The 56,364-nt window shown below is 69.0% G+C and carries 52 protein-coding genes (2 of these 52 running past the window's edge); 21 read left to right on the plus strand and 31 right to left on the minus strand.

The features are described 5' to 3' along the window. Positions 1-3,354: the 5' portion of an SdrD B-like domain-containing protein gene (locus IEZ09_RS24815; RefSeq protein ID WP_189256151.1), read on the minus strand. 2,874 nt of this gene lie to the left of the window's left edge; 3,354 of the gene's 6,228 nt are visible here — the first part of the coding sequence; its start codon is at positions 3,352-3,354; the stop codon falls past the left edge of the window. Positions 3,355-3,801: 447 nt separating this feature from the next. Between IEZ09_RS24815 and IEZ09_RS24820 the strand changes: the two genes are divergently transcribed. Genes IEZ09_RS24820 through IEZ09_RS24830 form a run of 3 tightly spaced genes read left to right on the plus strand, consistent with a single transcriptional unit; the run spans position 3,802 to position 6,188 of the window. Further along, a complete protein-coding gene (locus tag IEZ09_RS24820; RefSeq protein ID WP_189256152.1) occupies positions 3,802-4,290 on the plus strand; it encodes an RNA polymerase sigma factor in 489 nt (162 codons plus the stop codon). Beyond that, positions 4,280-5,326 (plus strand): tetratricopeptide repeat protein, encoded by a 1,047-nt coding sequence (locus tag IEZ09_RS24825; protein ID WP_189256153.1) that lies wholly within the window; start codon positions 4,280-4,282, stop codon positions 5,324-5,326. Before IEZ09_RS24820 ends, IEZ09_RS24825 begins: the two co-directional genes overlap by 11 nt. A gap of 58 nt (positions 5,327-5,384) precedes the next feature. Continuing rightward, complete coding sequence (locus IEZ09_RS24830; protein ID WP_189256154.1) at positions 5,385-6,188, plus strand: SAM-dependent methyltransferase; 804 nt, start codon at positions 5,385-5,387, stop codon at positions 6,186-6,188. Here the strand turns inward: IEZ09_RS24830 and IEZ09_RS24840 are convergent. After that, positions 6,185-7,795 (minus strand): PI-PLC domain-containing protein, encoded by a 1,611-nt coding sequence (locus IEZ09_RS24840; protein ID WP_229812921.1) that lies wholly within the window; start codon positions 7,793-7,795, stop codon positions 6,185-6,187. The genes IEZ09_RS24830 and IEZ09_RS24840 overlap by 4 nt on opposite strands. Positions 7,796-7,937: 142 nt before the next feature. Between IEZ09_RS24840 and IEZ09_RS24845 the strand changes: the two genes are divergently transcribed. The 5 genes from IEZ09_RS24845 to IEZ09_RS24865 all read left to right on the plus strand — a co-directional run bounded on the left by IEZ09_RS24845 (position 7,938) and on the right by IEZ09_RS24865 (position 13,881). Continuing rightward, positions 7,938-8,465, plus strand: coding sequence for a SigE family RNA polymerase sigma factor (locus IEZ09_RS24845; RefSeq protein ID WP_189256155.1), 528 nt, complete (start codon positions 7,938-7,940; stop codon positions 8,463-8,465). Next, positions 8,462-9,400: an LCP family protein gene (locus IEZ09_RS24850; RefSeq protein WP_189256156.1), complete on the plus strand. Its 939-nt coding sequence runs from the start codon at positions 8,462-8,464 to the stop codon at positions 9,398-9,400. Before IEZ09_RS24845 ends, IEZ09_RS24850 begins: the two co-directional genes overlap by 4 nt. An 86-nt stretch (positions 9,401-9,486) precedes the next feature. Next, positions 9,487-12,234: a helix-turn-helix transcriptional regulator gene (locus IEZ09_RS24855; protein ID WP_189256157.1), complete on the plus strand. Its 2,748-nt coding sequence runs from the start codon at positions 9,487-9,489 to the stop codon at positions 12,232-12,234. A 142-nt stretch (positions 12,235-12,376) separates the two neighbouring features. Further along, positions 12,377-13,300 carry a hypothetical protein gene (locus IEZ09_RS24860; protein ID WP_189256158.1) on the plus strand — a complete coding sequence of 308 codons (924 nt, stop codon included), beginning with the start codon at positions 12,377-12,379 and terminating at the stop codon, positions 13,298-13,300. A 59-nt stretch (positions 13,301-13,359) separates the two neighbouring features. Further along, positions 13,360-13,881 carry a TetR/AcrR family transcriptional regulator gene (locus tag IEZ09_RS24865; protein ID WP_189256159.1) on the plus strand — a complete coding sequence of 174 codons (522 nt, stop codon included), beginning with the start codon at positions 13,360-13,362 and terminating at the stop codon, positions 13,879-13,881. Between the two features lies 1 nt (position 13,882). On the opposite strand, the gene IEZ09_RS24870 is transcribed toward IEZ09_RS24865, so the two are convergent. Further along, positions 13,883-14,428, minus strand: coding sequence for a hypothetical protein (locus IEZ09_RS24870; protein WP_189256160.1), 546 nt, complete (start codon positions 14,426-14,428; stop codon positions 13,883-13,885). A gap of 52 nt (positions 14,429-14,480) precedes the next feature. Here IEZ09_RS24870 and IEZ09_RS24875 point away from each other — a divergent pair, with 52 nt between their 5' ends. Together IEZ09_RS24875 and IEZ09_RS24880 are read left to right on the plus strand one after the other, a co-directional pair. After that, a complete protein-coding gene (locus tag IEZ09_RS24875; protein ID WP_189256161.1) occupies positions 14,481-15,560 on the plus strand; it encodes a glycosyltransferase in 1,080 nt (359 codons plus the stop codon). A gap of 53 nt (positions 15,561-15,613) precedes the next feature. Beyond that, on the plus strand, positions 15,614-16,720 hold the full coding sequence (locus IEZ09_RS24880) for a glycosyltransferase (RefSeq protein ID WP_229812923.1): 1,107 nt from the start codon (positions 15,614-15,616) through the stop codon (positions 16,718-16,720). 17 nt (positions 16,721-16,737) lie between these two features. Here the strand turns inward: IEZ09_RS24880 and IEZ09_RS24885 are convergent, their stop codons facing one another. From IEZ09_RS24885 to IEZ09_RS24910, 6 genes are all read right to left on the minus strand, one after another. Further along, complete coding sequence (locus IEZ09_RS24885; protein ID WP_189256163.1) at positions 16,738-17,121, minus strand: STAS domain-containing protein; 384 nt, start codon at positions 17,119-17,121, stop codon at positions 16,738-16,740. 117 nt (positions 17,122-17,238) lie between these two features. Next, on the minus strand, positions 17,239-17,604 hold the full coding sequence (locus IEZ09_RS24890) for a response regulator (protein WP_189256213.1): 366 nt from the start codon (positions 17,602-17,604) through the stop codon (positions 17,239-17,241). Further along, complete coding sequence (locus tag IEZ09_RS24895) at positions 17,604-18,629, minus strand: PAS domain-containing sensor histidine kinase (protein WP_229812924.1); 1,026 nt, start codon at positions 18,627-18,629, stop codon at positions 17,604-17,606. The genes IEZ09_RS24890 and IEZ09_RS24895 overlap by 1 nt, the downstream gene beginning before the upstream one ends. 16 nt (positions 18,630-18,645) lie before the next feature. Next, entirely contained in the window at positions 18,646-19,005 is a 360-nt protein-coding gene (locus IEZ09_RS24900) for an ATP-binding protein (protein ID WP_189256164.1), read from the minus strand. Positions 19,006-19,075: 70 nt separating this feature from the next. Next, positions 19,076-19,696: a response regulator transcription factor gene (locus tag IEZ09_RS24905; RefSeq protein WP_189256165.1), complete on the minus strand. Its 621-nt coding sequence runs from the start codon at positions 19,694-19,696 to the stop codon at positions 19,076-19,078. Between the two features lie 5 nt (positions 19,697-19,701). Further along, positions 19,702-20,739, minus strand: coding sequence for an FAD-binding oxidoreductase (locus IEZ09_RS24910; protein ID WP_189256166.1), 1,038 nt, complete (start codon positions 20,737-20,739; stop codon positions 19,702-19,704). 70 nt (positions 20,740-20,809) lie between these two features. On the opposite strand from IEZ09_RS24910, the gene IEZ09_RS24915 reads away from it, so the two are divergent. Beyond that, positions 20,810-21,682, plus strand: a complete 873-nt coding sequence (locus IEZ09_RS24915) for a LysR family transcriptional regulator (protein ID WP_189256167.1) — start codon at positions 20,810-20,812, stop codon at positions 21,680-21,682. A 202-nt stretch (positions 21,683-21,884) separates the two neighbouring features. Then, positions 21,885-23,069, plus strand: coding sequence for an elongation factor Tu (gene tuf / locus IEZ09_RS24920; RefSeq protein ID WP_189256168.1), 1,185 nt, complete (start codon positions 21,885-21,887; stop codon positions 23,067-23,069). A 79-nt stretch (positions 23,070-23,148) separates the two neighbouring features. On the opposite strand, the gene IEZ09_RS24925 is transcribed toward tuf, so the two are convergent. The 7 genes from IEZ09_RS24925 to IEZ09_RS24955 all read right to left on the minus strand — a co-directional run bounded on the left by IEZ09_RS24925 (position 23,149) and on the right by IEZ09_RS24955 (position 29,018). Beyond that, on the minus strand, positions 23,149-23,814 hold the full coding sequence (locus IEZ09_RS24925; protein WP_189256169.1) for a DUF6766 family protein: 666 nt from the start codon (positions 23,812-23,814) through the stop codon (positions 23,149-23,151). A gap of 27 nt (positions 23,815-23,841) precedes the next feature. Further along, the gene (locus tag IEZ09_RS24930; protein WP_189256170.1) at positions 23,842-24,792 is read right to left on the minus strand and encodes a TIGR03557 family F420-dependent LLM class oxidoreductase; all 951 of its coding nucleotides are present in this window, start codon (positions 24,790-24,792) and stop codon (positions 23,842-23,844) included. Next, positions 24,789-26,546, minus strand: coding sequence for a thiamine pyrophosphate-requiring protein (locus IEZ09_RS24935; protein ID WP_189256171.1), 1,758 nt, complete (start codon positions 26,544-26,546; stop codon positions 24,789-24,791). Before IEZ09_RS24935 ends, IEZ09_RS24930 begins: the two co-directional genes overlap by 4 nt. Then, on the minus strand, positions 26,543-27,265 hold the full coding sequence (locus IEZ09_RS24940) for a metallophosphoesterase family protein (protein WP_189256172.1): 723 nt from the start codon (positions 27,263-27,265) through the stop codon (positions 26,543-26,545). Before IEZ09_RS24940 ends, IEZ09_RS24935 begins: the two co-directional genes overlap by 4 nt. After that, a complete protein-coding gene (locus tag IEZ09_RS24945; protein WP_189256173.1) occupies positions 27,262-27,510 on the minus strand; it encodes a BON domain-containing protein in 249 nt (82 codons plus the stop codon). The genes IEZ09_RS24940 and IEZ09_RS24945 overlap by 4 nt, the downstream gene beginning before the upstream one ends. Then, complete coding sequence (locus IEZ09_RS24950; protein WP_189256174.1) at positions 27,473-28,063, minus strand: nucleotidyltransferase family protein; 591 nt, start codon at positions 28,061-28,063, stop codon at positions 27,473-27,475. Before IEZ09_RS24950 ends, IEZ09_RS24945 begins: the two co-directional genes overlap by 38 nt. A 370-nt stretch (positions 28,064-28,433) precedes the next feature. Beyond that, positions 28,434-29,018, minus strand: a complete 585-nt coding sequence (locus IEZ09_RS24955) for a DUF998 domain-containing protein (RefSeq protein ID WP_189256175.1) — start codon at positions 29,016-29,018, stop codon at positions 28,434-28,436. A 134-nt stretch (positions 29,019-29,152) separates the two neighbouring features. Between IEZ09_RS24955 and IEZ09_RS24960 the strand changes: the two genes are divergently transcribed. Then, positions 29,153-29,836, plus strand: a complete 684-nt coding sequence (locus IEZ09_RS24960) for an SRPBCC family protein (protein WP_189256176.1) — start codon at positions 29,153-29,155, stop codon at positions 29,834-29,836. Then, the gene (locus tag IEZ09_RS24965) at positions 29,833-30,657 is read left to right on the plus strand and encodes an alpha/beta fold hydrolase (RefSeq protein ID WP_189256177.1); all 825 of its coding nucleotides are present in this window, start codon (positions 29,833-29,835) and stop codon (positions 30,655-30,657) included. The genes IEZ09_RS24960 and IEZ09_RS24965 overlap by 4 nt, the downstream gene beginning before the upstream one ends. Here IEZ09_RS24965 and IEZ09_RS24970 read toward each other — a convergent pair. The 5 genes from IEZ09_RS24970 to IEZ09_RS24990 form a co-directional block, all read right to left on the minus strand. After that, positions 30,567-31,772, minus strand: a complete 1,206-nt coding sequence (locus IEZ09_RS24970) for an MFS transporter (protein ID WP_189256178.1) — start codon at positions 31,770-31,772, stop codon at positions 30,567-30,569. The genes IEZ09_RS24965 and IEZ09_RS24970 overlap by 91 nt on opposite strands. Positions 31,773-31,800: 28 nt before the next feature. Continuing rightward, complete coding sequence (locus IEZ09_RS24975) at positions 31,801-32,379, minus strand: Pr6Pr family membrane protein (protein ID WP_229812925.1); 579 nt, start codon at positions 32,377-32,379, stop codon at positions 31,801-31,803. A 1-nt stretch (position 32,380) separates the two neighbouring features. Continuing rightward, complete coding sequence (locus tag IEZ09_RS24980; protein ID WP_189256179.1) at positions 32,381-33,505, minus strand: NAD(P)/FAD-dependent oxidoreductase; 1,125 nt, start codon at positions 33,503-33,505, stop codon at positions 32,381-32,383. 86 nt (positions 33,506-33,591) lie between these two features. Beyond that, positions 33,592-34,536: an RNA polymerase sigma-70 factor gene (locus IEZ09_RS24985; protein WP_189256180.1), complete on the minus strand. Its 945-nt coding sequence runs from the start codon at positions 34,534-34,536 to the stop codon at positions 33,592-33,594. Between the two features lie 12 nt (positions 34,537-34,548). Continuing rightward, complete coding sequence (locus tag IEZ09_RS24990; protein WP_229812926.1) at positions 34,549-34,947, minus strand: DUF2000 domain-containing protein; 399 nt, start codon at positions 34,945-34,947, stop codon at positions 34,549-34,551. A 49-nt stretch (positions 34,948-34,996) separates the two neighbouring features. On the opposite strand from IEZ09_RS24990, the gene IEZ09_RS24995 reads away from it, so the two are divergent. Together IEZ09_RS24995 and IEZ09_RS25000 are read left to right on the plus strand one after the other, a co-directional pair. Further along, positions 34,997-35,758: an AraC family transcriptional regulator gene (locus IEZ09_RS24995; RefSeq protein WP_189256182.1), complete on the plus strand. Its 762-nt coding sequence runs from the start codon at positions 34,997-34,999 to the stop codon at positions 35,756-35,758. Positions 35,759-35,762: 4 nt separating this feature from the next. Further along, entirely contained in the window at positions 35,763-38,372 is a 2,610-nt protein-coding gene (locus IEZ09_RS25000; protein ID WP_189256183.1) for an ATP-binding protein, read from the plus strand. Here IEZ09_RS25000 and IEZ09_RS25005 read toward each other — a convergent pair. The 3 genes from IEZ09_RS25005 to IEZ09_RS25015 are packed head-to-tail and all read right to left on the minus strand — an operon-like array spanning position 38,341 to position 40,722. Beyond that, complete coding sequence (locus IEZ09_RS25005; RefSeq protein ID WP_189256184.1) at positions 38,341-39,363, minus strand: FAD-dependent monooxygenase; 1,023 nt, start codon at positions 39,361-39,363, stop codon at positions 38,341-38,343. The genes IEZ09_RS25000 and IEZ09_RS25005 overlap by 32 nt on opposite strands. A 35-nt stretch (positions 39,364-39,398) precedes the next feature. Further along, a complete protein-coding gene (locus tag IEZ09_RS25010) occupies positions 39,399-40,001 on the minus strand; it encodes a DUF305 domain-containing protein (RefSeq protein ID WP_189256185.1) in 603 nt (200 codons plus the stop codon). Between the two features lie 4 nt (positions 40,002-40,005). Beyond that, positions 40,006-40,722 (minus strand): lytic polysaccharide monooxygenase, encoded by a 717-nt coding sequence (locus IEZ09_RS25015; RefSeq protein WP_189256186.1) that lies wholly within the window; start codon positions 40,720-40,722, stop codon positions 40,006-40,008. A gap of 256 nt (positions 40,723-40,978) precedes the next feature. On the opposite strand from IEZ09_RS25015, the gene IEZ09_RS25020 reads away from it, so the two are divergent. After that, entirely contained in the window at positions 40,979-41,464 is a 486-nt protein-coding gene (locus IEZ09_RS25020) for a hypothetical protein (RefSeq protein ID WP_189256187.1), read from the plus strand. A 66-nt stretch (positions 41,465-41,530) separates the two neighbouring features. Continuing rightward, positions 41,531-42,076, plus strand: coding sequence for a DUF305 domain-containing protein (locus IEZ09_RS25025; protein WP_189256188.1), 546 nt, complete (start codon positions 41,531-41,533; stop codon positions 42,074-42,076). A 677-nt stretch (positions 42,077-42,753) separates the two neighbouring features. On the opposite strand, the gene IEZ09_RS25030 is transcribed toward IEZ09_RS25025, so the two are convergent. Continuing rightward, positions 42,754-43,959 (minus strand): HNH endonuclease signature motif containing protein, encoded by a 1,206-nt coding sequence (locus IEZ09_RS25030; protein WP_189256189.1) that lies wholly within the window; start codon positions 43,957-43,959, stop codon positions 42,754-42,756. 347 nt (positions 43,960-44,306) lie between these two features. On the opposite strand from IEZ09_RS25030, the gene pip reads away from it, so the two are divergent. After that, positions 44,307-45,254 carry a prolyl aminopeptidase gene (pip, locus tag IEZ09_RS25035; protein WP_189256190.1) on the plus strand — a complete coding sequence of 316 codons (948 nt, stop codon included), beginning with the start codon at positions 44,307-44,309 and terminating at the stop codon, positions 45,252-45,254. Here pip and IEZ09_RS25040 read toward each other — a convergent pair. The 3 genes from IEZ09_RS25040 to IEZ09_RS25050 all read right to left on the minus strand — a co-directional run bounded on the left by IEZ09_RS25040 (position 45,251) and on the right by IEZ09_RS25050 (position 50,974). After that, the gene (locus tag IEZ09_RS25040) at positions 45,251-46,606 is read right to left on the minus strand and encodes a tannase/feruloyl esterase family alpha/beta hydrolase (protein ID WP_229812927.1); all 1,356 of its coding nucleotides are present in this window, start codon (positions 46,604-46,606) and stop codon (positions 45,251-45,253) included. The genes pip and IEZ09_RS25040 overlap by 4 nt on opposite strands. Before the next feature lie 241 nt (positions 46,607-46,847). Continuing rightward, positions 46,848-48,821, minus strand: a complete 1,974-nt coding sequence (locus tag IEZ09_RS25045) for an APC family permease (RefSeq protein WP_189256192.1) — start codon at positions 48,819-48,821, stop codon at positions 46,848-46,850. A gap of 26 nt (positions 48,822-48,847) precedes the next feature. After that, a complete protein-coding gene (locus IEZ09_RS25050; protein ID WP_229812928.1) occupies positions 48,848-50,974 on the minus strand; it encodes a diguanylate cyclase in 2,127 nt (708 codons plus the stop codon). Positions 50,975-51,518: 544 nt separating this feature from the next. Here IEZ09_RS25050 and IEZ09_RS25055 point away from each other — a divergent pair. After that, positions 51,519-54,191: an AfsR/SARP family transcriptional regulator gene (locus tag IEZ09_RS25055; RefSeq protein ID WP_189256193.1), complete on the plus strand. Its 2,673-nt coding sequence runs from the start codon at positions 51,519-51,521 to the stop codon at positions 54,189-54,191. Positions 54,192-54,220: 29 nt separating this feature from the next. On the opposite strand, the gene IEZ09_RS25060 is transcribed toward IEZ09_RS25055, so the two are convergent. The 3 genes from IEZ09_RS25060 to IEZ09_RS25070 form a co-directional block, all read right to left on the minus strand. Beyond that, the gene (locus tag IEZ09_RS25060) at positions 54,221-55,093 is read right to left on the minus strand and encodes a M23 family metallopeptidase (RefSeq protein WP_189256194.1); all 873 of its coding nucleotides are present in this window, start codon (positions 55,091-55,093) and stop codon (positions 54,221-54,223) included. 168 nt (positions 55,094-55,261) lie between these two features. Further along, the gene (locus IEZ09_RS25065; protein WP_189256195.1) at positions 55,262-55,693 is read right to left on the minus strand and encodes a hypothetical protein; all 432 of its coding nucleotides are present in this window, start codon (positions 55,691-55,693) and stop codon (positions 55,262-55,264) included. An 83-nt stretch (positions 55,694-55,776) separates the two neighbouring features. After that, complete coding sequence (locus IEZ09_RS25070) at positions 55,777-56,205, minus strand: DUF2690 domain-containing protein (RefSeq protein ID WP_189256196.1); 429 nt, start codon at positions 56,203-56,205, stop codon at positions 55,777-55,779. A gap of 101 nt (positions 56,206-56,306) precedes the next feature. Here IEZ09_RS25070 and IEZ09_RS25075 point away from each other — a divergent pair, with 101 nt between their 5' ends. Next, positions 56,307-56,364: the start of a tetratricopeptide repeat protein gene (locus tag IEZ09_RS25075; protein ID WP_189256197.1), read on the plus strand. 1,709 nt of this gene lie beyond the right edge of the window; the window shows 58 of its 1,767 coding nt (coding positions 1-58); the start codon lies at positions 56,307-56,309; its stop codon lies beyond the right edge, outside the window.

Here is a 56,364-nt window from a genome sequence, read left to right on the forward strand (position 1 = left end):
GGGGATGTCGGTGGCGTCCTGCAAGCCGTCGGAGTTGACATCGACCCACACGTAGTCACCGAGACGGTTGACCGGCGGGATCAGACCGAGGTCGATCGTGAGGTCCTCGGGCTTGTCCACGTCGAGCTTCGTCGGCGGAGCACACCACGTGTCGACGGCCGCGTCGGAGTCCTTCGCGTCGTCGGAACCGGCGTTCGGCGTCGTCGGGATGTAGTCCGCGTACTGCTGCGGCAGGGTCGTCTTGTCGAAGCAGACGGTGTACTGGCCGTCCGGAAGCTTGTCGAAGACGTACTTGCCCTGCGCGTCGGTCTTCGTGGTCTGGTCACCGGCCTTCACGGTCACACCGGGCACCGGCGGTTCGCCGTCGTCCTGTTGACCGTTCTTGTTGGTGTCGATCCACACGAAGTCGCCGAGCTTGTTCGGCGGCCGGATGCCCGCGTCCAGCGTGAGGTCCTCGCGCTTGTCGGGGCCCAGCGTCGTGGTGTGCGTGCACTTCGTCGCCGGGTCGGCGTCGGAGTCCTTCGCGTCGTCCGCGCCCGCGTTGAGACGCGTGAGCAGGTAGCCCGCGTACTCGGCAGGAGCGGTCGAGAGGTCGAAGCACACCTGGTACGTACCGTTGGGCAGCTGGTCGAACAGGTACTTGCCGTCCGCGCCGGTCTGCTTCGGCGTGCCCACCGTCGCGCCGGTGCCGTCCTTCAGCGTCACCGTCACGCCCGGCACGCCCGGCTCGTCGCCGTCCTGCAGGCCGTTGCGGTTGGTGTCCTTCCAGACGAGGTCGCCGAGCTTGTTGTTCGGCGGCACCAGACCCGCGTCGAGCGTCAGGTCCTCGCGCTTGGCGGCACCCAGCGTCGTCGTCGCGGTGCAGCCGTCGGCGGCGTCCGCGTCCGAGTCCTTGGTGTCGTCGCCCGCGTCCTTGCCGGTGAAGGTGTAGCCCGCGTACTGGGCGGGCAACGTCGACAGGTCGAAGCAGACCTTGTAGACGCCGTCTTCCAGCTGGTCGAACAGGTACTTGCCCTGCGCGTCCGTCTGCTTCGGCGTGCCGACCGGCGTGCCGTCGCCCTTCTTCAGCACAACCGTGACGCCCTGGACGCCCGGCTCTCCCGCGTCCTGCAGGCCGTTGCGGTTGGTGTCGACCCAGACGAAGTCGCCGAGCCTGTTGGTGACCTTCGCGGTGATGCCCGCGTCGATCGTGTGGTCCGCGGTGCCCGCCTTGCCCGTGGTCACCTGGGTCTTGCCCGCGGCGTCCACGTTGGAGTCGATGACGCGGTCCGGTCCCGCCTCCTTGATCGTCCACTTGAGACTCGCCGCGTCCGGTGCGTTCGGCAGCCCGCCCGCGTTCACCGCACTGCGGTCGAACGTCAGGTTGTAGCAGGTCTCCGGCTTCAGGCCGTCCGCGGCGCCGAAGTAGTACTCGCCCTTGGCGTTCGTCACCTTGGTGCCGAGCGACGCGCCACCGGCACACGGCGTCGCGGTCACCTTGACACCGGGAACCGCGGGCTCGTCACCGTCCTGCACACCGTCGCCATCGGTGTCGAACCAGACGCGGTTGCCCAGCTGCACCGGCGCGAGGTCGCACAACGCTTCGAGGTCGGCCAGGCCGTTCGCCTTGCCCCAGCCCTCGGTGTCGGCGCTGGTGATCTGGTACGACTGCGAGCGGTTGTCGGTCTGCATCTGACCGGTCTTGCGGTCGAACCAGCCGGTGCCGCCGCTGCGGACGGCGAGCGGGTCCATCACGTTGCCGGGCATGCGGTCCTCGCCCGGCACGAGTGCGATCGCCCCGAGCGACGTCTCCTGGTGGTAGGTCTGGTTGTTCGCGGGGTTGTCGTAGTACTCACCGGGGTAGTACTCGATCACGTCGTCGGCCTCGCCGCCGCCGTTCGGATCAGCAGGACGGTTGTTCGGGCAGCTGCCGGTGCCCTCCCAGACGAAGGTGGAGCCGGCCTTGCAGGCCCGGTTGAGGTCACCACCGATGATCACGTTCCACGTCGTACCGGGGTCGCTGCCGTCCGGCGCCGGCGTCTGCTGGCCGGTCTGGTCACCGAACCGGTCGCGGAAGGCGAGGACCAGGTCGCCGTTGGTCTCCACGCCGATGTCGGTCAGCATTGGCATCGGCCAGGTGATGTTCCGCGACTTCGGGTCGAACTGCGCGCCGGAGTTCGGCTTCGAGTCCGGGTCCCAGGTGTCCTCCCACGGGTGCCAGAACTGGCTGCCCTCCTTGCCGGCCATCGCGAACCCGCGCTTGAAATCCAGCGTCTTGTTCACGGCAGCCGCACCGAACGCACCCGCCTTGAACGGGTACACGACCGCACGCAGGTCACTGGTCTTCTTCGTGGATTGGCCGGAGCAGACGCCACCGACCCAAACCGTGCCGTCACGCATGCCGAGGGCACCCGGCCGCCAGTCATCGGCGTTCGGGCAAGCACCGGCGGGAATGGCGTACGAGGCCTTGGGCGCGGCCGCCGTCGCCTGCGTGGCGTCGTAGACGTAGAGCTTCTTGTCGCCCATGTTCACGACGTAGAGCTCGGTGCCGTCCTCGGAGATGTCGATGTCACCGAGCGACTGCTTGCCGGGCACGCCGAAGAACGGGCCGTCGAAGTTGGTGCCCATCGCGTGCGCGGTGTTGCCCGCGTTGGGCACGACGGTGAACTGCGTCGTCGCGCCACCGCCCTGCGGCGTCACATAGATCGCACCAGAGCCGCCAGGGCCGTACTTCGCGAGCCGCTTGGCGTACGCCGCGGAGAAGAGGCGCTTGTCCTGCTTGCGGTACGCGAGGCCGAACACCGTGCCGGTCTGGCCCTGGCTCGCGATCTGCGTCGCCGCTTGTGTGTCGCGCGCGGTCCACGGGAACGTCACCAGCGACCGGGAGGCCGGATCGTCCTGGCGCGTCGTGATGTCGCGCTGGCACGCGGTCGCCAGGGTGGGGTTGTCCTGGCAGTAGTCCGCCGGGTTCCACAGGCCCGTGGTGACGGTGACGTTCTTGCCGCCGGAGACGTCCACGAACATCGTGTTGCTCTCGAGCGTGCCGCCGGCGGGAGCCGGCTGCAGCACGCTGCCCGCCGGTGGGCTCACCTGCACGCGGTACTTGCCGCCGCTCACCGCCCCGAGGCCGACGGTCACACCTCCGCTCGCGTCGGTCGTCCCGGTCGCGGTCTTGCCCGCGGGGTCGGTGACGAGCACGGCGGCACCCTGGACGCCCACCTCGACGGCGGCGTCGTAGTTGCCGTTGCCGTTGACGTCACGAATGACCTTCACGGTCAGCGTGCCGTCACCGGGACCGGCATGCGCTGCCGGTATCACCACGGCGAACGAGGCGGCCATCAGCGCGGCGAGCGCGGCGGCGAGCGGACGTTTCACGAAATCGCTCCTTGGCAGCAGGGTCGGGGGGAACACACTGCGGGACTCTGGAAAATGCCACCGTTTCCGCAGGTCCGCCTGCCGTCAGCCACTTACACGTGATCGCTTGTCGCACTTTTCGGTGAACTTGTCTCGTTGGATCGGCCGCAGAAAAACGCTCGGGCGTTGCGTTCCGTCCAACGCTGCTCACCTCACCGGGTGAGGTCCGCTGCACGTTCGAGGATTCGGGTTTAGACGCGGCCGTCGCGGTGCGCGACTGTCCACAGAGGATGTTCGCTCTTCCGGGTCGTTCGTGTGTGTGGACGTCACAGCTTGACCACACGGCCCATGACTCTGAACGGGTGAACCTGCGCGTTCGACTCAGCCTTTCCTGGCTTCAGCGCCTGTCACCGGTGAAGGTCGCCAGAGGGCGGTGAAGACCCCGAGCGAGCGCTGAAGGGAAGGCCGTTGAGCACACCGGAGCCGGATCAGGGCTTCGCCGAGTTCTTCCGCACCTGCCTGCCGGTGGTGACGAGAACGCTGACGGCCTTGAACGGCGACACGCGCGTGGTCGAGGACATCGCGCAGGACGCGTTGGTGATCGCGCAGCACCGTTGGGGCGACATCCACGCGTACGACAAGCCCGAGGCGTGGGTGCTGAAGGTCGCCATCCGGCTGATGCGCCGGTGGCAGCAGCGGCACCAGCACGAGACCCCGCTGGTCCCGGTACCGGTTGCCGACGCACTGGAGCAGGTGCACGAGGCCGAGGCGCTGCACTCGGCACTGCGGCAGCTCTCCCCCAGGCACCGCGAGGCCGTGGCGTTGTACCACCTGCTCGGCTACCCGGTCAGCGAGATCGCCTCGGTGCTCATGGTCGGCGAGTCGACCGTGCGGACGCACCTCACCCGCGGCCGGGCCGAACTGCGGCGGATTCTCGGAGGCTCCGATGAGGATTGAGAAGTTGCTGGCCCAGCACGAGCACGACGAGGCCGTCGAACGGCTCTACCGCCTGGGCGAGGCCGCGGAACGGGCCGGCGACCTGCGCGAGGCCGCCGTGCGCTACCGCGTCGCCGCCGACCAGCGCCTCGGTGACGCTGCGGTGCGGCTGGCACGGGTGCTGTTCGCACTCGGCGAGCACGCCGAGGCGACGCGGTGGTGTCACGCGGCCGTGGCGGACGGATTTCCCGAAGCGGAGGAACTGATCCAGGAGGATTCCGAGGCACGGCAACGGTTCCTGGAGCACGCCGCCCGTGCCATGGTCGGCGCGCCCACCTTCGACTGGGTTCCCGCGGCGGTACCCGCAGGCCGCGTGGAGCCGTCCGAGGTGCAGGAGCGCACACGGGCGTTGCGCGCGCTCGACCGGCGATACGGCGGAATTGCCTGCCACACCTTGGTGTTGGCACACCTCGACGCCGTTGAACCGATGATCGTCGTCGGTGCCGAGGAGATGTGGACAGCCGTCGCCGAGGTGCACGAACTGGCGGGCTGGACCGCGTTCGACAGCGGGATGCCCGGCGTCGCGCTGCCGCACTTCTCGCGGGCGCTGACGTTGGCACGGCAGGCGGAGAACGAGGCGCTGATCGCCTCGGTGCTGACCCGCGCGGGCCGGATGTTCCTGCACCACAACGCACCTGACGACGCCTTGAAGGCGTTCCAGCTGGGTTTCGTGGCCGCGCACAACTCGTGGGCCGACCGCAGAGAACTGAGCAATCCTCCACAAGCCATCGCGGCACTCACGACGAAGGTCGGCACGTACGGCGCTGACCACGTCCGGGCGCGGGTGCTCACGCTGACCGCGTTGGCCCGCAACCACCTCGCGCTCGGCGACCCGGCCGCGGCCGCCGACCTCACCGGAGAGGCGGTGGCGGCAGCGGCGAACCTGCGGTCGGCCCGCGTCGACGACCACCTGCGCTGGCTGGACGAGGAAGCGCGGGACGCCGGCGCGTCCGCGCTGGTGAAGCACATCGCGCACCGCTTCGCTCACCGTGGCTGACGTTTTCACCCGATCCGGGCCGCTACACGCGTGCGCGCGAACAGGTAGGTTCTGCGGCATGGCCGAGCCTTTTTCGTGGGTGCCCGCTGGAATCAACACGGACGTGCCCAGCGCGGCACGCGTCTACGACTTCCTGCTGGGAGGTGGCCACAACTTCGCGTCGGACCGCATGGTCGGCGAGAAGGTGCTGCAGGTCCTGCGCGACGGCCGCGCCATCGCCGCCTCGAACCGCTCGTTCATGCGCCGCGCGGTCCTGCTGATGATGGAGCAGGGCATCGACCAGTTCCTCGACCTCGGCTCGGGCATCCCGACGGTCGGCAACGTCCACGAGATCGTGCAGCAGGAGAACCCGGACGCGCACGTGGTCTACGTCGACTACGACGAGGTCGCGGTCTCCCACAGCCAGCTCCTGCTGGAGGGCAACGCGAACGCGGGCGTCGTGCAGGCCGACATGTGCCGGCCCCAGGACGTCCTCGCGCACCCCGTGGTGAAGGACCTGATCGACTTCTCCAGGCCCGTCGGCCTGCTCATGGTCGCGGTGCTGCACTTCGTCTCGGACGAGAAGGGCCCGGCCGAGGTCGTGGCGCGCTACCGCGACGCCATGCCGTCCGGCAGCCTGATCGCGCTCTCGCACCTCACGGCCGACTTCAAGCCGCAGGAGATGGGCGCGGTCGTCGAGGCCATGAAGCACAGCCGCGACCCGATGTACTTCCGTTCGCTGGCGGAGTTCGAGCCCATGTTCGAGGGCATGGAGGTCCTCCAGCCGGGCGTCGTCCCGGCGCCGAAGTGGCACCCGGAACTCGGCCCGGCCGGAGAGGGTGGCCCGGAGGACGTCTACGTGGGCGTCGCCCGCAAGCCCTAGCGGAACCTCCAAGCCTGCGCGGCGGAACCGTTGCAGGTCCAGATGTTCAGGCGCGTACCCGGAGTCGTCGACGCACCGGGGTTGTCCAGGCACAGCCCCGACTGCGGGTTCTGCACCGAACCGTCGGACCGCACGCGCCACTGTTGCGCGCCGGTGCCGTTGCACTCCCAGAGCTGGACGATCGTGCCGTTGGTGGTGCCGCTGTTGTTGACGTCGAGGCACTTGCCGGAGATGGCGATGGTGCCGTCGGCGACGACGCGCCACTTCTGGGCGTAGGAGTTGTTGCACGTCCAGATCTGCACCGGGTTGCCGTTGGCGGTGCCGCCGGCGTTGTTGTCCAGGCAGAGCGTTGGTGCGGCGGACAGTTCGACGGAGCCCGCGCCGGACGGGTGGCGTTCGGCCGGGAGCACTGGTGTGTTCAGGTGGTAGAAGTCGACGGCCAGGTAGTTCGGGGTCTTGCGGGCCGCGGGCTCGCAGAAGCGCTGGGCCCGGTTGACGGCCTTCGAGTTGTCGGTGGCGACGGTGCCCTCCACCGGGACGTCGCGGAAGTGGTTCATCACGAAGAGCGGGCGGAAGTTCGGCTCCTCCGCCGTGAGGGGCTTGCTCCAGCGCGAGTAGCAGGACCAGTCGGACGTGCCGGTGCCAGAGCCCATGGACCAGTAGTTCTCGACGGTCCAGTCGCGCTGGTAGAGGACGCCGGAGTTCTCCCGGCCGTCCGGGCTGTGGTCGGTGAAGATGAGCAAACGTTTGCCACTGGCCCTCAGCTGCGACAACCTCGGCCAGCCGTTCTCGCGCACGCCCTCGGCGCGGAACAGGACGTCGCTCAGGCCGTTCACGCGGGCCAGCTCCGAGCGCAGCACGTCGGCTGAGACGTAGTCCTCCAGGAAGACCGTCACGATCTCGGTCGGGCGGGACTTCAGGAAGTCGACGATGCGCTGGAGGTCGACGTTGAGCGCCACGGGCCTGCTGACGAACGTGCAGCTGTTGTGGCAGAGGATCGCGCCGTCCGCGGTCTGGTGGATGTCGAGCATGAAGCCGCGGACGCCGTCGTTCAGCTGCTGCACGATGCCGCGGGACTGGTTCGGGGCTATGTTGCCGAAGGTGAAGCCGCCGTCGACGCCGTTCGCGTAGGCGTTGTGGGCGGTCAGGAACGTCACCTCGTCCAGGCGCGGGTCACCTGGGGGCTGGTACCGGACCGGGGTGACCGGGGTGAGGAACCACCTGTCGTCGCCCGTACCGACGCGGACCTGGTCGGTGCCGGACGCGATCAGGTAGCGGTCCGAGCCGGGGTCCTTGAAGCGGTATCCGTCCTGGTCGTCCAGCACGGCGGTCCACTGGGCGTCCGCGCTGGAACAGCTGACCATCCTGGCGGTGTCGCCGGAGCGGCCGAGGCACTGGCCGCCCTCGGAGAGCGTGCTGCCGTTCCAGGTGAACTGCTGGTGGTCCTCGTTGCCCTTGGGGCGGTGCTGGACCACGGACGTGCCGGAGACGGCGGCGTTCTGGCCGGTCACGGCGCTTTGCAGGTAGTACGAGCCGTTGGGTGCCGCGGCAGCGTCGACGGGGACGAGCAGCAGCGACAACAGCGCGAGTGCAGGGATGATGCGCATGGGATGAAGGCTCACCGATGGACGTGAACGTGAAAAGACTTCACACCGAAATCCGTCCGAACCGAGACATCTGTGGGCTGGACCACAAAAGCCGATGCAGCGGATGGCGGCAGCAAGGGGGTTTCCCGAGCCGTAACAGACCATGGACAACGAAGGGGGCGGCGTGGGGTTCGACCAGTTCGTCGCTGAGCGGCTCGACCGGCTGCTGAGGTACGCCACCGCGATCGCCTGCGACAAACACCTGGCGCAGGACATCGTGCAGGACGTGCTCATACGGGCGCAGAACAAGTGGGATCGCATCGGAGCGATGGACGCTCCCTATCTCTACGTGAAGCGCATGGTCACCAACGACTACCTGTCGTGGCGTCGCCGCAAGGCCGCGCGGGAGGTCGCCGTGGAACGCGGTGAGCTCGCCAAGCACGTGCCGTCCATGGCCGATCCGGCTGACGCACACGCCGAACGCGAGGCCATGCGCGCGCGGATCGCCGTGCTGCCGCGCAAGCAACGTGCGGCGTTGGTGCTGCGGTTCTACGAGGACTGTTCCGACGCGGAGATCGCTCAGGTGCTCGGCTGCACGGAATCGACCGTGCGCAGCCAACTCTCTCGCGCACTGCAGACGTTGCGTGCCCACGAACTCGCCCGGTCCGCCACCCTGGGGGTGCACTCATGAACGACCTGATCCGCTCGGCCATCGCCGCGGAGGCCGAGGAGCGTGTCGACTCCCGGACCGTGCTGGCCGAACTGCACAAGGCGAAGAAGCGCCGAAAGCCGCTCGGCCTGATCATCGGCGTGGCCTCGCTGACGGCGGCCGCTGCCGCCGCGGCCGTCATCATCCCGACGGCGGTCAAGAAGACCGATGCCTCACCGGCGACGAACCCGCCGGCGACGGTCACCGCGCAGAACGTGCTGCTCCTGGGCCTCGACAGCTACGGCTTCACCGACACGATCGTGTACGCGCGCTTCGAGACCGACGGGTCGGTCAGCGCCGTGTCGCTGCCGCGCGACGTCTGGACGGGCGGGGCGGGCGGCCAGAAGATCAACCACCTGTTCCAGGAGGACCCGGCGAAGCTCACGGACGCCGTCGAGAAGATGACCGGCACGAAGGTCGACCACTACGCCGCGGTCAAGATGTCCGAGCTCGGCAAGGTCGCGGACGCCGTCGGCGGTGTCGAGATCTGCCTGACCGCGCCGGCGAAGGACCAGTTCAGCGGTGTCGACCTACCCGCGGGCCGGTCGACGGTCAAGGGCGAGCAGGCGCTCGCCTTCCTGCGCCAGCGGTATGGTCTGCGCAACGGCGACCTGGACCGGATCAAGCGGCACCAGGCATTCCTCACCGCACTCGCCGCGAAGATCACCAAGGAGAACGCCCTCCCGGTCGCCCGTGAGATCGGCAGGACGATCCACGTCGACCAGGGCTGGGACGTGCTGGAGTTCGCTCAGCGGTTCCGGGGACCGGTCAAGATCCGGACAGCGACGCTGCCCGTCGGCCCCGAGGAGATCACCTCGACCGGTGCCGGCTTCGTCGTCGACCAGGCGCAGGCGAAGCAGTTCGTCGAGAAGCAGTTCGGCGGTGGCGCACCGGCCGAGCCGGGGTGTGTCAGCTGACGTTCACACCAATGGAGCATCAAGTCGCCCGGATGCGGTGTCGATGACCAGCATGTAGCCCGCCGGACGGCCGCTACGATCAATTCGTGCGCGAACCACTTGAACGTGACTCCGAGATCGCGCACATTCGTGAAGCTCTCGACGCAGCCACCCGTGGTGAGGGTCGCGTCGTCGTCATCGAGGGCAGGGCAGGCATCGGCAAGACCAGGCTCGTGCACGAATGCCGTGAGCTGGCCAAAGAGCGTGGTTTCGGACGACTGCAGGCTGTCGGCGACGCCCTGGAGAGCGCCATGGCGTGGGGCGTCGTCCGGCAGATGGTCGAGCGGTCGGTGTCGCGGTACTCCGGCGAGATCCGCGAGAAGATCCTCGCCGGGCCGTCGGGGGCGGCGCTCAAGGCCCTCGACGACGCGGCGCACGACCCGAGCGAAGCCGAGCTGGCTCGCACGTTGCACTCGTTGTGGTGGGTCGCGGTGGACCTCTCCTCCACCCGCCCGCTGCTGATCACGGTGGACGACGCGCACTGGGCCGACCTGTCGTCGCTGCAGTTCCTCGTCTACCTGTCCCGCCGGATCGCCGACCTGCCGATCGCGCTGGTCGTCGCGACCCGTCCGCCCGCGGACAACTCCGGGCCACTCGCGGCGCTCAGCGTGGCGGCGGACCGGCTGCTGCCCCGCCCGCTCACCGAGGACGCCCTCGGTGAGCTGGTGGGCGGCCACCCCGAGGTGATCAAGGCGCTGCACGCGGCCAGCGGCGGCAACCCGTTCCTGTCCGGGGTGCTGGTCGACGAGCTCGCGGCCCTCGGACTGCCGCTGGACGACGCGGAGACGGCCGCGAAGATCGCCGGGCTCGGACCGAGCACCGTCTTCCGCGCCACGCTCGGCAGGTTGCCCTCGGGCGCCGTGGCGCTCGCGGGTGCGGTCGCGGTCCTCGGATCACACGCCGATCCGTGGCAGGCGGCGGCTCTCGCCGACGTCGACGACCTGCCCGCCGCGGTCGAGGCGCTCGTGGCGGCCAACGTGATCGTCACCGGGGAACACCTGGAGTTCGTGCATCCCGTTGTGCGCGAAGCGGTGTTGAACGGTCTCGGGCCGATCGCGCGCGCCTCGCTGCACGCGCGCGCCGCGAAGACGTTGTGGGAAGCCCACGCCTCGGCCGACCGAGTCGCGGCGCATCTCGTCCACGCTCCCAAAGGGACACTCCCGGACGCCGCCGACGTGCTGCGCAAGGCCGCGGCCACGTTGCTGTCCGCCGGTGACGCGCAGACCGCCGCCGCACACCTGGCACGGGCGGTGGACGAACGTCCGAACGACGCCGCGCTGAGAGCCGAGCTGGGCAGGGCGTTGCTGCGCACCGGCGACGCGGTGAACGCGCACAGGCACCTGAAAGCAGCCGCGGCCGGGCTTCCGGACGCCGAGCTCGTGGCGGCGGCAGCGTCCGCGACGGCCGCGATCGAGGGACCCGCGGCCGCGATCGAGGAGCTGACCGAGGCCATCGCCGCGCGCCCGGACGGCGAGTCGCGGCTGCACCTGGAGGCACGGCTGGCGGTGTTCCGCTCGTTCCTGCCGGATCAGCGGCAGGTCGCGTCGGCACACCTCAGCGCCTACTCGGACCTCGCGGGCGGCACGCCGGACGAACGCACGTTGCTCGGCCTCCTCGCCCAGATGGGCCGCTACGAGGTGTGGCCGCACGACGAGGTGGCGGCGATCGCGACCCGCGCGCTGGCCAACGGCGCGTACTTCGACGACGCGACCGGCAGCACGGACGCGATGGTGGCGTGGCTGGTGGCGTTGCTCGCGCTGATGGCCGCGGACGGTGTGGATGTCGCACGACGGGAGATCGAGCGCGCACGGCTGAAGGTGCGCGCGCACGGCTCGCCCGTCGAGTTCGCGATGGTCACCAACGCGTCGCAGTTCCTGAACTGGCGCTGCGGCAACATGCAGGCGGTCGAGGCGGAGGCTGAGGGCGCGCTGGCGGCCATCGCCCAGGAAGACCCGGTGTCGCAGGTGATCGGGCTCAGGGCCACCTCGACGCACTTCGCCGCCTACGCGGCGCTGGAACGCGGTGACGTCGACGCCGCTCAGGCGGTGGTGGACGCGTTCGACCTCGCTGACACCACCCCGATGATGCCGACGATCTGGCTGCACGAGGTGCGGGGCCTGATCGCGCTGGCTCGTGGCGACGCGGCCGGTGCCCTGGACGAGGCGTACCGGCAGCGCGACGCGATGGCCGCCGTACAGGTGGATCCGCCGACGATCCCGTGGCGCGGGGTGGCCGTGCGGGCGTTGCTGCAACTCGGCGAGCCCGCCGCGGAACTCGCCTCCGAACAGCTGGGTGTCGCGCGGAAGTGGGGCGCGGCCACCGAAGTCGGCGCGGCTCTGCGGTTGCTCGCGCACGCGACGAGCGAGTCACGGCTGGAGCTGCTGACCGAGTCGGTGTCCGTGCTGGAGGGCTCGCCGTCACGGCTGGAGCTCGCCCGGTCGCTCGTCGACCTCGGCGAGGCGCTCCGGGTGGCCCGACGGCGTTCGGACGCGCGGGAACAGCTGCACCGCGCGATCGACCTGGCTTCCGCGTGCGGTTCCGCCGTGCTGCGGACGCGGGCCGTCGAGGCGTTGGAGGCGCTCGGCGACCGGCCGCGCAGGCAGGTCGTGGTGGGTGCGGAGGCGCTGACGGCGTCCGAGCGGCGGGTGGCCGACCTGGCGGCGGCGGGCAGGGCGAACAGGGAGATCGCGCAGGAGCTGTTCGTGACGCCGAAGACCGTCGAGAACCACCTCGGCCGGATCTACACGAAGCTCGGAATCGCAGGTCGCAGGGATCTCGCCCGCGTTCTCGCCTGATGCGGAGCGCCGTGGGGGTGCCCCTGATACACCCAAGTTTCCCGTCTGGACGTTGAGGGTTCTCCCCTCATGCCTTTGGGGGTCCGCCCCGGCGAATCTTGTGTCACCACAGGGAAGCACAAGATCTCGGAGGGACACCGACATGATCCGCAACGCTCTGATCGCCGCCGCCGCGACCGCCACGATCGCCACCGCCTTCGCCCCGATGGCCTCGGCCGACATCATCGGCGCCCCGGCACCGTGCGTGACCGCCTCCGATCTCACCGGACCGGACTTCAACGTCCGCAAGTGCGGCGTGAGCGACGTGGACCAGTTCCGCACCGGCCTCGACGCGAACGGCAACGCGTACTGCGGGCCGGCGTCGCTGTACAACGTCCTGCACTACTGGTCGCACGTGAAAGGCGCGCCGATCGGCTGGGGACCGGTGAAGGTCAACTACCTCGACCCGATGAAGCAGGTCGACTACAGCACGGTCACCGGCTCGATCTCGCGGATCGGCACGGACGCCGGCTACAACGGCAGCACCAACCTGACGAACCTGCGCACCGCGTGGGACAAGGCCACCCAGCCCGCCCGCGACGCCGGCTGGCAGACCTCCCGCGGTGTCGTCAGCACGCTCGACCGCCCCGACTTCGCCGGCGACCTCGCCCGCAAGCTCAACGAGGGCCCGCTGCAGCTCGTGTACGGCCGCTACAAGAAGGGCCCGCTCAACGACACGTTGCAGCGCAGCGGTGGCCACATCGTCACCGTCGTGTCCGCCACCGGCTCGTTCGGCGGCAACACCATCCAGCTGAAGCTCGCCGACCCCGGCCGCGCCGGCGACCACGGCGACGACGGCTACCTGGACACCCAGTCCACCTACGAGGCGCTCGACGTCACCCTGACCAAGCGCCACTTCCTGCAGTACTCGCCCGCCACGGACGACAAGGACACCGCGGAGGACGAGTCGCTGGAGCCGGGCACCTACACGTGGGTGGACCGCTGGGAGCTCACCGGCCCCCGCTACGTCAGCGACACCACCCGGCAGATGGTCGAGGGCTTCAACTGGTTCGACATGGCGAAGTGAGTACCGGTCTGCGGCCGCGCTCTTCAGGGAGTGCGGCCCTTCGCCATAGCCTGACGACCATGGCCAGCCGCGATCGCGAGCAGACCCGCCGCCGGTTGCTGGACGCCGCGTTCGTGGAGTTCGCGGCCTACGGAATCGCCGGCGCGCGGATGGAACGCATCGCCCGCATCGCCGGGTGTTCCGCCGGCCTCGCCTACACGTACTTCGCCGGCAAGGAAGAGCTGTTCGACGCCGTGCAGTCCGAGGTGGTGGACGCGGCCTTCGTGGAGTTCGACGCCGCGGACCTGCCGGGGTACGCGGCCCGGTTGTACGACCGGCAGCACGAGCACCCGGAGTTCGCCAGGCTCGCGACCTGGCACCGGCTGGAGCGGCCGGGGCGGATCAGCCGGTCCGCCGAGATCGAGGCGATCCGCCAGGCACAGGCAGCCGGGCTCGTGTCCACGCGGTTCTCGGCCGAGCAGGTGTTGGTGCTGGTGCTCGCCATCGCGTCGATGTGGTCGAACGCGCCGGTGGACAGTTCGGACCACGTGGTGCGGCGGCGGACCGTGGAGGAGGCGGTGCGGCGGCTGGTCGAGCCGTAGGTCAGTCGGTGTCGGTGATGCAGAGGACCGTCAGTTCGGCGTTCGCCAAGTCGGTCAGCACCAGGGTGTGGTCCCAGGCGATGTCGTAGAACCACGGAGTCCACGCCACCGTGCTGATGTCCACTCGGAAGTCCGCGAACCGGTTCTGCGTCAACGCCTCGACGGCGGCCACGGCAAGCGCCTTCGCCTCGGCTGCCGGGCCCTTGTACCTCTCGTACGCGCCGCCGGTGACGATCAGCCCCGCCAGAACGCCGTCCAGGCACAGCGACCCCGCCCACTGGGGCTCGAACCCGAGAGCGTCGGTGAGCGGAGCCGGGATCCGCAGCTCACTCAGTCCGTCCCTGACCACCTGGTCGTCGAAGAAGCTTCGCAGGTGGCCGGAGTCCACCCTCACCACGGTGCCGGGGTGCTCGACCGCGCGCCAGCGGCCGATCAGGTACCCGCCGTTGACGTGAGTGGCCGCGAGCTGCTCGAGATACCGGTCCAGAGCGGGAGCTGAGACTTCCACCCTGGCCCAGGTGATGGTCGTGTCGTCGCGGCGCGGCATGGCGGGAGTCTGACAGCCGGAGCATCCCCGTGCATGTGGTTAACCTGGGTCTATGCGTGTTCTCGTGGTTGCCGCGCCGTTGCTCGGTCACGTCTTCCCGTTGATGCCGCTCGCCCTCGCCCTGCGCGACAACGGACACGACGTCGTGGTCGCGACCGGCGGCGAGGCGCTGCGGGTGAGCGACTCCGGCCTGCCCGTCGAGGACGTGGTTCCCGCGAACGTCCGCTTCGGACCGATCGCGTTGCGGATCATGGTCATGCACCCGCTGGTCGCCAAGAGGGAGATGGAAGGCAGCGGCAGGCTGGACTTCGTCTCCCGGATGTTCGGCACGGTCGGGGACGCCATGACCGAGCCGCTGCGGGCGCTTGCCGCGCGGTGGAAGCCGGACGTCGTGGTGCACGAGCCGCTGGCCGTCGCCGGATCCGCGCTCGGCGTGCCCTCGATCGTGCACGACGTGTCGGTGTTCGACGGGCTCGAGCTGACCAGGGCGGTGGGCGCGCGGATGAAGGCCGAAGTGCGTTCTCCCGCAACGGTTCTGCGCACGTCGCCGCGGAGTCTCGGAGAGTTCCCAGGAGGGCAGCCGATGCGGTTCGTCGCGTACAGCGGCGACGGCGAGGTGCCGCGGTGGCTCGCCGAACCGGCGGGCAAACCGCGCATCCTGGTCAGCCGCAGCACCGCGCCCGGTCCCGGCGCGGGCAGGATGATGGCGGCCGTCGTGAAGGCCGCCGAGCACGTCGACGCCGAGTTCGTGCTGGTGCGGCCGGAGCGGGCGGAAGGCTTGCCGGACAACGTGAAGACGGTCGGGTGGGTGCCGATCCCGCGGGTGCTGCCGTTCTGCGACGGCATCGTGCACCACGGCGGCGCTGGCACGTTGCTCGGTGCCCTCGCGGCCGGGGTGCCGCAGCTCGTCGAGCCGGGCCCCGGTGACCGGGCCACGCACGCGAAGGCCGTCATGAGGCGCGGGGCCGGGCTCGCTGCCACGCCGAAGGCCGTCACGCCGGAGTTGCTGACGCGGCTGATCGAGGACTCCGGGCTGCAACGGGCCGCGGCCGAGGTGCGCGACGAGATCGCGGCGATGCCCGCACCTTCGGACATCGCCAGGCAATGGGAGGACCTGACCCCACCGAAATAGCTAGTGTGGGGTAGGTGCGCATTCTCTTTTCGAGCTTGGGCTCACACGGACACATGTACCCCTTGCTCCCGCTCGCGATCGCCGCCCGCGAACAGGGACACGACATCAGCTACGCCGTCGACCAGGGATTTCACGACCTGGTGCGGAAACTGGGTTTCACCGTGATCGACGCCGGCATCAGCATCGGAGAGGCCTTCCAGCAGGTCAGCCGACCGCAGGGCACACCGGAGTTCGACCGCGACTCGCTGCTGGAGGTCGCCGGCCACGCCTTCGGCTCGGTGCTGCCGCGCAGGTTCGTCGAGGACCTGCGACCGGTGGTGGAGCGGGACAAACCCGACCTGGTCGTCTTCGAGATCCTCAACCCCGGCGCGGGCATCGTCGCCCTGGAGGCCGGAATTCCAGCCGTGTGCCACGGACTCGGCAAGATCGACGGCACGCTGGTCCCCGATGTCATGCGCGACCGGCTCCTCGAGTTCGTCGCCGAGCTCGGCATCACCTTGCCCGGCGGGCAGCACTACGGGCTCGGGGCGCCCTACATCGACATCTTCCCGCCGTCTTTGCAGGATCTCGCGTTCCTGTCGGGCGTGCGGCGGATTCCGCTGCGGCCGATCCCGTTCGCCGAACCCGGCGAACTGCCCGGCTGGGTGATCGAGCACGGCAGGCCGCTGGTGTACGTGACCTTCGGCACCGCCTTCGCGAACGAGGACCTGCTGCGCACCGCCGTCGCCGGACTGTCCGATGTGGACGCCGAGGTGCTGGTCGCCACCGGGCCGCTGGTCGAGCCGTCCGCGCTGCCTGACCTGCCGGGCAACGTGCACGTGCTGCCGTGGGTGCCGCAGGCGGATCTGCTCGCGCACGCGGATCTCGTCGTGCACCACGGCGGTGCCGGCACGACGGCGGCCGCGATGTCGCACGGCGTGCCGCAGGTGGTGGTGCCGCAGGGCGCCGACCAGTTCCGCAACGCCGAGATCGTCGCGAACGCCGGGCTCGGCGCGCAGCTCGTCGGGGAGCAGTTCACGCGGGAAGCCCTGCACGAGACGGCGCGCGAACTCCTGCGCAACACCGCCGTGCGGGACACCGCCGCCGGCATCGCGGCGGAGATCGCCGCGATGCCGCACCCGGACGAGGTCGTGCCGCGGCTCGTCGAACTCGCGAGCTGAACCGGGGAAACCGGTGCCTACTCGCTGGGCACCGGTTTCAGCACGGACAACGCCTCGTTCACCGAGTCGTGCAGTGACAGGACGTCGGCGACTCCCGTCACCTGCAACGGTCTTTTGACCGTGCGATGCGGTGCAACGACGTGGAAGTCCTTGCAGTGCTCGTCCGCGAGCTCGTGGGCCGTGATCAACGTGGAGATGCCGGTCGAACCGAAGAAGCTGACCTCTGTGAGATCGGCGACGACCGCTGGGGGGCCGGACTCGAAGCCGAGTCGCAACGCGTCCAGCACGACGTCCGCCGTGTCCACGTCGATTTCACCTTCAACGCTGACGACCACCGCTCCGGTGACGTCTGCGGCACGCACGGTGAGCAGCGGCGATTCCCTGAACAGATCTTCGTTCACCAGCACTCCCCGGTGGCCGAAGCACATAGATACCGGTCCGAGCACTCTGCTGAACCCGGTTGAGACTCCGACGTTACGGCTGTTGCTTCCACACCACAACCTATTGCTGTGTGCAACCTACTGCACACCCAGGCTGCGCACCGCGGCGACCAGTTCGGTGTTCCGCACTCCTTTGGCCAGGTAGGCGGCGACGCCCGCGCGGCGCATTTCGTCCACCGCACCCGCGTCGTCGTATGCGGAGAACGCCAGAATCCGCGTGCCGGGCACGCGCTGCAGGATCTCGGTCGCCGCGTGCGAGCCACCGCCGTGCGGCATCCGGATGTCCAGCACTACCACCGCGGGCGAGTGCCGTTCGGCCAGCTCGACGGCCTCGCGGGCGTCCGCCGCGACCGCAACGACCTCCATGTCCGGCTCGTCGTCGAGCACGTCGCGCAGAACGTCCCTGATCAGGGGATCGTCGTCGGCGATCAGGATCCTGACCATCACGGCCGCACGTCCGGGAGCCAGAACTCGACCGCGGTGCCGCCGCCGTCCCGCGCGGTGACCGTGCACCAGCCACCCGCTCCCTCCGCGCGTTCCCGCATCTCGATCAGCCCGTAGTGGCCGGCGTTGGGGTCGAGATCGGGGATCCCGACCCCGTCGTCCACCACCCTGACCAGGAATCCTCGGTCCACTGTGGACATGGTGACGACGACCGACGAGGCCTTGGCGTGCTTGCGGACGTTGGTGAGCGCCTCCTGGCAGATCCGGAAGATCGTGATGGCGGCGGCGTCGTCCGGCTCGCGTTCGAGCTCGCTGCGCACCTCTCCGACCATGGCGGTGTCGGCGAGGTAGCCGGCCAGCGAGTCCCGCAGCCCCTGCCGGTCGATGCCGGGCGGCCGGACGCGGAAGACCAGGTTGCGCAGCCTGCTGATCGCGGACCGCACCGCACCGTCGAGCTGCTCGACGGTCTCGCGGTACTCGGCGGGGAGCTTGCGGGCGAGGTGCTGCAGCCGCATGTCGACCGCGACCATGGCCTGGATGGTGTCGTCGTGGATGTCCCACGCGATGCGCTGCCGTTCCTGCTCCTGCGCCTCCACGAGGTGTGCGAGCAGCCTGCGCCGGTCGGTGAGCTGCTGCTCGGCGCGCCGCCGTTCGGTCATGTCGCGGGTGACCTTGCCGAACCCGCGCAGTTCGCCGGTGTCGTCGTAGAGCGCGGTGATGATCACGTTCGCCCAGAACCGGGTGCCGTCCTTGCGCACCCGCCAGCCCTCGTCCTCCAGCGCGCCCTCTGCCTTCGCGACCCGCAGCTCCCACTCCGGTTTGCCGGCCTGGACGTCCTCCGGCGGGTAGAACGTCGAGAAGTGCCGCCCGATGATCTCCTCGGCGGTGTAGCCCTTGATGCGCTCGGCGCCCGCGTTCCAGCTCACGACGTGCCCGCCGGGGTCGAGCATGAAGATCCCGTAGTCGCGCACGCCCAGCACGAGCAGGCGGAAGAGGTCGCTCTCGCGCCAGTCGTCGGGGTGCACGGCCTCATCATGGGGCTCAGGCCGTCAGCTCACACCAGACGACTCTCTCACCAGCGCGTACGGTCACGCCCCAGCTCCTGGCGAGCGTGGCGACGAGCTCCATGCCCCAGCCGCGCAGCCGCGGCAGCGCGGTGTCGATGATCTCGACCAGCAGCCGGTCCCTGCCACCGACGATGCGAACGAACGGACGGCCGCTGCCGTGGCAGACGGCGTCCGTCGCGAGTTCGTTGACCACGAGCACCACGTCGTCGAGGCAGCCGAGGTAGCCGCAGACGGCCGAGGCGCGGCGGGCGAAGTCGCGGGCGAGTGCCACGCCACCGCGCCGGTCGAGTTCCGGCAGCGAGAACACGGCTTCGGTGAGTGAACTCGTGGCCACACCAGCACACTGCCTCAACCGCGGTGGCAGGTGCAGACGCAAGCCCACCAGGCCGTCTGGTGCATCTGCATCAGTCGAGCAGGCCCTCGCGGCGGGCGATGGACACCGCCTCGAGCTTCGACCGGGCGCCGAGCTTGTCGAGCACGCGCTGCACGTGGTTGCGCGCGGTGTTGCGGGCGACGCCGAGCCTGCTCGAGATCTGGTCGGTGCCCGCGCCGTCGGCGAGCAGCAGCAACGTCTCCTGCTCGCGTGCGGTGAGGGTGGCTCCGGCGAGCCCGACCCTGCCGGTCAGCCGGTCCAGCACGCCGGAGAGCAGCTTCGCGTCGAACACCACTTCGCCGTCCGCGACCCTGCGGACCGCCTCGACCAGCTCGTCCAGCCGCGCCGACTTGAGGATCAGCCCGGCGCCACCGGACTCGGCGACGCGGGCGGCGACCGACGCGGTGGCCTCCCCGGTCAGCACCAGCACCCTGGCGCCCGCCCTGACGAGCTCTGGGATGAGCGCGGTGCCGTCGCCGTCGGGCAGCCTGCGGTCGAGGAGGACGATGTCGGGCCTGCTGCGGCGGGTCTCCGCGAGCGCGGCCGCGACCGTGGTCGCTCGGGCGACCACCTCGATCCCGGCGCGTTCCAGCGCCAGCCCGATCGCCTCGGCGACCATGTCGTGGTCCTCCACGAGAACCACTCTGGTCATATCGGTCAGCCTACGGCGTATCGGAAGTTCCGCGCGCTGCCGACCACGAACGGCCGTACTTCGTCGAACACCGCCGCGTGCTGCTCCTCGGCGCCGAGCTGGGGCGAGATCAGCTTGAGGAGGTGGGTGGCGTTCGTCGTGAAGGCGCCGCCGAGCGGGTGCAGGCCGAGGAAGATCGGTACTTCCGCGTTGGCAGCCTTTTCGCGAACGCGGTGCAGCGCGTCGAGCGGCAGGTCGTTCAGCAGAACGTTGTCGCCCTGGTAGGTGTGCGGCGGCAGCGGCTTGCCGGCGGCCTCCGCGAACGGCTTCAGGCCGAACTCCTCGACCAGCGTCGGTGCCACGCGGAGGTGGTCGACGTCGAACGGCCTGGTGCTCGCGTACGTCAGCCGGACGACGTCGCGCCCCCTGAGCGGTTCGGGGAACACCGGGATGTCGGGGAAGGCGATGGTGGCGAGCGCCGGCGTGACGTGGTCCGGCAGGTCCCACCGGTGGAAGGCCTCGAAGACCGCCTTGGCGTGGGTCGCGTCGAAGTACATCTCGCCCGCGTGGACCTGGTCGATCGGCAGGAGCTCGAACTCCAGCGCGGTGACGACGTCGCCGACCTTCTCGGTGCTGCGGACGCGGTCGCTCGCGAAGCCGAACTCACGGCCCAGCACGCTGTAACCGCCGCCGAGGGTGTAGCCGACGACGCCGACGTCGCTCGCGTCACCGCTGAGCGGAGCGAGGCCGTGCGGTGCCGCCTTCTCGACGACCTGCTGCCAGATCGCGCCCGCTTCCACCCGAGCGGTCCTGGTCGCCACGTCGATCTCGACGGAGTTCATCCGCCTGGTGGAGATGAGGACGCCGGTGGTCGTCGTGGTCAGGCCGTGGCCGGTGGTCTGGACGGCGTACTCCAGGCCGTAGGTCTCCGCGTACCGGACGGCCTCCTCGACGTCGCGGGCGTTCTCCACGGCGAAGATGACCTGGGGTTCGTGGCGGAGACCGGTCTGGAAGCCGCTGCGTTCGTCGTCGTAACCGGTGTCGCCGGGGTGGAAGATCTGCATGTCTTCAGCATGGTTGGGCTGCGGTTATATGTCCAAGATCTAGTTGTGCTCAGTCCTATAATCGTTGGTTATGGAGCTTCGGCAGCTGGAGTACTTCGTCGCGGTCGCGGAGGAGGCCTCGTTCACGCGGGCAGCGGAACGGGTGCACGTCGCGCAGCCGGGGGTGAGCGCGCAGATCCGGCGGCTGGAACGCGAGCTCGGGCACGACCTGCTCGACCGGTCCGGCCGCACGGTCACGCTGACCGACGTCGGAGCGGCGGTGCTGCCGCTGGCGCGGGCGGCCCTGTCGTCGGTGGAGTCGGCCCGGCGGACCGTCGAGGAGATGGCCGGACTGGTGCGCGGTGTCGTGCGCGTCGGGATGGTCGTGTCGTGCGGGATCATGGACCTGCCGGAGCTGTTGTCCGAGTTCCACTCCCGGCACCCCGACGTGGAGATCACGTTGGTGGAGGCCAACTCCGACGCGCTGATCTCGTCCCTTGTGGACGGTCGGCTGGACTTCGCCCTGGTCGGGTACGCCGATTCGACGCCGGAAGGGCTGTCGGTGCGGGTGCTGGCTGACGAGCCGCTCGTGGCCGCGGTCTCCGCGGCGGATCCGTGGTACGGCAGGGAATCCGTCACCCTCGACGAGTTGTTGACGCGCGGGCTGATCTGCCTGCCGCCGGGGACGGGGTTGCGCGGGGCGTTGGACGCGGCCTGCGGTGGACGGCAGCCGCGGATCGCGTTCGAGGCCTCCGCACCGCCGATGGTGATCACGCTGGCCCAGCGCGGGCTCGGTCCGGCAATCCTGGCGGAATCCATGGCGGAGGGGCTGCACGCGGTGCGCATCACCGATCCGTCGCCGTGGAGCAGGCTCGGGTTCGCGTGGCGTTCCTCCGGCCCGCACAGCCCGGCCGCGCGGGCGTTGATCCGGCTCGCGGAAAACCACGTGACAACAGATCTCTAGGCCTGTCACGATCACCGCATGTTCCTGACGGCTGAGCACGCCACGTTCGCAGGTGTTCCTGCGGGCGCGCTCGCCGTTGCCTCGGCACAGCTGGCCGGCGCCCGAATCTGACCCTTCTCCAGTCCTCTCCTCCTCAGGACCGCTGGAGGAGGGTCGTAGCGGTCCACGGTTCTGAGATCTGCCAGCTACGAGGACGAAGGAAATGAAGCAGGAGTTCGTGCGCGCCAAGCCGCACCTCAACATCGGCACCATGGGTCACGTCGACCACGGCAAGACCACGCTGACGGCCGCCATCACCAAGGTTCTGTCCGAAATGGACCCGTCGGGCACCACCTTCACCGCGTTCGACCGCATCGACCGCGCGCCGGAGGAGCTCGCCCGCGGCATCACGATCAACATCGCGCACGTCGAGTACGAGACGCCCACGCGTCACTACGCGCACGTCGACATGCCCGGCCACGCCGACTACGTGAAGAACATGATCACGGGTGCGGCGCAGCTGGACGGCGCGATCCTCGTGGTGTCCGCCGAGGACGGCACGATGCCGCAGACGCGCGAGCACGTGGTGCTGGCGCGCCGGGTGGGCGTTCCGCACGTGGTGGTGGCGCTGAACAAGGCCGACGCGGTGAGCGACCCCGAGCTGCTCGACCTGGTGGAGCTGGAGATCCGCGACCTGCTGTCGAGGTACGGCTTCGACGGCGACGCCACACCGGTGGTCCGCGTGTCCGGCCTGCGTGCGCTCCAGGGCGACCCGGAGTGGACGCGGTCGGTCGTGCGGCTGCTGGAGGCCGTGGACGAGCACGTGCCGGTGCCTCAACGCGACCTGACCGGACCGTTCCTGATGCCGATCGAGAACGTCATGACGATCACCGGTCGCGGCACGGTCGTGACCGGTGCGGTGGAGCGCGGTGTGCTCGGCCTCGGTGACGCGGTCGAGGTGATCGGTCTCGGTGATGCCGTGTCGAGTGTCGCCACGGGCATCGAGACGTTCGGCAAGCCGATGCGGCAGGCCCAGGCGGGAGACAACGCCGCTGTGCTGCTGCGCGGTGTTCGCCGTGGCGAGGTCCGGCGCGGCCAGGTGCTGGCCCTGCCGGGCAGCGTGGCGCCGCACACGAGGTTCCGCGCGTCGGTGTACCTGCTGTCGCACGCGGAGGGCGGCCGGCACACCGGCATCGCCTCGAACTACCGGCCGCAGTTCCACTTCCGCACCGGCGACGTTGTCGGGGTGGTGGAGCTCGCCGACGTGGCGCTGGCGATGCCGGGTGACACCGTCGAGGTCGTGGTGGAGCTGGGCAAGGCGGTGGCGATGGACACCGGGCTCGGCTTCGCGATTCGCGAGGGCGGCAAGACCGTGGGCGCAGGCACGGTCGGCGAGATCCTCGCCTAGGGCGGTGGCGACGACCCGAGAAGGTGGTCGCGCTGCCTGGCGGGAAGCGCGGTGGGACGAGTTGTCCCGCCGCGCTTTCTCAGCCTGACTCGTCGCTCACGGAGTGCGCGGCACCCACCGGCTTCGACTCCGGCGATCCGCGCTGCCGCAGGTAGACGCTGAGAATCGCCATCGACGCGATCGCGAGGAACTCCGACTGCCAGTTCTGCAGCGACCGGTTCCAGAAGTCGGAGCTGAAGAAGTACGCGCCCAATCCCATCTTCTCGGCGAGCGGATCGGAGTTGTTGGCGTACCAGCCCGCGACCCACTGCATCGACCACGAGAACAGGAACAGCACCAGCATCGCGAGGCCGAGCGACTTCGAGAACACCGCGGTGCGCCAGCCTCCGGCGCGCGCCCACTTCGGCGACGACTCACTCACGTACTGGCCGACCTGCTGCTCCTTGTCGCTCTCGTAGCCGACCTTGCCCTCCGGTTTGGACTCGGGCGAGCCCTTCTGGATGAGCCAGACGGTGGCGGTGACGTACAGGAAGAACTGCAGGTACTCGGACTGCCAGTTCTCGGTGACGTCGACCAGGAAGTCGGCGGAGAACAGGTACGACCCCAGGGTCAGCAACGGCTGGCCCAACGCGGCCTGACGCTCGTTGTAGTCGGCGTGGCCCGCGAACAGCTGGCCGACCAGCGCCGCGAGGAACAAACCGGCGAAAACGAGCGTCAGGCTGTGCTCGCGCAGGAATCTCCTCATAGGAGCGGATGCCCTGCGCCACTGGCGTTAAACATCGATCAACGGCACGACTTCCTTGGCCCAGAACTCGAAGAACTCCTGCTGGTTGGACCCGATCTGCTGCACGTACAGCTCGTCGAACCCGGCGTCGGCGAACTCCTTCACCTTCGCCGCGTACTTCTCCGGGTCCGGGCCGCAGGGAATCGACTTCTGAATCATGTCAGGGGTGACGAGCTCGGAGGCCTGTTCGAAGTGCTTCGGCGTCGGCAGCACCTGGGCGAGCTCGCCGGGCAGGCCGTCGTTGGGCCACAGGCGGTGTGCGGTCTTCACACCGTCCTCTTCGGACTCGGCGTAGCAGACCTTCAACCCGCTCTGCGCCGGACCGCGGCCCCCTTCCGAACGGTACTGCTGCACGAGGTCGCCGGACGGGCCGACGCAGATGTAGCCGTCGCCGCACCTGGCCGCGAGCTTGACCGCCTTGGGGCCGAACGCCGAGACGTAGATCGGCACCGGACGCTCCGGCAGCGTGTACACGCGGGCGTTCTCGACCGTGTAGTGCTTGCCGTGGTGGGTGACCTCGTCGCCCTGGTGCAGTGCGCGGATGAGGCCGATCGCCTCCTCCAGCATCTCCAGCCGCACGTCCGCCGACGGCCAGTGCGTGCCGAGAACGTGCTCGTTCAGCGCCTCGCCGCTGCCGACGCCCAGCACGAACCGGCCCTCGCACTGCACGGCGGCCGTGGCCGCGGCCTGGGCGATCACGGCCGGGTGAATGCGGAGGGTCGGGCACGTCACGGCGGTCGTGATCGGCAGGGTCACGGTCTCGGACAACGCGCCGATCGTGCCCCACACGAACGGAGACTGGCCCTGCTCGTCGTTCCACGGGTGGTAGTGGTCGGAGATCCACAGCGCTTCGAAGCCGTGCTCGCCGGCCATCTTCGCGTGCCGGACGAGCTCGCGCGGGCCGTGTTCTTCTGAGGAAAGGAAATAGCCGAGCTTCACGGCAACAACTCCTGGATCTTGGTCTGCAGGCCGCGGCGCAGCACCTCCCACGCGTCGGGATCGCCGCGCAGCACCGCCTCTGTCATGTCCTTGATCTGGTCGAACGTCGCGTGCGGCGGGATCGGCGGCACGTTCGGGTCGCAGCGCACGTCGAGCACCGTCGTGCCCTCGTAGGCGAGCGCCGTGTCCCAGGCAGGGCCGAGCTGGTCCGGCGAGTCGACCTCGATGCCCTGCAGTCCGATCGAACGCGCGTAGTTCGCGTACGACACGTCGGGCAGCGTTTGCGACTCCTCGAACTTCGGTGCGCCGCCCATCGCCCGCAGTTCCCACGTGACCTGGTTCAGGTCGTTGTTGTGGAACACGCACACGACGCACCGGATGCCGTAACGCTTGAGCGTCAACAGTTCCGCCATGCCGTTCATCTGCATCGCGCCGTCGCCGACCAATGCGATCAACGGGCGTGACGGCTGGGCGTACGCGGCACCCAACGCGTACGGCACAGCGCAGCCCATCGTCGCCAACGTGCCGGACAACGACGACCGCACGTTGCCGTGAATGCGCAGCAACCGTGCGTACCAGTTCGTCGCGGAACCCGAGTCCGCGGTGACGATCGCGTTGGCGGGCAGGCGTTTCGACAGCTCCGAGACGATCAGCATCGGGTTGACCGGGTCGGCGGGCACCTGGGCCTGCCGTTCCACGACCTCCCACCAGCGCTCGACGTTCGCCTCGATCGTGTGCCGCCACGAGCGGTCGGTCTTGCGCTCCAGCAACGGGATCAGCGACCGCAGCGTCTCCCGCGCGTCGCCGACGAGGTTGACCTCGGTCGGGTAGCGCATGCCGATCGCGCGTCCGTCGACGTCGATCTGCACGCCGCGGGCGGCACCGTACTTCGGCAGGAACTGCGAGTACGGGAAGTTCGAGCCGATGATCAGCAACCGGTCGCAGTCGCGCATCAGCTCGTACGACGGCCTGGTGCCGAGCAACCCGATCGACCCGGTCACGTACGGCAGGTCGTCGGGCAGGACGTCCTTGCCCAGCAACGCCTTCGCGACACCCGCGCCGAGCGTCTCGGCGACCTCGCGCACCTCCGCCGCCGCCCCGCGAGCACCCTGACCGATCAGGATCGCGACCTTCTCGCCCGTGTTCAGCACGTCGGCCGCGCGCCGCACCTCGTCGTTGGCGGGCACGACGCAGGACGAGGAACGCGACGGCGGGCTCGACGGGATGTACTTGAACTCGTGCTTGGGCGGCTCGTACTCCTGCTCCTGCACGTCGTTGGGGATGATCACGACAGCGGGCGCGCGGTCGGCCGCCGCCGTGCGCATCGCCCGGTCCAGCGCGTTCGGCAGCTGCTCCGGCACCGTCACGTCGACGAGGTACGAGGCCACGTCGCGGAACAGCGAGTGCAGGTCGACTTCCTGCTGGTAGCTGCCGCCCTGCGCGGTGCGGGCGGTCTGGCCGACGATCGCGACGACCGGGACGTGGTCGAGCTTCGCGTCGTACAGGCCGTTGAGCAGGTGGATCGCGCCGGGCCCCGACGTCGCCAGGCACACACCGACGTCGTCGCTGAACTTCGCGTAGCCGACCGCGGCGAACGCGGCCATCTCCTCGTGGCGGGTCTGGATGAACGTGGGGTCGTTGTCCGCCTTGCCGAACGCCGCCACGATCCCGTTGATGCCGTCGCCGGGATACGCGAACACCTGCTTGACACCCCAGTCGCGCAGACGTTGGACGATGAAGTCGCCGACGGTCATGCGTTCGCACCTTCCATCACGTAGACCGTGTACGCGGACCGGATGATCGGCTGCGCGACGTTGCGCACCCGCACCCCGCCGGGGGTCATCCCCTGTTCGGTGCCGAAGTGCGCGTGGCCGTGGATGGCGAGATGCGTGCCGGTGGCGTCGATCGCCTCGCCGAGCAGGTAGGAGCCGAGGAACGGGTAGATCTCCGGCGGCTCTCCGCGCAACGTGTCCGGCACCGGCGCGTAGTGGGTCAGCGCCACCTTGATGTCGGTGTCCAACTCGGACAGTGCCTGCTCCAGGGTTTCCGCGATGTCGCAGGTGTGCTGGATGAACGCCTTCATCTCGCGTTCGCCGAACGCGCTCCCGCACTTTCCCGCGAAGCCGCCGCCGAAGCCCTTCACACCCGCGACGCCGAGCGTGCAGCCGTTGATCCGAGCCTCGAACGTCGTGCCTTCCAGCACGTGAATACCCTTGTCCTGCAACGTCTTGGTGACTTCGAGCGGCTTGTCGTCCTGATGGTCGTGGTTGCCGAGCACGGCCACCACGGGCACCGGCAGGTCCGCGAACTCGTCGGCGACCACCTGCGCCTCGGCGACGGTGCCGTGCCGGGTCAGGTCGCCGGCCAGCAGCAGGACGTCCGCGTGCTCGCCGACCTTCTCGAGCGCCGGCCGGAGCCTGCCGCGCATGTCCTCGCCGAGGTGGACGTCGCCGACAGCGGCGATCCGGATCATCGCAGGTCCTCCTCTCCCTCCGGTTCGCCCGCCGGTGTCACGCGCACGTCGTTGAAGATCTTGAGTTCCGGCGCCGCCTCGTGCAGCACCTCCTCGAGGGCCGTCCGCCGCTCCGCACACGCCACGTCACCGGAGAGCATCACGTGATCACCTCGCACGGTGACCCGCACGCCGAGCTCGGCCGTCCTGGGGTCCTCCGCCACCGCCCTACGCAGGTTTGCCGCGAGGTACTGCTCGGATTCCATTGCCCCTCCCGATGATCTCCAGGCGTTCGATGAGCACCAGGAACGCCTCCGCGTACGGCGAGTGCTTGGTCTCCTCGCGCACCTGGTCCCAGTCGATCTGCTCTCTGAGGGCGCGGGCGAACGGCAGCAGCTCGCTGAAGTCGCAGCGGTGCCCGTCCAGCACGAGCAGCTTGCTGCTCAGCACGAACGTCGCCGGCATCACCGGCAGCACGACCGACCCGACGGGGAGTTCCTCGGCCATGGCCAGGATCTCGTCGGTGACCGGGCGTTCGTTGGGCCGGAACAGCAGGTCCACCAGCGAGTCGCCGTCGTAGACCTTGAGCAGCCAGTCCTCCGGTGGCTCCGCGGCCCGCATCCCGCGCTGCACGAGAACGCGGACCGCCTCGGTCGCGTCCTGCTCCCGCACCAGGAGATCCACGTCGTGTTCGCTCGCCGGGCCACCTCGCGCGTAGCCCGCGCATCCACCCGTGAGGGCGAACGGTATCTGCGCACTGCGCAAGGCGTTCGCGACTTTGGTCAGCGTCCGCAGCAGCTCGTCCTGCACGTCGCTCATGCACTGCCGGTTACCCGGCTGGCCAGCGCGCGAACCTCAGAGGCTGTGCCCTGACCCGCGGGTGCGGCGGAGCGGCTGCTACGGTTGTCGCACCCGTTCGGCGATTACCGAGTCGGAGGGGTCTACCGCCGGGCTGGTGGGATGTCAGGTCTGTGGAGCTCGTGTAAGACCGTGGGCGGTACACCGTCCCTGTGCTGGTAATCCAGGCGGCAGCGGGCCGTGAAGCAGAAAACTCGACCCGCGAGGGAAGAATCTCCCTGCTTCAGCTGGGAGAGAGGTCAACCCGCTGTTCACGATCAGCTGGTCTGACGGCAGGCCGCACAGCCGGGCGCGTCCTCGTCGGTGGTGACGCGCCCGCACTCGGGGCAGATCAGTTCGAGAAGGCAGGCCGGTTCAGCCGCAGGGACACGATCGAGGTCCACAGCCAGCCGATCGTCGCCACGACGTAGAGCAGCACGGTTCCCGACGGGTTGCCCAGGAACGCCATCGGCACCATCAGGAGCACGCCCGTCAGGCCGCTCATCACCGCCAGCCATCCCCCGAGCCTACGCGCGAACACGAAGCACGCTCCGACCCAGCCGATCATGGCGAAGACGAACGCCACCGCGTGCAACGCGCCGTGCCACGAGATCGATTCGGGCACCGCGTCCGGCGTTCCGACGGGGAAGCCGAGAGCCGGATCGGCCGTGAACACGCCGCCGAGGATCATCCCGACGCCCATCAGGCCGATGAGCCGCGCACCCCACTTCGTGTGCCGCGCCATGCCCGTGGCGGCGACGACGAACAACGCGCCGCTCACGATGAAGTTCGCGATCTGGATCCAGCCGAGCGAGCCCAGGCTGAGCATGCTGAACGGGTGCCGGGACAGGTCGAAGCCCTCGCGGGTGAGGGCCTGGGCGTAGCCGACGACGAGGTACAGCGGACCGGCGACGACGCCGCACGCGATGCGGGACATGACTTCCTCCAGTGGTTCGATTGGCGAGAACGGAACCACCGACAACTTTTTTTGTCAAGACTAGTCGTGCTGTCTTGACGGGAGGAGTTGTCGGAGACAGGATGGGACCATCAACGCAGCCAGGAGGAGAGCTGATGGGCCACGAGTTCGAAGGCGTCGACGAGATCGAGGTGCCGGCGTCCGTCGAGGACGTCTGGCAGGCCATCGCGACCGGGCCCGGCATCGACTCGTGGTTCATGGGTCGCAACGAGGTCGCGAACGGTCAGGTCAAGATGGCGTTCGGCGAGTACCGGCCGACGCACGAGATCACCGCGTGGGAACCGCCCCACCACTTCAAGCAGGACAGCGGCAAGGCACCCGACGGCCGGTTCATCGCCTACGAGTTCATGGTCGAGGGCCGTGACCACGGCAGCACGGTGCTGCGGATGGTCACGAGCGGCTTCCTGCCCGGCGACGACTGGGCCGACGAGTTCGAGGCGATGACGCTGGGTGGCGCGCTGTTCGTCAGCACGCTGAGGGAGTACCTGCACCACTTCGCCGGCCGCACCGCCCGGCCGCTCACCGTGTTCGGACCGATGATCAGCGACTGGGACGAGGCCTGGAAGAAGCTCGACGAGGCGATCGCGGCCACGCTGCCGGGCGCCGTCGAGTACCACCGCAACGCCCACACCCTCGGCCTGCGCACCGACAAGGCCATGTACCGCTTCATGCGCGGGTTCTCCGGCCCCATGATCGCCACGCACCACGTCTTCGAAGGCGACGAGTCCGAGCAGGACTGGCAGAACTTCCTCGACACCACCCTGGGAGAGCAGCGATGACGCGCTTCACGACCTCCGCGGACGGCACCGGGATCGCCTATTCGGTCACCGGTTCCGGACCCGCGCTGATCCTCGTGGACGGCGCGCTGTGCCACCGGATGTTCGGCCCGTCCACGGAGCTCGCGTCCGTGCTGGACAAGAACTTCACCGTCTACACCTACGACCGGCGCGGCCGCGGCGAGACCGGTGACGGCGCGACGCCGTGGTCGCTCCAGAACGAGATCAACGATCTCGACGCGCTGATCAAGGAGGCCGGCGGCAGCGCGTTCGTGTTCGGTCAGTCCTCCGGCGCGGTGCTGGCGCTCGACGCCGCGACGAGGCTGCCGTCCATCACCCGGCTCGCGGTCTACGAGCTGCCGATGGTCGTGGACGACACGTACACCCCGCGTCCCGCCGACATCGTCGAGCAGATGAACGAGATGCTCGCCCGCGGAGACCGTTCCGGCATGCTCTCGACGTTCATGAAGATGGTCGGGGTTCCCGGCTTCGGCCTCGCGATCATGAAGCTGACCCCGGTGTGGAAGAAGCTGAAGCTGGTCGCCCACACGCTGCCGTGGGACCTGCGCATCCTCGGCGGCGACGGCCGCGGCGAGCCGTTGCCCGCGGACCGCTGGAAGATCAAGGTGCCGACGCTCGTCATGAACGGCGGCAAGAGCCCCGAGTACCTCCGCAACACGATGAAGAACGCCGCGGAGGTGCTCGGGGACGTGGAGTACCAGGAGCTGCCGGGTCAGACGCACATGCTCAAGGCGTCGGCGGCGGCGCCGGTGCTGGTGGAGTTCTTCTCGCGGGCCCAGCGCACCGCGGGTCCCATCGCGTAGCCGGCCACGACGAACAGCCCGCCGACCACGAGCCAGCCGAGCGAGCCCCAGCCGAGCACGACGGTGGTGAGCAGCGCGGGGCCCACCATGCGGGCGACGGCCGTACCGGTCGCGAAGAAGCCCTGGTACTGGCCCTGCCGGTCGGCGGGCGCGAGGGAGAAGCTGATCTCCCACGCGCCGGAGGCGAGCATCATCTCGCCGAGCACCTGCAACGCGGCGGCGGCGACCAGCAACGCCGCTCCATGCCACGCGCCGAGGCTGAACGCCGTCACCGCGAACACCGCGCAGGACGCGAGCATGATCAGCCCGGCGTGCCTGACGAGCTTCGAGGCGTCGTCCAACCCGGTGGCGCGCCGGGCGATCCGCACCTGGAACAGCACGACGGCGCCGGTGTTGAGCACGAGCAGCGCGGCGGCGAGCCACGTCGGCGCCTGCGTCCGCTGCACGATCCACAGCGGAATGATCAGGCTGAGCAGCGGCATGTAGAGCAGCATCACGGCGTTGATCACGGTGATCAGCGCGTACGGGCGGTCCTTCAACACGTCGAACTTGCCCTTGGCACGGGTCATCACGGTCTCCGGCAGCGTGCTCAGGATCGCCGCGGCGACGAGGAAGCTGAGCGCGTCGAGCACGAACACGGCCGTGTAGGCGGCCTCGGTGCCGAGGTGCAACGCGAGCCCGCCCATCGCCGCGCCGATCGCGATGCCCGCGTTGGCCGTGGACTGGATCCGCGCACGTGCCCGCGTGCGTTCCTCCTGCGTCGTGAGGCCCGCGAGGAGGGCCTGCCTGGACGCCTGCAGCCCGCTCTGGAAGCTCGCGTAGAGGCACATGACCACCACGAACGCGGCGAAGTTGCGGGTCAGGAGCAGGATTCCGATGCTCGCGGCGGTGGCGGCGGCGAGCACGACGGCGGTGGTGCGCGGACCGAGACGGTCGGCGACGTGGCCGAGTGCGACGCCCGCGACCGCACCGACGCCCCACGCGAGGGTGAGCGCGAGCCCGACCCGTGCCGCGCTCAGGCCGACGATCTGGGTGAAGTACAACGCCGAAACGACGAGAAAGCCGCCGTCACCGATGGAGTTCGTCAGCTGTGCGTACGCGAGTCGCCTGGTCATGACTTAGACCGTAGGGCGACGATTGGCCCTAACCTTGGGCCAAGACCACTCTGCTTCTTTGGGCCAATTTGGCCCCGATCCAGGACACCGCGTAGGCCAGCACGGCGATGATGACCGCGACGAACACGCCGCTCAGGAGCACTTCGCCGTAGCCGTGCGGGCGCGGGTCGAGGAACGGGTACGGGTACCAGTCCACGATCGGCCCCCTGATCAGTGTGTAGGTGACGTAGGCGAGCGGGAAGGACAGCCAGATCCACGCCCTGGTCGTCCGCTCCGGGGCCAGCAGCCACTCCACGACGACCAGGACCGGGACGATGACGTGCAGCACCCAGTTCGCATAAGCCGGTGTCTGCACGTCAATGCCCCTCAGCAAGAGTGCGTACACGATGCCCGTCGTGGTCATGTAGAGCACGGCCGCGCCCCTGATCTGCGGGGAGACCGGCCGGAACACCCCCAGCAACGCCACGCACGCCGCGAACACGTTCGACAGCACGGTGAAGTAGCTGAAGTGGTTGACGAACCGGAACCGGTCTCCGAGCGCGACGATCAGGTAGATCTCCGCCGAAAGAACCAGCAGGAACACGGCCATCCGGAGCAGCTTGATCACATCAGAATTGAAGCGCGTTTTCGGTGACCGCGCTGACCTCGGCGATGCGACGACGACGGGCCGGAAGCATCAGCGTCGGGTGCGAGATGCTCCAGGCCGCACCCTTGCAGATGAACTCCTTGAGGCGGACGGCCGCCTTGCCCGTGAGAGCGGACGGCTTGGGCCGGTCGTCGGGAGTCACCCACTGCATGACGGCGTCGTTGCGGCCGAGGCTGATGCACTGCCCGTTGTAACCGATCTTGTTCTGCGGGATCTCGCCGCCCGTCAGCCGTGCGGCGATGGCGTCGGCAGCCAGGTGGGCCGTCGGCACGCCCGAGGCACACGACATGCGCAGCGTCGTGCCGCTCCCGCCCTTGGCCAGTGCCGCGTCGCCGATGGCGTACACATCCGGGTGCGAGACCGAGCGCATCGTCTCGTCGACGACGATCTGCCCCGACGCGGCGACCTCCAGGGTCGTGGCCGCGGCGATCGGGTGGACGGCGAACCCGGTGGTCCACACCGTCACGTCAGCCGTCAGCTCACGACCGTCGACGCCCTCGTGCACGGTGATGCCGAGCCGGTCGAACGCCTTCCGCAGGTGCTGCCGCGCCTTGTCGCTCAGCCAGTCACCGAGCTCACCGCGGGTGGCGAGCGACACGGCCAGGTCCGGCCTGGCCTCGGCGATCTCGGTGGCGGCCTCGATGCCGGTCAGGCCACCACCGACGACGAGCACGGTGGCTCCGGCGCCGAGGTCCCGCAGCCGGGACCGCAGGCGCAGCGCGGACTGCTTTCCGGCGATGTCGCAGGCGTGCTCGGGGACACCGGTGGCCGCACTGCCGAGGGCGTAGACGAGGGTGTCGTAAGCGATGTCCCCGTCGTCGGTGTGCACGATCTTGCGTTCGGCGTCGACCGCGGCGACCCTCGCGATCCGCACCCGCACGCCGGTGTTCGCGAAGACGTCGGTCAGCCTGCGCACCTTCAGGTCCTGCCCGGCCGCGAGCTGGTGCAGGCGCACCCGCTCGACGAACTCGGGGTCGGCGTTGACGAGGGTGATCTCGGTGTCGGCCGGGTGCAGCTTCCTGGCGAGGCGGCCGGCGGCGTTGGCTCCGGCGTATCCGGCTCCGAGAACGACGATGCGGTGCGTCATGGTTTCACTCCTGTCCGGTCTGGCTGGTGTCGCTTCCTGAACCGGACAGCGACGCGAAACCTGACAGGAGCCGGCTGTGATCCGGGTCACCAGCTTTCGACGAGAGGTTCCCCGCGGTCGATCGTGGCCCACTGACGCGTGACGCGGTCGAGCTTGGCGGGGTTGGCCAGGGTGTGGACGGCCGTGATGCCCTCGGTGGTGACCTCGAGCGTGACGACGACGGCGACGCGGTCAGCGGCCACCACCACCAGCGCGGGAACGCCGTTGACGACCTCGGCGAACAACGACGGGCTGCCGCCGATCATGTCCCGCTTGGCGTCGTCGGGCGTGAGCAACGTGCGCAGGAACCTCGCCACCCGCAGCGAACCGGTGATCGGCTTCGGCAGGCTGATGAACACACCGCCCGCGTCGCCCGCGCTGATCGCGTCGTCGGCGAGCATCTTCACCAGCGAGTCGGTGTTGCCGCTCAGCGCCGCGGCGAGGAACTCCTCGACGATCTTGCGCGCGCCGGCCGCGTCGACCTCCACACGGGTGCGGCCGCTCGCGAGGTGCTGCTTGGCACGCCGGTAGACCTGCTGGCAGTTGGCCTCGGTGAGGTCGAGGATCTCGGCGATCTCGCCGTGCGAGTAGCCGAACGCCTCCCGCAGCACGTACACGACGCGTTCGTTGGCCGAGAGCCGTTCCATCAGGGTGAGCATCGCGATCGAGACCGATTCGCGCTGCTCGACGGTCTCGGACGGGCCGAGCATGCGGTCACCGGCGAACACCGGTTCCGGCAGCCACTGGCCGACGTAGGTCTCACGCCTGGCCCGTGCGGAGGTCAGCCGGTTGAGGCAGAGGTTGGTGAGCACCTTCGTGAGCCACGCCTCCGGCACCTCGACGTGGTCGCGGTCGGCCGCCTGCCAGCGCAGGTAGGTGTCCTGCACCGCGTCCTCGGCGTCGCTCGCCGACCCGAGCAGCCGGTACGCGATCGCCTCCAGCCGTGGCCTGGACTCTTCGAACACCTCGAGCTCACGTGTGCCGACCACCATGCTTCGAGTCAATCATGGATGCATGCGAGCGCCCTTGAAGATTTTGTCGACGGCGTTCTTCTGGCCGTGCACGGCGATCCCGACCAGGTCGAGGTCCTGGGTGTGCACCTTGCGGACGGCGGCGCGGTTGTCCTCGTCGTTGCCCGTCGCGAACAGGTCGGCCGTGAAGATCGCCATGGACTGGTTCCGGTTGAGGGCGCGCTCGTGGGCCTTCCTGAGCAGTTCCTGGTCGCCCTGCAGGACCACCACGGGCTGGCGGAACATCGGCAGGTAGGTGACGTCGTCGGCGTCCACGTACGGCTCGCCGCGCAGGTCGGTCGAGAGCCCGCTGACGAGGAAGGCCGTGACGTTCAGCGCCTGCCACCCCGCCAGGTCGTCCCGCAGCAACACAGCGATCTTGGTGTCGAACATGGACCCACGATCGCTGCGGCCCCGGGTCCGCGTCTTGTACGTTTCTGACATGTCGGTCGTGGCTTGGAAGCCGGCGGTGGAAGGCATCAAGGAGGTCTTCCACGCCTCCTTCACCACGCACGTCTATCCGGTGCACACGCACGACGCGTGGACGTTGATGCTGCTCGACACGGGTGCCGTGCGGTACGAACTGGACCGCCACGAGCGCGGCGCACTCGTCTCCGGCGTCACGCTGTTGCCGCCGCACGTGCCGCACGACGGCCGGTCCGCCCACCCGGCCGGCTTCCACAAACGCGTGCTGTACCTGGACGGCTCGGTGCTGCCAGAGGAGCTGATCGGCAAGGCCGTCGACACCCCGATGCTGGTCGATCCGCTGCTGCGGCAGCGGGTGCACCAGCTGCACCTGGCGCTGGACGACCCGTTCGAGGCGTCCAGCCGGCTGGCGTTGATCACCGAACGGCTCACGCACCACTTCGCGGGCACCTCGCCCGTCGTCCACGCGGATCCGACGCTGGCCGACCGGTTGCGGCAGCTGCTGGACGCGTCGCTGCCTTCGGGGATCTCGCTCGCGGAGGCGTCCGAGCGGTTGCAGACCAGTCCGACGCACCTCGTGCGGGCGTTCAGCAGACGGTTCGGGCTGCCACCGCACCGGTATCTGACCGGACGCCGCGTGGATCTCGCGCGCGGCTACCTGGTGGAGGGCCGCTCGGCGGCGGAGGCTGCCGTGCTGGCCGGTTTTCACGACCAGTCCCACCTCACCCGCCACTTTCGCCGTGTCCTGGGTACGAGTCCCGGCCGGTTCGTACGCTGACACCGTGCACGTCGGCATCCTCGGTCCCGTTGAAGCGCACTCCCCGGACGGCAAGCTCTCGGTGGGTGGGCCGCGGCCGCGCACCCTGCTCGCGGTGCTGGCCCTGCGGGTGGGCGACATCGTCCCGCTAGACCGGCTGATCGACGAGCTCTACGGCGCCGAGCCGCCGTCGGACGCGGCGAACGCGTTGCAGGGACAGGTGTCCCGGCTACGACGCGCGCTCGGGGACGCGTCGCTGATCGAGTTCCACCCGGCCGGGTACCGGCTGGCCCTGGCACCGGACCAGGTGGACGCGCACAGGTTCGCCTCCCTGGCCGCCGAAGGTCAGCAGGCGCTGGAGCAGGGTGATCCGCAGGTGGCGGAATCCCTGCTGGCCGAAGCACTTCAGCTCTGGCGAGGTCCCGCGCTCGCCGACGTCGACGCGCCCGGCCACGCGACCCGGCTCGAACAGCAGCGGTCGGCCGCCACGAGTGCGTTGATCGCCGCCAGGATCCGGCTCGGCAAGGCCGACGTGCAGGAGATCTCCTCCCTCGTCCAGCAGCACCCGTTGGACGAACGCCTGCGCGGCTACCTGATGCAGGCGTTGAACCAGCAGGGCCGCCAGGCCGAGGCGTTGCAGGCGTTCGAGGACGCTCGCTCGCTGCTCGCCGAGGAGCTGGGCACGGACCCGTCGCCGGAGCTGCGCGCGATCCACCTGCAGATCCTGCGCGGTCAGACGCACCGCGAGCTGCCGGCGCAGCTCACCAGTTTCGTTGGCAGGCAAGAGGAACTGCGGCGGATCGCGTCGCTGACGGCGCGGCTGATCACGCTGACAGGGCCCGGTGGTGCTGGCAAGACCAGGCTCGCCCTGCAGGCCGCCGGTCCCGACGCGATCTTCGTCGACCTGGCGCCGGTCAAAGACGTGCCGGCGGCCGCCCTGCAGGCGTTGGGGCTCAAGGAAACCGTGCTCGCGCCGGAAGACCGCCTGACGCTGGCGCTGCGCGAGCGGGAGGCGTTGCTGATCCTGGACAACTGCGAACACGTGATCGTGCAGGCGGCCCAGCTGGCGCAGCACCTGCTCAGCTCGTGCCCCTCGTTGCGGATCCTGGCGACGAGCCGGGAGCCGTTGGGCATCACCGGCGAGACGCTGTGCCCGGTGCCGCCGTTGAAGCCGGAGCAGAGCGTGGCGTTGTTCACCGACCGCGCCCGCCTGGTGAACCCGGCCTTCGTGCAGGACCAGCACACCGTCGACATCTGCCGCGAGCTCGACGGCCTGCCGCTCGCCATCGAACTCGCGGCTGCGCGCACCCGGACGTTGACGACAGCCGACATCTCGGCGCGGCTGAGTGACCGCTTCCGCTTGCTCACCAAGGGAAACCGGGCTGCCGCACCGCGCCACCAGACGTTGCGCGCCGTCGTGGAGTGGAGCTGGGACCTGCTCGACTCCGACGAGCGGGACCTGGCGGCGTCGCTGGCCACGTTCAGCGGCGGGGCGACGCTGGAGGCCGTCGAACAGGTCTGCCGGCACGACATCGAGGTGCTGGAAGCGTTGGTGGACAAGTCCTTGGTGGACGCCGCCGACGGCCGTTACCGCATGCTGGTGACGATCAGGGAGTTCTGCGCCGAGCACAAGCGGGTCGACGCCGAGCACGCCGCCTACTTCCTCGACCTGGCCCTGCGCGCGGATCCCGAGCTGCGGCAACGGAACCAGGTGCAGTGGTTCGCCCGGTTGACCGCCGAGCACGCGAACCTGATGCAGGCGGTCGAGTGGGCCACCGAGCACGACCCGGAGCTGGCGCTGCGGCTGGTGTCGGCGCTGTCGTGGTACTGGTACGTGAAGGGCAGCCGCACGGAAGTCAAGGGCGTCGCCGGGAAACTCCTCGCGCGCGTACCGGAACAGTCCACAGAGGACTACGTGATTCTGCTGGCGCTGGCCGCTCCCGAACGCATGCAGGACGCGCTGGCAGGCTTGACCGGCCCGATCAGACGACCGTTCGCGCTCGTCGCGTGGGCCATGCTCAGCGGCCCGCCGGACCCCTTCGCCCCGCGCACCGAGCTGCAGAACGAGGTGGAGCGCAGCGACGACCCGTGGATCAAGGGCCTGATGGGCTTCAGCAAGGCCTACCTCAGCTGGGCGGCGGACGGCGACAGGCCGGCGGCGATCGAGAACTCCCGCTCGGCGCTGCGGCAGTTCCAGGACCTGGGCGAACGCTGGGGCTCGGCCCAGGTCCTGGACGTGCTGGCCACCCTCACGGAGGACCCGCACGAGGCACTCGCCCTGACCGACGAGGCGCTCAGGGCCGTCGGGGAGCTCGGCGCCAAGGAGGAACTGGCCGAGCTGCGCGGGCGGCGTGCCGACCGGTTGCTCGACATCGACCCGGACGAGGCCGAGCGCGACTACCTGCAGGCGTTGGAGATGGCGACGCAGGCCGGTCTGGCCGCGACTCGGGCGCTCGCGAACGCGGGCCTGGCCAAGATCGCCCAGCGCAGGGGTGATCTGGCCAGGGCCGAACGGCTGTTGCGGGAAGCCCAGCAGGAACTGGGGTTCGGGTGGATGCACAACGCGGCCAAGCAGAGCGTCGAAGCCGCACTGGCGGACCTGCTCACCGAGCTGGGACGTACTCCGGGAGCGTGATCGCGGTCGCCCGCTGGAGGTCGATCCGCGCGAACATCGGGGCCTTCGGCAGGAAGCCGAAGAGCCGGTCCCGCGCCCACATCCCGAGCCTGGTCGCGGGCGCGAGGAACCGCCCTGGACTGCCCTGGCAGCCTCGCGCGTACGGGCCGATCAGGGCCTCGTACCGGGCGAACGCGTCCCCTCCCGCCGCCATCTCCCCGGCCAGCACGTAGGCCGAGACGACCGCGAGCCCGGTGCCCATGCCGCCCAGCGTCGATCCGTACCCGGCGTCGCCGATCAGCGTGACCCGTCCCGAACTGACCGTGGGCATCCGGACCTGACTGATGGAGTCGAAGTAGACGCCCGGCGCCACCAGCGCGTCCGGCATCAGCTCCGGCGGTACCGATGACCTGAACATCAGCCAGCCGGACCCGGTGGTCACACCCGGTGCGCACGTCAGGTCGCGGTCGTTGCCGCCGGCGTCCCAGAGCGCGAAGTAGTAGCCCTGGAACTTCGGCCGGTACTCCGGGAAGATCAGCCGTCGCACCCCTGACCGCATGCCGTCCGCGCCGATGACGAAGCCGAACCGCCGCGGCCGCCCGTTGGCGAACGTCACGTCCACCCCGGCGCCGTCGTCGTGCAGCGAGGTGATCCAGTCGCCGAACACGTACTCGGTGTCATCGACGCTCGCCTCGTACAGGATCCGCGACAGGTCACCGCGCCGGATCTCCACCTCTCCCCCGATGTACGACGCGGGCAGCCGGCAGCGTTCACGTCCGGAGGGGTCGCGGAACACCATGTCCGGCAACGAAGTTCGTGCGGCGACCACCGCGTCGAGCACGCCCATGCGCCGCAGCACGGACAGGTGGGCCTCGCCGCGGAAGTCCACGGCCTGACCGCCTTCACGCAGCGACGGCGCCCGTTCCACGACCGTGGGCGAGAATCCGAAGCGTGCCAGCCAATGCGCGAGCGCGGGCCCGGCGATGCCCGCTCCCGAGATCAAAACGTCCATGACCGGAAGGGAACGCCGGGCCGCTGACCAAACGCCTACTGTTCGCTGATGACCTTGAGCATCTGCGAGATCTGGCCCTGCCGGGTGGTGGCCACGCGCTCCGCGTAGGCCATCGTCTCCGGGTTGGAGCCGTCCTTCTTCTCCGTGAGGGCCATCTCCACGGCCGCTCCCTGGTGCCCGGCCATCAGGTTGAGGAACGTGAGGTCGAACTCGGCTCCGCTCTTCTCCTTGGTGCCGTCGATGACCTTGTCGTCGAGCAGCGGCTGGCCTCCGTGAGCGGCGTGCAGGTCCGCGCCGCCGGTCTCCGGCTTGCCCCAGAGCTTCAGCCACGACTTCAGCATGGAGAGCTCCTCCCGCTGGGTCGCGTCGATGGCGCCGGCCAGGTCCTTCGCCTCCTGCTTGGTGGCCTTCGCCAGCGCCACCTGGGAGAGGCTGATGCCGAGCTGCAGGTGGTCCACCATCATCTGCACGAACGTCACGTCCGCGTCGTTGAACCTCGCGCTGGCGGCGGGAACGGGTGGTGCGGCGGAGGTGGCGCCGTGCCCGTGACCTCCCTGGCCCGGTGGCACGATCGCCTCCCCGCCGCACCCCGCCAGCGCCAGGACCGCGGCCGCGATCGCGATCACCAGGCGCCTCATCGGATCAGATCTTCTGCCACAACGACGCCGCGTTCGGCGGTTCCCAGCCGGTCAGCGAGGTGTGCGCCTGCAGGCACCGGTAGCTGGACCCGCCGTAGGTGACCTGCGCGCCGACCGCGTAGTAGGTGTTCGGTGCCCACGTGCCACCGACGGGCGGGGATGTCGTGGTCGTGGTGGTGGGCGGTGGCGTCGGGTTGCCGCCGGTGCCACCGATGTTGATGTCGACGCAGGAGTAGAACGCCTTCACCGTGTCGGCGATGTTCCAGACCGCGCGGAGCTTCTGGCGGCCGGAGAACCCGTTCAGGTTGATGGTGTGCCGCACCGGGTCGACCGGCGCCGCGTTGCCACCGTCGACGAAGTGCACGCGCGTGTTGCCGATGAAGTACTCGTAGTCGCGCGTGCGGTGCCGGGCGGTGAACGTCCAGGTCATCGTCAGGCTGGTGCCGGTGCTGGTGACCTGCCACGGCTTGCTGTCGTCGTTGAGGACGGCGAAGTCCTGGCGGTCCTCGCCGCTGCAGGTGACCAGTCCTTTGTTGCCTTCCGCGCTTTGCGGCTCCCACTGGGGACCACCGCAGTTCGGGACCACGCCCGACGCGCATTGCGCCTGACGACTCGGCGGCGAGGACACGTAACCGTGCGCGCTGGCCGAGCCAACAGGCGTGACGAACACGATGACGGGGACCGCGGCCATGACCAGCGCCGCTTTTCGGGTGAGTTTCATCGTCCGAACTCCTTGGATCGTTCCCAAACGGGCTGGACCCGTGGCAGGGGGCGGGAACCGGGAGCGTCCAGATCGCTCGCCGATCCAGTTTCGGTGTGGTCTAGACCATAAACCTGGCTTCGGAAAGCGGTCAAGCAGTCACGGGTTCGGAACCGGAAATCGGTGACTACCAACAAGTCCACCTCGACCGGTGGTCCTGTCAACTCACCGCACTGGTACTGGGTGCAAAGAAGCGTCTTCGCGGGTAGCCAGGGACATGCGCGATTTCACCCAGCCCGCCAGGGCGACAGGCCCCGGCGTAGTAGCCGACGGACCGGCCGGAGCGGCCACAGTGCTCGTGATCGATCCAGCAGGCGAAGCCTCGCACGACGAGATCCCCGCGACCTGGCGCGAGCTGGCCGACCGGCTGCGCATCGTCTGGCTCCGAGTCCCCGCCGCTCCGGAGTGGAAGTCCACAGTGGACAAAGTCCTCAGCAAACACCGCGACGACCCGCGCACCGTCCTGGACGTGGTCACCAGCGGCCCGGTGGCAGCCGACGTGATCGACCTCGTCCGCCACCACGAGGACCTCGTCCGCTCAGTACTGCTGGTGGACCCCGAGATCGAAGTGGACGAACCCTTCGCCCAGGTGGTGGTCCGCAGTCACGACGCCCCGGACGACCGCATCCCGGCCCCACTTCCCCTGGGCCACCCCGACGTCGTGTTCAACGTGGTCAAGGCCCTCAACGCCCTGAGTTCCTAGTTGCGCTGAACCGGACAGAACGGCCACCCGTATCCCTCACCAGGGAACACCGAGACGGGAGGCTTCATGCGTGCGCGTCTGCTCATCATCGTGCTGGGCCTGCTAGCACTGACAGGCTGCTCCAGCGCGGGCGGCACCACCGCCGCCGGCGAACCAGCAGCCAACGAGGCGGACGCGACATTCTCGCTGCGCATGATCCCCCACCACCGCCAAACGATCGACATCGCCAAAGTCGCCGTGGAACGCTCCAAGGACGAGTTCGTCGTCAACGTGGCCGACAAGATCGCCACAGCGGAAGCCGGCGAAATCGAGCAGATGTCGACCTACCTCCGCTCGTGGAACATCCCGATCCCGGGCGACGACGCCGCCACCACCCACAAGATGGCGGGCATGATGACCGCCAAGGACGTGGAAGCCCTGAAGGCGGCCCAGGGCAAGCAGTTCGACGACCTCTTCCTGGCCACGCTCTCCCGCCACCTGCGCAGCGGCGTGGACATGGCCAAGGAAGCCCAGGCCAAGGGTGTGCACGTGGGCTCGAAGGCGCTGGCGGGCAAGATCGTGGTCTCCCAGACCGAGGTGATCGACCAGATCGCGGCCAAGAAGAAAGCCTGAACCCGCCGGTCCTACCGGTGAATGCGGGTCGGCTTGTGCGGGTTGCGTTCCAGCGCGGTTGCGTGGGCGCTTTGACGAGCGTTGGTTACGTCATCGCCGCTTCGCGACGATTGCGATTGGGGCTTGACTTCGGGGCCCTTGCGAGGCGCAGATCGGCCTATAAAAGCCGGGCATAAGGAGCCCGGCCGATCCGAGCACGGTAGCACCTCGCACCCAAAGTCAAGCCCCAATCGCGAGCGTGCGTGGTCACGTTAGGCGGTCGGGTTCCGGACATTACCGCTTGAACGGCGTGGCATCGGGTCCTGTCCGGCTCGGCTTCGCCATCGCGGTTTCCGCGGGTGCCACTTCGGCTTTGCCGTTGGCAATACGTGGCGGGCGGGGCTTTGCTGCTTGCGTCGCATAGCAGCAGTGGGATCGGTGCTTGTCTTCGGCTTTGCCGATGCCATTGCTTGTGCCGGGCCACGGGCTGTCTGGCCGGTGTCCTGTGCTGCTACCCAGGCCTCGTCCGGGCCGTTGCCGATGCGGGTGCAGGTGCTTCGCCAGCGTGATCGCTCTTGTCACTGTCGCAGCTTTCCCACTCTGGCCGGATTCTGGGCATGGCTGTGCCACGGCCGTGGTGGAGCTGCACGGCCGTGGCGGTTGGCATGGTGGGGGCCGCTCGCGTTCCCTGGTCGGGGTCAGGCGGCGGTGTGGAGCTGGTTGCGTCTGGGTCTGCGTTGAGGGTCGAGCCAGGCAGGCGGGTAGAAGACCGACACGCCCTGCTCGATCGTGACTTCCCAGCCGCTGCGGTGGATCAGCGTGTGGTGGTGGCGACAGAGCAGGACGCCGTTGTCGATGCGAGTGTCGCCGCCGTCGGCCCAGTGATGGACGTGGTGGGCATCGCAGTGCTTCGGTGGACGGTTGCAGCCGGGGAAGGCGCAGCCGTGGTCGCGGGCGACCAGGGCGCGGCGGATCCCGGCGGTGAACAGCCGCGACCGGCGGCCCACATCGAGCGGCTGAGATTTGCCGCCCAGAACCATGGGGATGATGCCCGCGCTGCAGGCGAGCTGACGGACCTGATCGGCCGGGACGCGGTCGCCGTTGTCCAGCACCGCGTGACCGACCTGCTCGGCCAGATCCTGATAAGCCATGGTCAGGGTGAGCGTGACCGGTTCGCCGCCGTGCTCGGGCAGCTGGTCGGCTCGCAGCGTCAGGTCGATCAGTTCGGCCAGGGCGTCGCCCTGGCGCTCGTCGCGCGAACGCGGGTCCGGGCCCTCGTCGGTGGTCGGCCGGGGCTTGGCCAGCGGGTCCAGCAGCGTCGCGAACTTCGCGCCGGTGACCGCGTCCAGGGTCGCTGCGAGCTTCCAGTCCCCGGCCTTGTTCTGCCGCAGCGTGAGCCGGTTGCCATCGGGCGCGGGTTCGGGGTCACGGGGTTCGGGGTCGTTCTGGTAGAGGCCGTAGGCCAGGTCTTTGCCGAACGTGCGCACCGCGGCGGGCTCGTGGTCGCGAGCACACTCCACGACCAAGTTCTCGACCTCGGCGGGCAGGGTCTTCATCGCCTCGGCGACCGCGGCGACGTGGTCGAGCGACAGCGCGCCCTCGGCCGCGGCCGCGGCGGTCACCGGAAGGGCGGGGGTGATTTCGCTGCCGGTCGGTGTGATCTCACTGCTGAGCAGCACGGCCTGCTCCACCCAGCGCCTGGCGGTCGTCGGATCCCAGCGGAGAGCGTGCCGCAACACCTGCGGCAGAGTTTTGTACCCCAGCTCGGCCGCGGCTCCGCGCCGATTCAGCTCGGCGATTTCCTGCATCACTGCATATTCGCGGGCCCGAATTTCCGCCACCTTGCCGACGATGCTGCGCAGCAGCTCGTCAGTGGAGAGGAGAGGAAGCCGGGGTTCGCTCACGTGTTCGACCCTACCGCAAGATCACGAGAACATTACGGTCGAAAAGGAACACCATCGAGTGAATCGAACCGACGCGAAGCCTGCCGCGCTGTTCAAGCGGTAATTACGTGTTCGGATCGGCCGGGCTCCTTATGCCCGGCTTTTGAAGGCCGATCTGCGCCTCGCAAGGGCCCCGAAGTCAAGCCCCAATCGCAATCGTCGCGAAGCGGCGATGAAATGACCCCGCTCGTCAATGCCCACGCAACCACCGACGCAATGCGACCTCACGCAAGCCACATGCCCCCTCCGCTGGAACCCAAGGCCAAAACCGATCGGCACCCGCCCCGCAGATCAATACAGTCCCCACCATGTACCCACAGGTGGAGCCCTACGCCCAGGGCATGCTCGACGTAGGCGACAACCAGCACATCCACTGGGAAGCAAGCGGCAACCCGCACGGCAAGCCGGCGGTCGTCTTCCACGGCGGCCCGGGCTCCGGCTCCAACCCGGTGTGGCGCCAGGACTTTGACCCGGACCACTGGAACCTGATCCTCTGGGACCAACGCGGCACCGGCAAGAGCACGCCGCCGGCCAGCGACCCGGACACCAGCATGGAGCACAACACCACCCAGCACCTGATCGACGACGCCGAGAAGCTGCGCGAACACCTCGGCATCGAGAAGTGGCTGCTGATGGGCGGTTCCTGGGGTTCGACCCTGATCCTCGCCTACGCCGTCCAGCACCCCGAGCGGGTCAGCGAGATCATCATTCCGGCGGTGACGGCCGGTCGCCCCGAGGAGCTCGAGTGGATCACTCGCGGCCTGGGCATGTTCTACCCGGACTACTTCGAGGCCTTTCGGAACGGCGTGCCCGAGGAAGAGCGGGAGGGCAACCTGGCCCGCGCCTACAACAAGCTCCTCAACGACCCGGACCCGGAGGTCCGCGAGAAGGCCGCGTGGGACTGGAACAAGTGGGATCTCTCCACCATCACCGGCGGCGACAACGACTTCACCGGCACCCGCTACGAAGACCCGGTGACGCGCTACCGGATGGCGAGGGTCGTCACGCACTACTGGGGCAACGACTGCTTTCTGGAGCCGAACTACATCTTCGACAACCTCGGCAGTCTCAGCGGGATTCCTGGTGTGCTGATCCACGGGCGCAACGACTTCGGCAGCCCGCTCAGCACCGCGTGGGAGGTGGCCAGGCGGTGGCCCGACGCCGAGCTCGTGATTCTGAACGACGCGGGCCACCAGGCGAGCGACGGCGGCAGCATGAGCAAGGCCATTGCGGACGCCGTCGAGAGATTTCGTTAAGGGGCAACGGGTCCGGGTCGGTGGTACAGGTCCTCACCGGCCCATCGGATTCGGTCGGAGAAGCCGAAGCCTGGCGCTGCGACGAAGTTCGAGGCGTCGTCCACCGAGCCCGAGCCGTCGTACTTGGCGCGCAACGGGTACGGGAACACCGGGCGCGTGCGCACCAGGTTGCCCTCGGAGTCGCGACCGGACGCGACCACGCGTGTCGGTGCAGGGCCGCCCTCGACCCACGAGACCAGTGCCGGCAACGGGTCGAACTCCGTCAGCTTGTCGCCGCCGAAGCAGTGCCACATCGACGGTACGACGAACAGGCGCGCCCAGCCCTGCGTGCGGCCGCCGGTCAGTCGTTGCCAGTAGTCGAGCGTGCCCTCGAACGGGATGCCCTCGTCTCCTGCGCCGTGCCAGATGATCAGTTTGCCGCCTCCGCGGCGGAACTCGCGCAGGTCCAGGGACATCGCGTTCGCCTTCACCGTTTCCGGCACCAGGCGGCGGAACTCGCGCAGCGTGAACTCGAACGAGGCCAGCGAGGAGTGCGGCTTTCCGATCGGGTAGACGAGGTGCTTCAGCGCGTTGTCCGCGAGGCCGGCGGCGATCGCCTGGCCGAACTCCGGCGTCGGGTTGAGCCAGAACGTCCACGAGATCTCGGAGCCGTACGCCTGGCCACCAGGGTACAGCCGCACGCCGTTGTCGGACGGGCCTGCGTAAAGACGGCGGACGCGGGCGATCTCGTCGTCGGTCAGCTGACCCGCCAGCGACGAAGGGTCGAACTTGCACAGCCTCGGGTCTTCGATCTGGCCGTCCACCAAGCCGTCGAGGCCGTCGCACGCCTTCATCACCGCGTCGTGCAGCAGGACGATCTTGTCGTTCGGGATGGCGTTGCGCGCGATCCACGCCTGGTAGCCGATCAGCGCGGTGTAGGTGAACGCCGGCGCGGCCGAGATGATGCCGTCGAAGTCGTGCGGGTAGCGCTGGGCCAGCAGGAGCGCCTCGCGGCCGCCGTTGGAGCAGCCGTTGAAGTACGACTTGCGCGGCGCAGAGCCGTAGAACACCGAGATGATTCGCTTGGACACCTTCGACAACGCGTGCGGCGCGCGGTAGAAGTAGTCGTCGCGGGCCTGCTGGTTGTCGATCGCCCAGGTCGTGTCGAACCCGTTCTCCGGCGTCACCTGGTGACCGTCGTCGGTCGCGGCCACCGCGGCGTCGCCGAAGGCCGGTCCGCAGCCCTTCGGGAAGGCCGGATCATCGATGATTCCGCAGAATCCGCCACATCCGTACTGGAGGTAGCGGCCCTGGTAGGTGCGGGTCGGCAGCTTCAGCTGGAAGCCGATGTTCGGCTCGATCGTGCCGCGCACGTCGCAGAACTCCGTTGCGCCAGAGACAACTGAGGCCGACGTGACACGGGTCCGGGCGTTCGGCACGTCGTACGAACGCACCAAATCGGCGCACGAACGCACCGGACGCGAACCCTGGTCAGCGGCAACCGCGGGAGCGATCCCTGCTCCCACCAGCAAAACCGAGAGAACCAAGACGAACAGTTGGCGATGCATGGCGTCCTTCCCCCTGTAGACGGACGTACAGGAGGAAGTCTTCCAGCTATCCGACGTGCACGCGTGGTCGTCGGGACGGATCGTCCTCCGCCGAGCGGATGATCTCGCGTACGACCGGAGGCGTGTCCCCGCGGCCGAGGATCAGGTAGCGGAAGAGGTGGCCGAGCGGATTTCCTTCCGACCACTCGAAGTGCGCGTGCGGGATCACGCCGGTCGAGTCGCGCAGCGCGAGCAGGATCGCCGCGATCGCGTTCGGCGCGGCAGGAGCGGAAGCACGCAGCACGCGATGTCCGTCGATCTCGACGCCCCGCACGCACAGCACGTGGCTGAACGACGACGGGTCGACGATGTCGATCTCCAGGAAGATCACGTCGGCCGAGCCGGGCACCGGGTTGATACCGCGTTGCTCGGATTCCTTCTCGTCGTACTCCGCCTTGTCACCGGCCTGGCGGCGGTTCGCGATCAACGTGATCCTGCCGTCGTTGGAGATCGTGTCGGTGATGAACTGACGTGCCTTCTCGTCGAACTTGATCTTGTCCACCCGCAGCTCGGTGGTGCGGGAAACACGCGACACCAACGAGATCACGACGATGCCGAGGATGAAGAAGAACGAGATCGTGATGCCGTCCGGCTTCTCGATCACGTTCTCCACCAGTGCGTACAGCAACACCAGCGTCAGGACGGTGAAACCGATGATCGCGCCGCGCTGCTTCTTGCGCCACGCGGACACGGTGACCGCGAACGAGCCCGACACCATCATCGCCAGGATTCCCGTGGCGTACGCACCGGCCTGTGCGTTGACGTCGGCGTTGAAGATGATCGTGATGATGATGCAGACGAGCGTGTAGACGATCACGACCGGACGGACCGCGCGGCCCCATTCCGGTGCCATGCCGTAGGAAGGCAGGTAGCGCGGCACGATGTTGATCAGACCCGCCATCGCGGACGCGCCGGCGAACCAGAGGATCAGGATGCTGCTGATGTCGTAGACCGTGCCGAACGCCTCACCGAGCAGCTCGTGCGCGAGGTACGCCAGCGCACGGCCGTTCGCGGGGCCGCCCGCCTCGAACTTGTCCTGCGGCACCAGCACAGTGGTGATGAACGACGTCGCGATCAGGTACACCGACATGATCAACGCGGCGGTCGTGAGCAGCTTGCGGGTGTTGCGCACCCGGCTCTCCATGCGCTCCTCCGGCGTCTTGCCGGAGGCGGCGACCAGCGGCATCATGCTGACGCCCGTCTCGAAGCCGGACAGACCGAGCACGAGCAGCGGGAACGCCAGAATCGCCGGACCGACGACACCGAAGACCCCGTTGCCCTGCGTCCCGAGCGCGTCGAGCCAGCGCTGCAACGCGTCCGGCGTCGCGAACACCTCCACCATGCCCACCACGGCCACGACGGCGTTCAGGGTGAGGAACACCGCGACCAACGGGATCGCGACGCCCACGGCCTCGCTGAAGCCCATCAGGAACACGCCACCGAGGATGAGCAGCAGGACGATGGTCAGCGCGAGCTCGTAGTGGCGCAACGACTCGGGGACGTACGGGTTCTCCAGCGCGTGCACCGAGGCATCGGCCGCGGACAGGGTGATCGTGATGATCCACGACGTCGCCACGAACCCGAGCAGCACCAGCACGAAGATCTTGCCCCGCCAGAACGGCAGCAGGTCCTCGAGCATCGCGACCGAACCCTGGCCGTGCGGGCTCTCCTTCGCCACCCGCCGGTACATCGGCAGCATGCCGAGCAACGTCAGCGCCACGATGAGCAAGGTCGCGAGCGGCGACAACGCGCCGGCGGCCAGCGCGGCGATGCCCGGCAGGTACGACAGCGTGGAGAAGTAGTCGACGCCGGTCAGCGTCATGACCTTCCACCACGCGTGCGGCTCGGCGTGCGACTCCGCGCTCTCCGGACCCGAAGGCGCCACACGGTCCGCAAGCAGCCATCTTCCCAACGGCCCACCCGGTGGCGCCGGCCGTTCCGGGCTCGGGACCTCTGCAGGGATGGCGTACTCCGTGCTCATGGGCAGAGCATGCCATCCCCCGGCGATCAAGGCCTGAAGTCGGCGGGGAATCCAGCCTCCTGAACGGACAAACCGGACGGGCGCAGCGTCCCGATGCTGCCCTGGGAGTGCAGGTCCAGGAACAGGTCGACGACGTCCGGGTCGAACTGCTGGCCTCGGCCGGCCCACAGCTCGCGGCGCGCCCGGTTCTCGTCCAGCGCCGTCTGGTGTGGACGGTTTGACCGCATCGCGGCCCAAGCCACGCATACGGACAAGATGCGGGCCTCTGCCCTGATGTCCGCGCCGCGCAGCCCGTCCGGGTAGCCGGCGCCGTCGTAGCGCTCGTGCTGCTGCCTGATCACGTGCGCGACGCCCGCGAACCCCGGCACCATCCGCGCGAGCCGGTAGCCGAAGTCCGGGTGCTGGCGCAGCAGCCGCCACTCCTCCTCCGACAGCGCCCCCGGTTTGGTGAGCACCACCTCGGGAATGATGATCTTGCCGATGTCGTGCAGACGCCCGGCGAGCTGCGCGACCCTGATCGTCGGCGCGTCGAGCCCGAACTCCCCCGCCGCCACGCCGGCCCAGCGCGACACCGAGCGGCTGTGGTCGTAGCGGTGCAGCCACCCGTCCACCCGGTCGGCGACCTGGCAGAGGAACTCCGCCATCGCGCCGTCGGTGTCCGGGTCGACCGCGGGCAACGGCTCCGGGCCGACGGCGATCCGGTTGCGCCCCGCCGCCTTCGCCGCGTACAGCGCCCTGTCGGCGATCACCACGATGTCGTCGGGGCCGTCGCCGTGCGTCGGGAAGCTCGCCGAGCCGACGGACACCGTGACGGACAACGGGATGTCGTCGTTGCCCGCGTTCACCGGGATCGGCTTCTCCGCGACGCGCTCGCGCAGCCGGTTCGCGATCACCGACAGCCTGCCGGGCCCCGCGTCCGGGACGAGCAGCGCGAACTCCTCGCCGCCGTACCGCGCGAGCACCTCACCCGACCTGGACGCCGCGCGCAGCCGTGCCGCGACCTCCATCAGCACGTCGTCGCCTGCCGGGTGGCCGTAGTTGTCGTTGATCGACTTGAAGCGGTCGACGTCGATGATGAACACCGCGACCGAGCCCTCGCTGCGGCGCGCGCGAGCGATCTCCAACGGCAGCTGGGCTTCGAAGAACCTGCGGGTGTGCAGCCCGGTGAGGCTGTCGGTGATCGCGAGCTTGCGCTGGTCCGCCACGAGCCCCGCGAGCCTGGCGATGATCAGCAACGACAGCAGCGCGCTGCCCGCCGCCAGCACCAGGACGTCCTGCGACGACTTGACGTCGTGGACCAGCATCAGCACCGGCGCGGCCAGCGCGGCCGACGACAGCGCGACGATCCGGCCGCGGCTCAGGCCGACGTCCTTGACGTGCGCCCGGTCGACGAGCCGCGCCATCGTCGGGTGCAGTGCGGCCGCACCCATGCACAGGTTGGCCGACAACCAGATGGCGTCGAGGAAGTTGCCTGCGTGGTAGCTGCCGTCGAGGCGCTGCAGCACGTAGATCGTGTCCGCCGTCAGGATTCCCAGCAGGTTGGCCGTCAGCAGGACGAACGCGCGCGGGCGCGGTCCTGCGCCGAAGATTAAACGCAGTGCCACCACGAAGAGCGCGAGATCCATCATCGGGTAGCCGAGCGAGGCGACCTTCGCCAGCACCGGTGACGTGAGCCGCGCCTGCGGGCCGATCATGTACAGCCACGACGCCATGCCCGCGACGACCGCGAGGACGGCGGCGTCGAGCAGGCTCGGCAGGTCGAGACCGGGAGCGCGGCGGCGGATCAGCAGGATCACGCCCGCCACCATCAGCGGATAATGCCCCAGGTAGAAGATGTCGGCGTACGAGGGGTAAACGTCGTACCGGAAGACGTAGTGCGATGTGTAGAACGTGAGGTCGGCGATCGCGTAAACGACCTGGCTGAGTGCCAGGAACACCCACGGCCGCCTCCATTGGGGACGGTTGCGGCGCACTCCGGCGAATGTCGCGATCGCGGCCGAGGCGCTGATCGTGCAGTAGAGCACCACTCGTACCGTCTGCCCCGTTGTTCCCGCAGGGCTGACCGGAATCAGGTAGTAGATGCCCAGCAGCAGGTGCCCTGCCACCAGGTACATCCACCACGCTCCGGTCCGGCCGGCACGGAAGATGGTCACACGAGACCCCTCGTTCTACGACTTGGTCGAGCCAGGTGATGATGCCCGACTTGGGATGATCGCGGCACCGTCGTTACTCCAATGAGGTGACCCACTAATACGGACGCTACCGCAAATCCCTGTTCTGTTTTCAGCGTGAAAGAAAACCGAGTGCCGTTGCGGCAGCCGGGTACGCCTGCTCACCCAATCCGCCCACGAACGCGTCCGGTGCGGTGATCCCGGGTGTGTCGCCGATCCGCGTCCGCAGGTGGTCCCCGATCGATTTTTGCACGACTTTTCCCCGCCTGACCGCGATTCCGGCACCTCGTACCACCTCCGATCACGTCCATGATCGCGCGTTCGACCTGTTGGCGGACACCCGAGGGGCGCAACGCGGGGCTCACGGCGATTTTCGTACGGCCGTCCCGGACATCTCTTCCGAATTATCTTCGTCGTTGACCGTTGCTGGACTGACAAACCCATCGGTCCATCCAATGTGGACGTACGACCGTCTGACCCGGCACAACGTCCGCAACACTGTTTTGGACGGGATATCGTTGGCCGCGTGGACGGCGTTCGGTTCGGGGTGCTTGGGCCGCTGCTCGTCACGCACGGGCAGCGGGACGTCCGCATCTCCGCTGGTCAGCCGCGACAAGTCCTGGTGCTGCTGCTCCTGCACGCCGGTCAGACCGTCAGCGTCGACCACCTCATGTCGATCCTGTGGGACGGCGACCCGCCCGCCAGCGCGCGCAAAGCCGTGCAGGTGCACGTGTCGCAGCTCAGGAGGGCGCTCAAGGACCTGCCGGGCGTCTCGCTCGAGTGGTCCCGCCAGGGGTACCGGCTCGACATCCCCGACCGTTCGCTGGACCTGCAGCTGTTCCGGGAGGCGGAGGACCCCGACGAGGCGCTGAGCTACTGGCGCGGCCCCGCCCTGGCCGAGCTGACCACGAACACGCAGCTCGCGAACCAGCTGGAGGAGGAGCGGCTCGGGGCGATTGAGCGACGTGTCGACAAAGCGATCAAGGAGGGCCGGCACCACGAGGTCATCGGTGAGCTGACCGGGTACGTCACCCAGCACCCCACCAGGGAACGCCTGCGCGGCGCGCTCATGGTCGCCTTGCACCGCAGCGGACGGCAGGCGGACGCGCTCAGGGTCTACGACGAGGGCAGGCGGCACCTGGCGGAGGAGCTCGGGCTCGATCCGGGGCAGGAGCTCAAGGACCTGCACGCGGCGATCCTGCAAGGCGACATTCCCGCCGTGCCGAGGGAGCTGCCCAAGGCCCCTGAGCCGTTCGTGGGCCGCCGCGCCGAGATCGAGCTGATCACCGGCTGCCCGGACACCGTGATCGCCGTGCACGGGCCAGGTGGGCAGGGCAAGAGTGCTCTCGCCACCGCGGCGGCGCACGCGATGGCCGAACGTTTCCCGGACGGTCAGCTGTACGTGGACCTGCACGGCGCCACGCCGGGTCGGTCGCCGCTCTCCTGCGCCGAGGTGCTCAGGAGGTTCCTGCGCGCGCTCGGCACGCCACCGCTCGCGGTGCCCACGGACACGTCGGAAGCCGCCGCGCTCTACCGGTCGACGCTCGCCCGGCGCAGGGTCCTGATCGTGCTGGACAACGCCGTGGACGCGGCCCAGGTCGGGCCGCTGCTGCCCGGCGAGGCGGGGTCGACGGTCCTGATCACGAGCCGCCGGATGCTGGCGACGCTCGGCGCACGGCACGTCCGGCTGGGCCCGTTGCCGGAGGAGGACGCCGTGCAGCTGCTCGGCGACGACGGCGAGGACGCCAGGCAGGTCGCGAAGGCCTGCGACCACCTGCCGCTCGCCCTCACGATCGCCGCCGCACGACTGCGCAGCCGGCCGGACTGGACGACGGCGACGCTGGCCCGCCGGCTCGCCGACCAGCGGCACCGGCTGGACGAGCTGAACTTCGACGACCTCGGCGTGCGGACGAGCTTCCAGCTGAGCTTCGAGGGGTTGACCGACTCGTCGACCAGGGCGTTCATCCTGTTGTGCTGCCTCAACGTGCCGACGGTGAGCGAGTCGACGGCGCAGGCGCTGCTCGGCCAGGACGACGTGGACCGCGTGCTGGACCCGTTGGTGGACGCCAAGCTCGTGGAGCCGTGCGGGCCGGAGCGGTATCGCGTGCACGACCTGCTGAGGCTCTTCGGCGCCGAGCACCCCAACGACGAGAAGCACGACGCGCTGACCCGTGCGCTCACGCACTACCGCGAGACGCTCACCGCCGCGTTGAAGAAGCTGCGCCCGCACGCCTACGGCGCGCTCACGAACTCGGCCACGCACCAGGATCTCGACGAGCCGTTGCGGTGGCTCACCGACGAGGCGGAGAACCTGCTGGCGGCGGCGCGGTCCACGATGGCGGAGCCGGCGCTGGCCGAGCACGCCCTGGCGATCGCGCACATGCTGTACCCGCACCTGTTCAAACAGGACAGGGTGGCCGACCTGATCGAGCTCGGTCAGATCGCTCTGCAGGCCGCGCGGACGATCGGCACCTCGGCCGCGTTGCAGACCGCGCTTCTCGTGCAGTCAGCGGCCAATCGCCGGATCGGTGAGTTCGAGACCGCGCTCGCCCAGCTCGAAGAGGTGCTGGAAGCACGAGCGGACGACCCGTTCGGCCAGGGCCGTGCGCTCGCGGGCATCGGCACGATCCACCGCGAACTCGGCGACCTCGACCGGGCGTCGGCCACCCTCGCGGAGGCCGTCAAGCTCATCGAGGACCACGGACCCGCTGGTGCGCAACGGGTTCCGCTCTCGGCACTCGCCCAGGTGCACCAGGTCGCCGGGCGATACCAGCAGGCGCTCGACGCGGCGACCGAGAGCCTGCGGCACGCCCGCCGGGACCAGGACGCCGCCGGCACCGCGTACGCGCTGGCATCGCAGGGGCAGGCGCTGTTCAAGCTCGACCGGCTCGACGAGGCGGTGGTCGCGCTGGACGAGTGCATCGAGCTGTGCCGGGCGACGGGTGAGCACAACGACGAGTGGCAGGCCCTGCTGTGCCGCGCGGAAGTGTTGCTGGCGGCCGGGAAGACCGAAGAGGCCACAATGGACGCCCAGCGCTGCCTGGAGATCACCAGCGCGCGCGGCGACCGGTACGGCGAGGGCGTCGCCCATCACGTGCTCGCCAAGGCAGGGCGGGAAAAGCACGCGGACCGGGCGGCCGAACTGCTCGGCACACCCGGTCTGCGCAAGGACAACCTGTTGGAAAGCGTGATCAGCTAGAACTCAGCCCCGGGAATCAGCCCCGGGAATCAGCCACAGTGCTCGAACGGGCTGGAGTAGCTGGACGAACCGACCTGGCCACCCCACGACACGCACGTGTCGGCGGCCTTCTTGCGGATCGGGCCGGCGTAGTAGCCGTACTCGTCCCGGTCGGTGGTCTTGGTTCCGCCCTTGACCTGGAGGAACGCGCCGACGTCGGATGCCGTGCCGATCTTCGTGGTCTTGATCGCGACGACGCAGTTGTAGCCGTTGGAAGCGTTGTACAGCAGGGAGATCCGGGCGCCGGTCACGTTCGCGCCGTCGATCACCTTGTAGCCGTCGCCGCACACCTCTTCCGGGGTGTACGGGTTGGTGCTGCCACCGCCACCGCCGCCGCAGTTGTTGCTCTTGTAGTTCTTCGTGCCGTAGTACAGGGCCGTCTGGCCGTTCATCACGACGCGCTTCGGGTCACCGTTCTGCAGCTGCTCGAAGTGCAGGTGCGCACCGGTCGAGCCACCGGTGTTGCCGACCTTGCCGATCTTCTGGCCGATGGAGACCTGCTGGCCGACCGAGACGTTCTGCGACGACAGGTGGGCGTAGCGGGTGGCCCATCCACCGCCGTGGTTGATCTCGATCCACCTGCCGTAGCTCTCGTTGCCGCGGTTCTCGACGCGGGAGACCTTGCCGGCCGCGGACGCGACGACCCAGTCGCCCTCGTCGTCGGCGCGGTTGAAGTCGATCGCCTCGTACGGGTTGTGCGGGTGGTCGTCGCCAGGGCCGCGGGTCTGCCCCGACCACACCTGGCCGCACGGGAACGGCATCTGGAAGCCGGGTGCGGCCTCTGCGGCCTGACCGGTGACCACCAGTGCGCCGAGGCTGATCGCCAGCCCCGCGACGGCGGACAGCATTCTCTTGACGTTCATGGATTTCCCCTCAATGACCGAAGATCCGGCGGACCTCGGAGTACGGCGTTCCATGGCTGTTCAGATCGCTGATCCGGATGCTCCTGCCGTCACGCGGCGTACGGCCACCAGGATCTTGTCGGCGGTGAAGAGCCAGACCGTGCCGTGAGCACGGTCTGGCTCTTCACATCAGCAGCGGATGTCGGACTTGCCGTTGGGGTTGTTGGAGCCCCACTGGATGTTGCCGACGGCGTGGGTGCACACGCTCAGCGTGTTCGTGCCCTCCGACCAGTTCTCGGCCTTCTTGCCGTAGCACTGCAGGCCCTCGAGGGTGAACGGGGCGCTGCGGCCGGTGGCGACGCTGACGCAGACGTCCCAGTTGGAGTGCGAGTTGCGGAAACCCTCCCAGACGTACACGTAGGCCCAGTTCTTGTTGCAGCCCTTGAACTGCTTGACCGAACCGATGTTGGTGCCGCCGCTCTTGATGTAGCCGGTGGAGCCGATCTGCTCCACCCGCGAGCACCCCGGCGCCGACTCGGCCTGAGCAGGCGAGGTGAGCCCGAGCATCGCACCGCCGACGATGACGGCTGCGCCCACGGTGCTGGCAATCTTGCTGAACATGCTTCTCCCTCAATGGTTTTGCGAAGGTCTTGATGCAGGGCGGAAAAGTCAGTCGGTGATGTAGCCGGTCACGGCACGCCCCCTCAGCAGGCGCTCGACTGCAGCCGGGCGGTGCGGTGGACGCCGTTGGCGTCGACGTAGAGCACCTCGCCGCGGGCGCAGCCGGGCGCGTAGACCATGTTTCCCCAGTGGTTGCCGGGCGTTCCCGGCGCGACGAAGCCGACGTGATCGCTGCTCGACCAGACGGTGATGCGCAGTGCCGAGTCACCGCCGGAGTAGTTCGAGATGCGGACCCAGTTCGTCCTGCACGTCGGAGACCAGCGCAACTCCGCCTTGCCGCTGGTGTACATGTCCGCGGTGTCCGCGACCGTGGACCCGGCGCTGCACCCGGTGTCGGCCGGGTCCTTGCCGTTGCAGCCACGTCCGCTGCAGGACGCCGCCTGGGCGTCCGGCGCCATGAGGCAGCTCAGGAGCGTCAGCGCCGCCGCGGCGATCAGGCTTGTCGACTTCATGGCGCTGACCTTGCTGAACCGCGCTTGCAGCGACCTGACAGCTGCACCCGGTCAGGTGTCAGCGAGGTGTCAGAACCGCAGTACGCGCTAGGTTCGAACGCGTGCGGAAGTACCCGGTGGACGCGCGCAACAACCTCGCCCTGCCAGGGCCGCCCGACC

Origin of the sequence: Lentzea flava (assembly GCF_014648475.1) — a bacterium.
Classification (GTDB): domain Bacteria; phylum Actinomycetota; class Actinomycetes; order Mycobacteriales; family Pseudonocardiaceae; genus Lentzea; species Lentzea flava.

Excerpts from the sequence above, each read along its gene's own strand:
- IEZ09_RS25005 (WP_189256184.1), bottom strand. The coding sequence starts at position 39,363 with ATGGACGTTTTGATCTCGGGAGCGGGCATCGCCGGGCCCGCGCTCGCG.
- IEZ09_RS24825 (WP_189256153.1), top strand. The coding sequence starts at position 4,280 with ATGAGGATTGAGAAGTTGCTGGCCCAGCACGAGCACGACGAGGCCGTC.
- IEZ09_RS24865 (WP_189256159.1), top strand. The coding sequence starts at position 13,360 with ATGGCCAGCCGCGATCGCGAGCAGACCCGCCGCCGGTTGCTGGACGCC.
- IEZ09_RS25020 (WP_189256187.1), top strand. The coding sequence starts at position 40,979 with ATGCGCGATTTCACCCAGCCCGCCAGGGCGACAGGCCCCGGCGTAGTA.
- IEZ09_RS25045 (WP_189256192.1), bottom strand. The coding sequence starts at position 48,821 with ATGAGCACGGAGTACGCCATCCCTGCAGAGGTCCCGAGCCCGGAACGG.
- IEZ09_RS25010 (WP_189256185.1), bottom strand. The coding sequence starts at position 40,001 with ATGAGGCGCCTGGTGATCGCGATCGCGGCCGCGGTCCTGGCGCTGGCG.
- IEZ09_RS25025 (WP_189256188.1), top strand. The coding sequence starts at position 41,531 with ATGCGTGCGCGTCTGCTCATCATCGTGCTGGGCCTGCTAGCACTGACA.
- IEZ09_RS24870 (WP_189256160.1), bottom strand. The coding sequence starts at position 14,428 with ATGCCGCGCCGCGACGACACGACCATCACCTGGGCCAGGGTGGAAGTC.
- IEZ09_RS24880 (WP_229812923.1), top strand. The coding sequence starts at position 15,614 with ATGTACCCCTTGCTCCCGCTCGCGATCGCCGCCCGCGAACAGGGACAC.
- IEZ09_RS24935 (WP_189256171.1), bottom strand. The coding sequence starts at position 26,546 with ATGACCGTCGGCGACTTCATCGTCCAACGTCTGCGCGACTGGGGTGTC.
- pip (WP_189256190.1), top strand. The coding sequence starts at position 44,307 with ATGTACCCACAGGTGGAGCCCTACGCCCAGGGCATGCTCGACGTAGGC.
- IEZ09_RS24875 (WP_189256161.1), top strand. The coding sequence starts at position 14,481 with ATGCGTGTTCTCGTGGTTGCCGCGCCGTTGCTCGGTCACGTCTTCCCG.
- IEZ09_RS24910 (WP_189256166.1), bottom strand. The coding sequence starts at position 20,739 with ATGCAGATCTTCCACCCCGGCGACACCGGTTACGACGACGAACGCAGC.
- IEZ09_RS24985 (WP_189256180.1), bottom strand. The coding sequence starts at position 34,536 with ATGGTGGTCGGCACACGTGAGCTCGAGGTGTTCGAAGAGTCCAGGCCA.
- IEZ09_RS24970 (WP_189256178.1), bottom strand. The coding sequence starts at position 31,772 with ATGACCAGGCGACTCGCGTACGCACAGCTGACGAACTCCATCGGTGAC.
- IEZ09_RS24845 (WP_189256155.1), top strand. The coding sequence starts at position 7,938 with ATGGACAACGAAGGGGGCGGCGTGGGGTTCGACCAGTTCGTCGCTGAG.
- IEZ09_RS24840 (WP_229812921.1), bottom strand. The coding sequence starts at position 7,795 with ATGCGCATCATCCCTGCACTCGCGCTGTTGTCGCTGCTGCTCGTCCCC.
- IEZ09_RS24860 (WP_189256158.1), top strand. The coding sequence starts at position 12,377 with ATGATCCGCAACGCTCTGATCGCCGCCGCCGCGACCGCCACGATCGCC.
- IEZ09_RS24940 (WP_189256172.1), bottom strand. The coding sequence starts at position 27,265 with ATGATCCGGATCGCCGCTGTCGGCGACGTCCACCTCGGCGAGGACATG.
- IEZ09_RS25015 (WP_189256186.1), bottom strand. The coding sequence starts at position 40,722 with ATGAAACTCACCCGAAAAGCGGCGCTGGTCATGGCCGCGGTCCCCGTC.
- IEZ09_RS24830 (WP_189256154.1), top strand. The coding sequence starts at position 5,385 with ATGGCCGAGCCTTTTTCGTGGGTGCCCGCTGGAATCAACACGGACGTG.
- IEZ09_RS24955 (WP_189256175.1), bottom strand. The coding sequence starts at position 29,018 with ATGTCCCGCATCGCGTGCGGCGTCGTCGCCGGTCCGCTGTACCTCGTC.
- IEZ09_RS24965 (WP_189256177.1), top strand. The coding sequence starts at position 29,833 with ATGACGCGCTTCACGACCTCCGCGGACGGCACCGGGATCGCCTATTCG.
- IEZ09_RS25060 (WP_189256194.1), bottom strand. The coding sequence starts at position 55,093 with ATGAACGTCAAGAGAATGCTGTCCGCCGTCGCGGGGCTGGCGATCAGC.
- IEZ09_RS24850 (WP_189256156.1), top strand. The coding sequence starts at position 8,462 with ATGAACGACCTGATCCGCTCGGCCATCGCCGCGGAGGCCGAGGAGCGT.
- IEZ09_RS24950 (WP_189256174.1), bottom strand. The coding sequence starts at position 28,063 with ATGAGCGACGTGCAGGACGAGCTGCTGCGGACGCTGACCAAAGTCGCG.
- IEZ09_RS24995 (WP_189256182.1), top strand. The coding sequence starts at position 34,997 with ATGTCGGTCGTGGCTTGGAAGCCGGCGGTGGAAGGCATCAAGGAGGTC.
- IEZ09_RS24890 (WP_189256213.1), bottom strand. The coding sequence starts at position 17,604 with ATGGTCAGGATCCTGATCGCCGACGACGATCCCCTGATCAGGGACGTT.
- IEZ09_RS25065 (WP_189256195.1), bottom strand. The coding sequence starts at position 55,693 with ATGTTCAGCAAGATTGCCAGCACCGTGGGCGCAGCCGTCATCGTCGGC.
- IEZ09_RS24990 (WP_229812926.1), bottom strand. The coding sequence starts at position 34,947 with ATGTTCGACACCAAGATCGCTGTGTTGCTGCGGGACGACCTGGCGGGG.
- IEZ09_RS24915 (WP_189256167.1), top strand. The coding sequence starts at position 20,810 with ATGGAGCTTCGGCAGCTGGAGTACTTCGTCGCGGTCGCGGAGGAGGCC.
- IEZ09_RS24980 (WP_189256179.1), bottom strand. The coding sequence starts at position 33,505 with ATGACGCACCGCATCGTCGTTCTCGGAGCCGGATACGCCGGAGCCAAC.
- IEZ09_RS25070 (WP_189256196.1), bottom strand. The coding sequence starts at position 56,205 with ATGAAGTCGACAAGCCTGATCGCCGCGGCGGCGCTGACGCTCCTGAGC.
- IEZ09_RS24925 (WP_189256169.1), bottom strand. The coding sequence starts at position 23,814 with ATGAGGAGATTCCTGCGCGAGCACAGCCTGACGCTCGTTTTCGCCGGT.
- IEZ09_RS24945 (WP_189256173.1), bottom strand. The coding sequence starts at position 27,510 with ATGGAATCCGAGCAGTACCTCGCGGCAAACCTGCGTAGGGCGGTGGCG.
- IEZ09_RS24960 (WP_189256176.1), top strand. The coding sequence starts at position 29,153 with ATGGGCCACGAGTTCGAAGGCGTCGACGAGATCGAGGTGCCGGCGTCC.
- IEZ09_RS24905 (WP_189256165.1), bottom strand. The coding sequence starts at position 19,696 with ATGACCAGAGTGGTTCTCGTGGAGGACCACGACATGGTCGCCGAGGCG.
- tuf (WP_189256168.1), top strand. The coding sequence starts at position 21,885 with ATGAAGCAGGAGTTCGTGCGCGCCAAGCCGCACCTCAACATCGGCACC.